Source organism: Microbacterium sp. NPDC055455 (assembly GCF_053619935.1).
Genome location: NZ_JBSHLB010000002.1, coordinates 617,060 through 674,235, shown reverse-complemented (window position 1 = coordinate 674,235; position 57,176 = coordinate 617,060). Strand labels below are relative to the sequence as shown.

Sequence of the window (57,176 nt, the reverse complement as noted above, 5' to 3'; positions counted from 1 at the left end):
GATTCTCCGCAGCATCGCCGATCGCGGCGTGGTGATCGCACCCGAGAGCCCGACGGCGCACGCCGTCGCGGGCATCGGCGTGTGGTTCCGCAGCCTCCTGACGAGGCCGCGCTCGCTGCGGTTCGCGTGAATCCGGGGGCCCGCCGCACGGGGAGCGGCGGGCCCGACCCGTGTCCCCGAGCGGCGCCCACGGCTAGGCTCGCGGCATGTCCGCAGCACGACCCGTCGAGATCGCGGTCCAGGACCCCGCCGGCGCACGCGTCGCCATGGGAGCCGGCGCCACCCGCCTCGAGCTGTGCCAGGCGCTGGAGGTGGGCGGACTCACGCCGTCCCTCGGGCTCCTCGAGGCCGCGCTCGCCGCCACCGAGCCGTCGGCCGTCAACGTGCTCGTGCGACCGCGCGCGGGCGGCTTCGTCTACGACGCCGAGGAGGTCGCGCTCGCAGGCGCCGACATCCGCGCCTGCGTCGAGCGCGGCGCGGGCGGTGTCGTCGTCGGGGCGCTCACGGCCGCGGGCGGGCTCGACATCGAGACGCTGCGACGATGGCGGGATGCCGCGGGCGCGGCCACGCTCGTCTTCCACCGCGCCATCGACGCGGCCGCCGACCCGAACGCCGTGTTCGACATGCTCGTGGCCGAAGGCGTGGACCGCGTGCTCACCTCGGGCGGTGCGAGCAGGGCGATCGACGGCGTGACGACGCTCGGCGCCTTCGCGGCGCGGTCGGGCGACGTCGAGGTCATGGCCGGCGGCGGCGTCACGCCGGCGGACATCCCCGCGCTCTTCTCCGTCGGGGTCCACGCCGTGCACCTCTCCGCGCGAGCCCGCGCCGGCCACGAGGCGCCGTCCGGTCCTGGCGGGGGCTCGTCGGGACATGACGTGACCGATGTCGCCGTCGTCCGGGAGGCCGTCGCGGCCGCGACTCGCTGAGGGACCGTCATGCCCCCGCGTGTATCACCGCGACCGGGGCGAGCCTCGCCTCCCAGGGGCGTCCCCGCAGCCGAGACAGAGAAGAGGAACCGTCATGAACGTCGAACCGTGGAGCACCGTCGGACCGGGATCGTCGGCAGCGATCGTCCCGGGCATCCAGTTCCTCCTGCGCGCGCACGGACACGCCGTGGCCGTGGACGGCGTGTACGGCCCGGCGACGGCGGCAGCCGTCACCTCCGTGCAGACGGCCGAGGGCGTCCCGGCGGACGGCATCGTGGGCCCGATCACGTGGCCGCGCCTGGTCATCCCGGTGCAGCAGGGGTCGACGGGTGACGCCGTCCGCGCCGTGCAGCAGTTCGGCCTCGCCCGATCGCCGGGCGAGGACCCCCTCGTCGTCGACGGGGACTTCGGGCCGGTCACGAGGGAGCGCGTCGAGTTCTTCCAGGAGTCGTGGGGCCTCTCCCTCGACGGCATCGCCGGCCGCGAGACGTGGTCGTTCTTCAGCACGTTCATCCCGGGACCCCGTCCGTGGGCGCTGGTGAAGCAGGGCTCGTCGCAGGCGACCAACTGGCGCGTGCTCGCCGCGCAGCACCTGCTGCGGGCCCGCGGAGCCGCCATCGTCGCCGACGGCGAGTTCGGGCCGCTGAGCGGCGACGCCGTGCGCGACTTCCAGCAGACACTCCGGGCCGTCGAGATCTCGACGACGCTCGGGCAGCTGGACTGGCCGAGTCTCATCATGACGGTGAAGCTCGGCGACGGTCCCGCCGGGCCGAAGGGCGAGGCGGTGCGCGCCCTCCAGTCACTCCTCGCCGGTCTCGCCGTCGACGGCGACTTCGGTCCGCTGACCGACGCCGCCGTGCGCGAGTTCCAGCAGCTGTTCGCACCGCCCGCGGACGGCATCGTCGGTCCGCAGACCTGGCACGCCCTCATGCTGCGCCTCTTCGAATGACCGGTCGCACTCGGCCGATCCGCCCGGAGCGGCCGAGCCCGGCCCGGGCGTGGCCCGGCGCTACGCTGGGAGCGTGACGACAGGACGCGACGACGATGCCCTGAGCTGGGACGGCGACGACGATCCCACGCTCGACCTCGGCGCCGACCGGGGACCGGAGGGTGAGGTCACGGCCGCGCTCCCCGAGGGCTACACCGCCGTGGGCAGGGGCAGCGACACGGTGGCCGCCGCCCCGGCGAACGCCTCCGAGGGCTCGCTCGGCACGGACGGGACCACCGCGGGTCGCACGCCGATGGGCAACGGCGCGCTCGTGGGCCTCGGAGTGCTCGGCGGCGTCTACGCGCTCTACGCGATCGGCTGGCTCATCGGCGGGCTGCGGCTCCAGGGCCGGGCGCAGTACCTCGTGTTCGACGTCATGTACCAGGGCAGCCTCTGGCTGGCGGTGCTCGCGCCGCCGCTGTGGTTCGCGACGACCTTCCTGCTCACGCGCGGCCGCCGCGCATGGGTGAGGTTCGCGTGGCTCGCGGCGGGGGTCGTGCTCCTCCTGCCGTGGCCGTTCGTGATGATCGGGGCGGTCGGGCGATGAGCGGGAACGTGACGGATGCCACAGCCCCGCGTGCGGGCAAGGGGCGGACGCCGACCTGGCTCGTCGCCGTCATCTGCGGCGCGGTGGGACTGTTCTACGCGTACGCGGTGTGGAACGCGGTCGGCAACCTCGTGACCACGATCCAGGTCTTCGGCGACGCGGGTCTCACACTGAACGCCCTGGGCTGGTTCATCTGGATCTTCGCCGCGGTGTTCCCGCTGCTCGTGTGGGGCGCCGCGTTCGCGATCGGCTATCGGCGGGCGCCGCATGAGCTGCTGCTCGTGATGATCACGGGCCTGGCGCTGGTGGCGGTGTTCTGGCTGAACGTCGTGGCGTACACGACGCTCAACTCCGCGTCCTTCCTCGGCTGACGGCGTCCGGCGCCGTCACACGGTCCGGCGTCCGCCTGCGCGGGCGGTAGGCTGGCACAGGCCTCGCCCCCGACGGCGTGCGGCGCGGCATCCGCTCCGCCCTGCTCCGCGCGCTCGCGCACCGCCCCGAAGGAACACCCGTGCCGAAGCCTGTCGTCCTCATCGCCGAAGAGCTCTCTCCCGCCACGATCGACGCCCTGGGTCCCGACTTCGACGTGCGCTACGTCGACGGCACCGACCGGCCGGCCCTGCTGTCGGCCCTCGCCGACGCGAACGCCGTGCTGATCCGCTCGGCGACGAAGATCGACGCCGAGGCGATCGCGGCGGCGCCCGTGCTGAAGGTCGTCGCCCGCGCGGGCGTGGGACTCGACAACGTCGACATCAAGACGGCGACCACCGCCGGCGTCATGGTGGTCAACGCGCCGACGTCGAACATCATCTCGGCCGCGGAGCTGACGGTGGGGCACATCCTCAGCCTCGCCCGGCGCATCCCCGCCGCGCATGCGTCGCTGGCCGCCGGGCAGTGGAAGCGCAGCGCGTACACCGGCACCGAGCTCTTCGAGAAGACGGTCGGCATCATCGGCCTCGGCCGCATCGGCGCGCTCATCGCCGCGCGCCTGCAGGCCTTCGGGGTGAGCGTCGTCGCGTACGACCCCTACGTCACCCCGACGCGCGCCCAGCAGCTCGGCGTGCAGCTGCTCGAGCTCGACGACTTGCTCGCCCAGAGCGACTTCGTCACGATCCACATGCCCAAGACCCCCGAGACGACGGGCATGATCGGCGCCGAGCAGTTCCGCCTCATGAAGAAGACCGCGTTCGTCGTCAACGTCGCCCGCGGCGGCCTCATCGACGAGGAGGCCCTGCACACCGCCCTCACCGACGGCGAGATCGCCGGCGCGGGTCTCGACGTGTTCACCAGCGAGCCCCCCGCCGAGGACGGCACCGCCTTCCCGCTCCTGAGCCTCCCCAACGTCGTCGTGACACCGCACCTGGGCGCCTCGACCGACGAGGCGCAGGAGAAGGCGGGCGTCTCGGTCGCCAAGTCGGTCAAGCTCGCCCTCGAGGGCGACCTGGTGCCCGACGCCGTGAACGTCGCCGGCGGCGTCATCGACCCCTTCGTGCGTCCCGGCATCTCGCTGGTCGAGCAGCTCGGGCAGTTCTTCACCGGCCTCGCCCACAGCGCGCTGACCAGCCTCGACATCGAGGTGCGCGGCGAGCTGGCGGCCTACGACGTGAGCGTGTACCGCCTCGCCGCGCTCAAGGGCATCCTCGCGAACGTCGTCAGCGAGAACGTCTCGTACGTCAACGCGCCGCTGTTCGCCGAGCAGCGCGGCATCGAGACCCGGCTGATCGTCGAGTCCGAGAGCCCGCTGTACCGCAACATCACGATCCTCCGCGGCACGCTCGCCGACGGCTCGGTCCTCACGGTCGCGGGCACACTCGCCGGCACGCGCATGGTGCCCAAGGTGGTCGGCATCAACGGCTACGAGATCGAGGTGCCCATCGAGCGTCACCACCTCGTCATGCGCTACGCCGACCGCCCCGGCATCGTCGCGATCTACGGCCAGAAGCTCGGCAGCGCCGGCATCAACATCGCGGGACTCCAGGTCGCGCAGGCCGACGCCAGCGGTCGCGCCCTCTCGGTGCTCACCGTCGATTCGCCGGTTCCCGAGGGCCTTCTCGACGAGATGCGTGAAGCGGTGGGCGCCGACCTGTTCCGCCGCATCGAGGTCACCGAGGACTGAGCGGCGCGCGGAGGGCCGCTACCGCCGCGTGGCGTCCTCGACGAGGGCGATGAGCGCGTCGAGCGCAGGGCCGCGGGGGACGGGCCCCGGGATCGAGCCGCCCGAGAGCGCGTTGTTGAAGTAGAGCCCGTCGCTCACCAGCATCACCAGGTCGAGTGCCACCGCGTCCTTCGTGTGGGGCCGAAGAGCCGCCGCCCACTGCTCGCGCACGTCGCGCAGCGCGTCGCTGGCCGCAGCGTCTCCGCCCTGCGCGAGGCGAGACGTCGCGAGGATCGCGCGGTCGATGGGGTCGTTGGCCATCACCGATGTGCGCAGGAAGTACGCGATCGGCCCCTCCGGGGCCGCGATCATCACGGCGACATCCTCCGCCACCAGGGTCTGCAGGCGGTCGATGATCGCCGACTCGAGGGCCTCTTTGGTGCCGAAGTGGTAGAGCAGCCCGCCCTTCGACACGCCCGCAGCGCGCGCGGTGGCATCCATCGTCGCGGAGCGCTCGCCCTCTTCGATGAGGATCTGCTCGAAGGCGTCGAGCACCTTCTCGCGGGCGAGGGGAGGGCGACTCATGGCGTCGATCGTATCGACAGCGCAGGCGGCATCCTGTTACTATACCGGCTGGACGGTATAGAAATGATGACACTCACTCAAGAACTCTCGCTCGCCGACGCCCAGGGTCGCAGGGTCGGCCGGCGCGGCTGGGCCGCGCTCGTCGTGCTCATGCTGCCGGTGCTCCTCGTCTCGGTCGACAACACGGTGCTCAGCTTCGCGCTGCCGTCGATCGCGCTGGAGATGGGACCGACCAGCGCGCAGCAGCTGTGGATCATCGACGCCTATCCGCTGGTGCTCGCCGGCCTGCTGGTGACCATGGGCACGCTCGGCGACCGGTTCGGACGACGCCGGATGCTGCTCCTCGGCGCGACCGGGTTCGCCGCGGTGTCCGTGCTCGCCGCCTTCGCACCGAGTGCCGCATGGCTCATCGCCGCGCGGGCGGGGATGGGCGTGTTCGGCGCGATGCTGATGCCGTCCACGCTGTCGCTGCTGCGCAGCATCTTCACCGACCGCGACCAGCGGCGGCTGGCGATCGCGGTGTGGGCCGCGATGTTCTCGGCGGGCGCGGCGCTCGGCCCGATCGTGGGCGGTCTGCTGCTGGAGCACTTCTCGTGGGGATCCGTGTTCCTGCTCTCGGTGCCCGTGCTCATCCCGCTCCTGGTGCTGGCGCCCCTGCTCGTGCCCGAGAGCCGCGACCCGAAGCCGGGCCGCATCGACCCGCTCAGCATCGCGCTCTCGATGGCGACGATGATCCCCATCGTCTACGGCATCAAGGAGCTCGCGGTGCACGGCTTCGCGGTCGCGGCGTGGCTGCCGATGCTCGCCGGGCTGGCCTTCGGCGTGCTCTTCGTGCGGCGACAGCTGCGCGCGCGCACGCCGATGCTCGACATGCGCCTGTTCCGTCGGGGGAGCTTCAGCGGTGCGCTCATGGTCAACCTTCTCAGCGTCATCGCGCTCGTCGGCTTCCTGTTCTTCGTGGCGCAGCACCTGCAGCTGATCGTCGGTCTCTCGCCGATGCAGGCGGGTCTCGCGCTCGTTCCCGGTCTTGCGATGATGATCGTGGCCGGACTCGTGGTCGTGCCGATCGCGAAGAGGTGGCCTGCACGCATCGTCGTGCCGGTGGCGCTGGTGTTCTCCGTCGCGGGGTACATCGCGGTGGCCTTCGCCACCGGACCCGAGAGCATCGGAGCGCTCGTGGCGGCCTTCATCTCGCTCGGCATCGGCATCGGCGCCGCCGAGACCGTCTCGAACGAGCTGGTCCTCTCGAGCGCGCCTCCGGCGAAGGCGGGAGCTGCGAGCGCGGTCTCCGAGACGGCGTACGAGCTGGGCGCGGTGCTCGGCACCACCGTGCTGGGCGGCATCCTCACGGCGCTCTATCGCACGAATCTCATCATCCCCGAGGGGATTCCGGATGCCGCGGCCGCGGCCGCGTCCGAGACCCTGGCCGGTGCGGTGCACGCGGCCGGCGAGCTCGGCGGAAGCACCGGTGCGGCACTGTTCGAGGCGGCCGCCGCGGCCTTCGACGCCGGGGTGACCGTCACCGCGCTCATCGGGGCGGCCCTGGTCGTCATCGCCGGGGTCATCGCGGCCACTACCCTGGGAGGGTCCCGCCACAAGTCGTAGGAGCACCATGTCGCGTGTCGTGAAGCTGGCCGTCATCCCGGGTGACGGCATCGGTCCCGAGGTCATCGCCGAGGCGGAGAAGGTGCTGGACGCGGTGACCGCGGGGAGCGCCATCCGCTTCGAGAAGACGCGCTTCTCGCTGGGGGCGACGCGGTTCCTCGACACCGGCGACACGCTCACCGCCGACGACCTCGCCTCGATCAAGGCGCACGACGCGATCCTGCTCGGCGCCGTCGGGGGAGTGCCGGGCGACCCCCGCCTGAAGGACGCCAACATCGAGCGCGGGCTGCTGCTCACGCTGCGCTTCGAGCTCGACCACTATGTGAACCTCCGTCCGTCGAAGCTCTACCCCGGCGTGCCCGGGCCGCTCGCCGAGCCCGGCGACATCGACTTCGTCGTCGTCCGCGAGGGGACCGAGGGCCCGTACGTCGGCAACGGGGGATCGATCCGCACCGGGACCCCGCACGAGGTCGCGAACGAGACGTCGGTGAACACCGCCTTCGGCGTGGAGCGCGTCGTCCGCTACGCGTTCGAGCTCGCCGAGCGGCGCCGCCGGAAGCTCACGCTGGTGCACAAGACGAACGTGCTGGTCCACGCCGGCGGCATCTGGAAGCGGCTGGTGGACGAGGTGGCGCAGGAGCACCCGGACGTGACCGTAGACTATGTCCACGTCGACGCGGCCACCATCTATCTGGTCACGAACCCGGGCCGCTTCGACGTGATCGTCACCGACAACCTCTTCGGCGACATCCTCACAGACCTGGCCGGAGCCGTCACCGGTGGCATCGGCCTCGCCGCTTCGGGCAACATCAACCCCGACGGCGCGTTCCCCTCGATGTTCGAGCCCGTGCACGGATCGGCGCCCGACATCGCAGGACAGCAGAAGGCCGATCCCACGGCCGCGATCCTCTCCGTCTCGCTGCTGCTCGACCACCTCGGGCTGCCCGACGAGGCACAGCGCGTCACCACGGCTGTCGAAGAGGACATCGCGACCCGGGGCGCCGCCTTCCGCCCCACCGCGCACATCGGCGACGCGATCGCCGGGCGACTCCAGGCGTAACCTGGAACCGGCAAGCGCCGTCCCTCCTCGCGGAGCGATCCGCACGAAAGCACAGGCCGTCATGACCCTCATCGATTCCGATCCCGACACCGGACTCGCCCCGCTCGAGTTCAGCGTCCACCGCAACCTGCAGGCCAAGACCCCGCAGCAGCGCGAGGAGATCCTCGCCAACCCCGGCTTCGGCACGAACTTCACCGATCACATGGTCGACATCTGCTGGTCCACCGGCGGCGGCTGGCACCGCCCGCGCGTCCAGCCGTACGGCCCGCTGTCGCTCGACCCGGCCGCGGCGGTGCTCCACTACGGGCAGGAGATCTTCGAGGGCATCAAGGCGTACCGCCACGCGGACGGCTCGATCCACACGTTCCGCCCCGATCAGAACGGCCGCCGCCTCCAGCGGTCGGCGCGCCGGCTCGCGCTGCCCGAGCTCCCAGTGCCGTACTTCATCCAGTCCCTGCGCGAGCTCATCGCCGTGGACGGCGACTGGGTTCCCTCCGGCGACGACCAGAGCCTCTACCTGCGTCCGTTCATGTTCGCCAAAGAGGCGTTCCTCGGTGTGCGGCCGGCGCACAAGGTCGGCTACTACGTCATCGCCTCGCCCGCCGGCGCCTACTTCAAGGGCGGCGTGCAGCCGGTCTCGATCTGGCTCAGCGAGGACTACGCCCGCGCCGGCAAGGGCGGCACGGGTGCGGCCAAGACCGGCGGCAACTACGCCGCCAGCCTCCTGCCGCAGTCCGAGGCCTACGAGAACGAGTGCGATCAGGTGGTGTTCCTCGATCAGGACCGCAATGTCGAGGAACTCGGCGGCATGAACGTCGTGTTCGTCTTCAAGGACGGCACGCTCGTGACGCCGCAGTCCGACTCGATCCTCGAGGGCATCACCCGCGACTCGATCCTGCAGCTGGCCCGCGACCGCGGCCACCGGGTCGAGGGGCGCGCCGTCTCGTTCGACGAATGGCGCCAGGGCGTGGCATCCGGCGACATCGTCGAGGTGTTCGCGTGCGGCACCGCCGCGGTCGTCACACCGATCGGCCTGCTCAAGGGCAAGGACTTCGTCGACGAGCAGCCGACGGGCGAGCTCGCGCTGTCGCTGCGCGAGGAGCTGACCGACATCCAGTACGGGCGTCGCGAGGACAAGCACGGCTGGCTCCTGCGCCTGGACAGCTGAGACCCGATCGCGAAGCCCCCGCCGCACGCGCGGCCGGGGGCTTCGCGCGTCCGGGGCATCGCTAGGCTGAGCGGGTGAGGATCGCGCGCTTCAGCCACAACGACGCCATCAGGTTCGGAATCGTCGACGAGGGCGAGATGGTCGTCCTCGCGGGCGACCCGATGTTCGCGGGCTACGAGACGACGGGGGAGCGCGTCCCGCTCGCCGACGTCGCGCTGCTGGCGCCCGTGATCCCGCGCTCGAAGGTGGTCTGCGTGGGCCGCAACTACCGTGAGCACGCGGCCGAGCTCGGCAACGACGTGCCGCAGGCGCCGATGCTGTTCTTCAAGCCGAACACGTCGGTGATCGGTCCCGGCGACAGCGTGATGCTTCCGAAGGGGTCGGACTTCATCAGCTTCGAGGGCGAGCTCGCGGCGGTCATCGGCCGGATCGCCAAGAACGTGCCGGCCGAGAACGCGCTGGACTACGTCTTCGGCTACACCATCGCCAACGACCTGACCGCGCGCGACTGGCAGAAGTCCGACGGGCAGTGGGCGCGCGCGAAGGGGTTCGACTCGTCGTGCCCGCTCGGTCCCGCCATCGAGACCGAGTTCGATGTGAACGGGCCCGCCGTCATCACGACGCGGCTCAACGGCGAGGTGCGTCAGCAGGGTCCGATCAGCGACATGATCTTCTCGCTCGCCGACATCATCGCGTACGCCTCCGCGGCGTTCACGCTCCTCCCTGGCGACGTCATCCTCACCGGCACGCCCGCCGGCGTGGGCCAGATCACCGCGGGCGACACCGTCGAGGTCGAGATCACGGGGCTCGGAACACTCCGCAATCCCGCGCGCGATGCCTGAGACCCTGCTCCTGCCCGGCGCCGACGACGTGGCGCGCGTGCAGCGGCGCACCGTCGCGGTGCTCTCGCTCGGGCAGGTGCTCGGGGGACTCGCGTTCGGTGCGACGCTGTCGCTGGGCGCCGTCCTCGCCGCCGAGCTCTCGGGCGACGAGGCGTTCTCGGGGCTGGCGGCGGCCGCGGTGACGTTCGGCACGGCGCTCACGGCCGTGCCCCTCGCCGCGATCGCGAGGCGGCGCGGACGACGCCTGTCGCTCACCACGGGCATGGCCGTCGCGCTCGTCGGCGTCGGGCTCGTGATCGCCGCCGTCGCCGTCGATGCCTTCCCGCTGCTGCTCGCCGGCTTCCTCGTCATCGGCGCGGGGCAGGCGGCGAACCTGCAGTCGCGCTTCGCCGCCGCCGACCTCGCGACCGACGCGTCGCGCGGGCGCGACCTCTCGATCGTGGTGTGGGCGACCACGATCGGAGCCGTGCTCGGCCCGAACCTCACCGGGCCGGGCGAGATCATCGGCGCCGCGATCGGGATGCCGCCGCTGACGGGGGCGTACCTGTTCACGCTCGTCGCGCAGGGCCTCGCGATCGTCGTGTACCTCGTCGCGATGCGGCCGGACCCGCTGCTGCTGGCCCAGCGGGTGGTGGCATCCGCTCCCGCCGGCAGCCGCCCGATCGCGCGGGCCGACCGGCCGGTGGCCGCACGCTACGCGATCTTCGCCGTGGCCGCCGCCCACGGCACGATGGTGTCGATCATGGCCATGACGCCGGTCCACCTCACGCACCTCACGCACGGTGCCACCGAGGCGGCCACGCTGTCGATCATCGGACTGACGATCAGCCTCCACATCGCCGGCATGTACGTGCTCTCGCCCGTCTTCGGCATCCTCGCCGACCGCGTCGGGCGCGTCGCGACCATCCTCGTGGGCCAGGCGCTCCTCGCGGCGGCCCTGCTCACGGCGTCGTTCGGCCAGAGCTCGACCACGGCCGTGACCGTCGCCCTCGTGCTGCTCGGCCTCGGCTGGAGCGCGTCCACGGTCGCGGGGTCCACCCTCCTCACCGAGTCGTCGTCCGAGGAGCTGCGGACGCGCCGTCAGGGTTTCAGCGACTTCACCATGAGCATCGTGGGCGGCGTCGGCGCGATCATCGCGGGCGCGGTGCTCGGCGGGATCGGGTACGGCGGACTCGCGCTGGTGGTCTTGGCCCTCGTCGCCGCGTCGGTGCTGCTCGCCCCGCTCGGATGGCGCGCGTCCACACGTCCGGCTGCCGCCGGCTGAGCACTCAGCGGCCCAGCGCCGCCAGCGCGTCGTCGACGTCGTCGGCGTCGTTGAACACGTGGAAGGCGACGCGGGCTCTGCCGGCCCGTCCCGACGCGGTGATCCCGGCGGTCGTCAGCCGGGCCAGCTCGCCGCCGCCGGGGTCATCCCAGGTGACGATGGCCGACGCCCGCTCGGGCTGCGCGATGCCCAGCCCGTCGCGGAACGCCGCGGCGAGCCCGGTGGCGTGCGCGTGCAGCGGCAGTGGGTCGAGCGCGGCGAACAGCTCGAGCGCGGGCGCGGCGCCCACGAACGCCTGCCAGGCGGGGGAGACGTCGAACCGGCGTGCATCCGGCGCCAGGTCGACCTCGGCGCCGTAGCACGACGACCAGGGGTCGTCGCCGGCGTACCACCCGGCCTGGGCGGGGCGCATCCGGTCCCGCAGCCGATCCGACACGGTCAGGAACGACACGCCGCGCGGCGCGCACAGCCACTTGTAGGCGTGGCAGACGACGGCGTCGAAGGCGGATGCCTCCACTCCGAGCCAGCCGACCGCCTGGGTCGCATCGCACAGAGTGAGCACCCCGTGCTCCGCAGCTGCCGCGGCGATCGCGGCGGCATCCGCCACCTCACCGGTCGCCGACTGCACCAGGGCGAACGAGACGAGCGTCGTGGTGGGACGCACGTGCGCGGCCAGGTCCGCCAGCGGGGCGGTGCGGACGCGGATGCCCCGGCCTGCGTGGACGAACGGCAGCACGATCGACGAGAACTCGCCGGCGGGCACCAGGACCTCCGCGCCGTCGGGGAGGGCCGAGGCCACGAGCGCGGCGGCGACGGACGCCTGCGAGCCGATGGCCACCCGCTCGGCACCCACCCCGACCAGGCCCCCGAACAGCGCACGCGAGCGCTCGACGGCCGCGGAGTATGCCGCGATGTCGGGTCGGCCCTCGGCCCAGGTCGCGAGATCCGCGAGGATCGCTTCGCGCGCAGCGCGGGTCGGCAGGCCGACCGTGCACGCGGCGAGGTAGCCGCGACCGCCGTCGAAAGCCCGACGTGCGGCATCCAGCGGCGAGGGGGCGGTGGTGGCAGGCATGCCACCAGGGTGCGCTGGTCGATCCCGTGCGTCTAGAGCAGGTGATTCATGCGACTCATAACGTCGACTTATGCTTGACGGATGAGCGGCACCACCGATGGCGAACCCGGCTTCGACGCGCGCGAGCTGCGCGTCGTGAGAGCGATCGCCGACGCGGGCTCGATCACCGGCGCCGCCACGTCGCTCGGCTACAGCCAGCCTGCCGTGAGCCAGCAGATCAAGCGCCTCGAGCAGCGGCTGGGTGTCGCGGTCGTCGAACGGGTGGGACGAAGCGTCCGCCTGACCGACGCCGGCCGAGTCCTGGCCCGGCATGCGACGGCGGTGACGACGGCGCTGGATGCCGCGGCCGGCGAGCTCGCCGAGCTGCGAGGCCTGCGCTCCGCGCGCGTGCGGCTGATGGGGTTCCCGTCGGCGTCTCCCACGATCGTGCCGCGGCTCCTCGCCGACCTCGCACAGCGGCATCCGGGGATCTCGCTGACGTATGTCGAGGCGGAGCCTCCGGAGGCGGTGGACGCCGTGCGCGGGGACCGCACCGACATCGCACTCACGTTCAGCTACCCCGGCGACCGCGACGACCCGCACGGCTCCAGCGCACGCGGACTCGCGGTGCGCACGGCCGGCACCGATCCGCTGGTCGGGGTCCTTCCGGCCGGCCACCCGGCCGCCGGCTCCGGGGAGCTCGACATCGCCGCCCTCGCCGATGCGGACTGGATCGCGGGGTGTCCCCGCTGCCGGGGCCATCTGCTGGAGCTCTGCGGTCGTGCGGGCTTCGCGCCGCGCATCGCCTTCGAGACCGACAACGTCGTCGCCGTCGAGGGGCTCGTCGCACAGGGGATCGGAGTCGCCACGCTGCCCCGCATGGCCGTGGACTCCTTTCCTCGCCTGCCCGGCGTCGCGATCGTGCCGCTGCCGGCGGGTGAGCAGCGGACCATCCACACGGTGACCGCGCGCGGCGCGGACCGCGTGCCGGCCGTGCGCGCGACGCTGGCGGCGCTCGGCCGCCTGATCGCCGCCTGGCCGGGCATGCCGGCCGACCGCGGGTCGCCCGGCCGGGGTGCGCCCGGCGCGGCAGCCGCGGGCAACTAAACTCGGTGGCGATGTCCTCTTCGCCTGATCCCCGCACCACCACCGCCACCGGAGCGGACGTCCGCGTCCGCTTCTGCCCGTCGCCGACCGGTCTCCCGCACGTGGGACTCATCCGCACCGTGCTGTTCAACTGGGCCTACGCGCGCCACAACGGCGGGAAGCTCGTGTTCCGCATCGAAGACACCGACGCGGCGCGCGACAGCGAGGAGAGCTACCAGCAGCTGCTCGACGCGCTGCGCTGGCTCGAGATCGACTGGGACGAGGGGGTCGAGGTCGGCGGACCGCACGCTCCCTATCGTCAGTCGCAGCGTCACCACATCTACCGCGAGGTGCTCGACAAGCTCATCGCCTCGGGTGCCGTCTACGAGAGCTACTCCACGCCGGAAGAGATCGACGCGCGCAACGAGGCTAACGGCCGCGCCAAGCAGCTCGGCTACGACAACTTCGACCGGGACCTGACCGACGAGCAGAAGGCGGCGTACCGCGCTGAAGGGCGCGAGCCGGCGTGGCGGCTGCGCGTCCCCGACGAGGACCTCACCTACGTCGACCTCATCCGCGGCGAGGTGACGTTCCCCGCCGGCTCGTTCCCCGACTTCGTGCTCGTGCGGGCCGGCGGCGTGCCGCTGTACCCGTTCGTGAACCCGGTCGACGACGCGCTCATGGGCATCACGCACGTGATCCGGGGCGAAGACCTCATGCCGTCCACCGCGCGCCAGCTCGCGCTGTACTCCGCGCTCGTGGACGCGGGCGTCACGACGTTCATCCCGCGCTTCGCCCACATGCCGCTCGTGCTCGGAGAGGAGGGCAACAAGAAGCTCTCCAAGCGCGACCCCAAGGCCGACCTCTTCCTCCAGCGGGAGCGCGGCTTCATCCACGAGGGGCTGCTGAACTACCTGGCGCTCCTCGGCTGGTCGATCAGCCACGACCGCGACGTGTTCTCGCTCGAGGAGCTCGTCGCGGCCTTCGACATCGTCGACGTGAACCCCAACCCGGCGCGCTTCGACCAGAAGAAGGCCGAGTCGATCAACGGCGACCACATCCGGATGCTGCGGCCCGAGGACTTCACTGCGCGCCTGGTGCCGTACCTCGCAGCCGCGGGTGTGGTGGAGAAGTCGCCGACTCCCGCGGAGCAGGCGATGCTCGTCGCGGCGGCTCCGCTCGTGCAGGAGCGGATGCAGCTGCTGGGCGACGCGCCGGGCCTGCTCGGCTTCCTGTTCACCGACCGCGTGACGTACCAGGACGACGCCCTCGCCTCGCTGCCCGCGAACGCGACCGAGGTGCTCCGCGCCTCGGTGGCGGCTCTGGAGGGTGTGCCCGACACCGCCTTCACCGCGGCGGCGGTGCAGGACGCCCTCGCCGCCGCGCTCGTCGCGCCGGTGGCGGACGGCGGCCTCGGACTCAAGCCCCGCGTCGCATACGGGCCGCTGCGCGTCGCGGTGAGCGGGCGTCGCGTATCGCCGCCGCTCTTCGAGTCGATGGAGCTGCTCGGCAAGGCCGAGTCGGTCCGCCGGCTCGGCGCGCTCGCCGACGCGCGCGGGTGACGCCTCGGTTTGGAGCACGTGCCGGGGTCGCGTAGACTCTATCCTCGGCACGGCTTCGGCCCACAGCCTTGGGGTATGGTGTAATTGGCAACACGGCTGATTCTGGTTCAGTTGTTCTTGGTTCGAGTCCAGGTACCCCAGCAGTGAAGAAACCCCCGGATGACCGGGGGTTTCGTGTTTCGCCGCCTAGTGGTGCGGCATCGGCTGCCCCGGCTGCACAGGCCCGATCCGGTAGGGCCGCATCATCTCGTTGTCCTCGTGCTCGACGATGTGGCAATGCCACACGTACTGCCCGGGCGTGTCGAACGCGATCCGCAACCGGGTGACCTCACCGGGATACGAGATGACGGTGTCCTTGACGCCGCTCTCCCAGGGCTCGGCGGCCCTGGTGGTCCCGGGCACCAGCTGGACGGTCCCGGCTTCCTCGTCCACGATGATCGCCTGGCGGTCCACGACCTCGAAGGCGACTTCGTGCACGTGCACCGGATGCGCGTCGCCCGTGGCGTTGTACAGCTCCCAGATCTCCACGTCTCCGACGTCGGGGTTCTCGGTGATCTCATCCGCCCAGGCGTGCGAGGTGTACCCGGCAGGACCCGTAGCCGGGTCACCCGCCACCGTGCCGAGCAGGGCCTCCGCCGGCGCGTCGGGGAAGAACTCCGACATGCGCTCGATGAGCGCCAGCCGCCGGGTGACCGTCGCTGTGGGCGGCGGGGGCAGCGACGGCAGCTGGAGCCACCGGGGCGCAGTGGAGTGATCCGGCGAGCGGACCGGCCCGACGCGGAACTGCATGATCTGACCCGTCGTCTCGGGATCGGCCACGTCGAACGCGTCCGGCGCCTCCCCGCCGGAGAAGGGCTCGTCCGGCCCCACGTTGGCCAGCACGTGCGCGCCCTCGGGAGTGTTCGAGAAGTCGACGATCAGGTCGGCGCGCTCCGCGGGACTCATCAGCAGGCGACCGCCGTTCGTCGACGTCAGGTCGACGGGGGCGGCGAGAAGTCCGCCGTCGTTGCCGATCGCCCACACCTCGACGCCTGGGATCCCGCTGAAGTCGAGCACGAGGAATCGCGACTGGCACCCGTTGAGCACCCGGAAGCGGTAGCGGCACTGTTCGACCTCCAGGAACGGCCACGTGTTCCCGTTGACGATGATCGCGTTGCCGAAGAACTCCGGGTTCCAGATGGGCGAGATGTCGGAGTCCGGCAGGTACGGCCCGGCCACCCCGTCGAAGAACGCCCGGGTGTCGGGGTAGAACAGCGAGCCGTCGGAGTCGAAGGCCCTGTCCTGGATCGCAAGCGGGATCTCGCGGTACGGCTTGTTCGGCGGGAACTTGTCGCCCTCGCGGGGCGCGGGTCCCGGAAGCTCGGCTCGGGCGCCCGTTCGGGCATCGGTCACGGCGTCGTCGCCACCCGGCCCGCCGCGGAGGAGGAAGAATCCCGCCGGCCCCGCGTAGACGTTCAGCCGGGTCATCCCGAGCGCATGGTCGTGGTACCACGTCGTGGCCGCTCTGCCCGTGTTCGGATACTGGGACGTCGCCGATCCCGGTTCCCAGTGCGTGTCGAACCGCGCGGCGGCCTTGCTCGCGAAGAAGTCGTACCAGGTGCCCGTCGTCGCGTAGCCCTCGGGGATGTCCCCAGCGTCGGGCAGATACCAGGCCTCGGCGTACCCGTCGCTCTCGTCGCCGACGTCGATCGCGCCGTGGACGTGGGTGACGATGGGCACGGGGCCGGTGTATGGGCCGGGGGTGGCCTGGTGCATCGGCCGGGAATCGCGGCCGTCGACGCCGCCCGGCGGATTCGCCCAGTGCAGCGTCGGGTCGACGGGCAGGAGATGCGGAAGGTACGTCCCGTCCGCGCGGACGAGATCGTTGATCCAGGTGATGCGCGCCGGCCTGTCGACGCGTGCCTCGATCGTCAGCGACGGGGCGTTGTGGATGAGGAGCGGGTCGCGCCCCCGGCCGTCGACCGGTCCGTAACCCCACACCGTCGTCGCCGGCATGCCGGCCGGAAGGATCTGCTGCTCGAACTGCCGCACCGAGATCTCGTACACGTCGATGGGCTTCCCGCCGCGCCGGCTGATCGTCCCCGTGCGCGGCATCACCGGCGGGATCAGCAGTGCGGTGGCGTACTTCGTCACCGCGTGGGGATTTAGAGTGCCGCCCGGGATGCCGGCCGCCGCGACGGGTATGCGGAACGGCACCTCGCCGACCGTCCCGACGAAGAACAGGCCCAGGCCTGCCCCACCCGTGATCCGCAGGAAATCGCGCCGCGATACCGCGCCCATGCCCGTCTTCCTCCCCAGTGAGCAGGCGGACGTCACTCCGCGCTCACGGTACGCCCGCCGCGACGGCGGGGCAAGACATCCGGTTCGCGACCACCGCGGACGGCACCTACCGGGCGTCGTCGGAGCGCCGTGCGACGAGGAGGGCCAGCTCGGTGCGCGATCGGAGACCGAGCTTGCTCAGGACGTTCGACACGTGGGTCTCGACCGTGCGCCGCGACACGCTGAGCGACTCGGCGATCTCGGGGTTGGTGGCGCCGGTGGCCACGAGTCCCGAGACGCGCTCCTCCGTGCGTGTGAGAGCCTCCCACCCGGACGTCGGTCGCGGCCGGCGCGGCGTGCGCACGGGAATCCCCGCACGACGGAATGCCGTCCTGGCCCGCGTGATCTCATGATCGGCTCCGGCTTCGCCGTACGACTGCAACGCCGCCTCCGCCAGCACGCGGCGCTCGTCGGCCCGGTGAGGGAGCACGCGCGCCGCCAGCTCGCTCGTGCGCGCATGCTGCATTCGCCGGGGCGTGCCCGCCAGCATCCGCGACGCCTCGACGAGCAGATCCGGCGATCCCGTCGCCCGCCCGCGCACGGCCAGGGCGGTCGCGCGAAGGTGGTCGACCCCGGGATTGCGGTCGGCGAGCGCGGTCAGCACGTCGAGCACCTCCTGAGCCTGTGCGAGCGCAGGCGTGCGCTGCGGGCCGTCGGCGTCCGCGACCACGCGCGCGACGTGGACGAGTTCGAGGCCCAGCTCCGCGCAGTCCATCTGCATGTCGCCGTCGCGCAGCTCGCGCCAGCCCTCCCGCAGCACGCCGAAGGCTCGGCCGGCGTCGGGGCCGGCGTGCGCACGCTGGCTCAGGCCGGACCAGATCCAGCTCCGACCGCGTCCCGCCCACCGGGCCCGATCGGGTACCGGATCGAGAAGCCCCGCCCATTCCCCGGCGGCGTCGGGTCCGCTCCGGCGGGCCGCCACGCACGCCCGCAGTCCGAGGATGGGGCCGCTCATGCGCACATCCATCGACCCCACCATCGAGCCGTGCGCCTCGAGCTCGGCCCAGGTGTCCGACAGGCTCCCGACCTGCGCGAGCACCTGCGCCCCGAAGGCGTGCGCGGCGAGGACGCCGGTGCGATACCCGAACTCCTCGGCGGCCCGGACGCTCCGCTGCAGCAGCTCGAGCACGTCGGAGGTGCGTCCGGCGTCGGTCAGCGCGAGCGCCAGCAGGGCGTGCGGGAACGCCTCGATGGATGCGAAGGTCAGATGCCTGTCGGCGACCGCCGTGGCCCGCGTGAGCAGGGCGGTGGCCTCGTCGAGGTCGCCGCGCACGTCGGCGATCTGCCCGCCCAGCGCGAGAGCGAGAGCCTCGGCGCCCGCGTTGCCGACCGCGGCCGCCATCGCGGCGCCCTCCCGGGCCAGGCGCGTGGCGCCGTCGAGGTCACCCAGCATGAAGCGCGGCCATCCGGCGAAGGCGAGGTGCGCCGCGCGGTCGGCCGGCTCCAGCACCTCCGACGCGGCGTACCTCTCCGCCTCATCCCGCGCTTCGGCGTTGCGGTGCTCCTGCATCAGGGCGTGCGTGTACGTCGCCGACAGGCCCGCCAGCACGTCGGAGGGAACGTCGTGCCGGAGGGCGCTCTCGGCGAGTGCGCTCGCCTGCGCGGCGTGGCCGGCGCTCAGCTCGGCCCGGGCGAGGCCGGCGATGGCGCGCACGCTCAGCGGGTCACCCGGCGCGGTCTCCTCGATGACACTGCCCCACAGCTCGGCGGCGGTGCCGGGCGCGCTCACCGCCGCGCCCTCGGCGAGGCGCAGCATCCATGACAGATCCTCCGGCGATGTCGTCGCCTGCAGGAGATGGGCGGCGACGGTGGCCGGCGCGACGTGCGCGTCATCCAGTCGGATCGCGAACTCGCGGCGGAGCTCCGCACGCACCGGGGCGGGCAGGTCGTGCAGCAGCACCTCCTGGATGAGCTGGTGCCGGAAGCCGAGCAGGTCTGCGCCCACCTCCTCCAGGAAACCGGCGGCGAACGCCTCTCGCAGCAGCGGCACCAGCGCGCTCATCGGGCGGCCGACGACCACGCGCAGCTGCGTGACGGAGAACCGGGTGCCCAGCAGCGCGGCGGAGGTCAGCAGCTCACGTGTCGGCGTGCTCAGATGGCCGAGGTGGCGCATCATCACCGTCGCGAGCGACGGTGATGGGCCGACCGGCGCGTCGGTCCTCGCCTCGCCCCGGTCGTCGACGGTCACCGCGCCGTCGCGCAGGAGCGCCCTGATCATCTCGGTCAGGAACAGCGGGTTGCCGCCGGCCGTCTCGACATGTCGCTCGAGGAGGCTGCCGATCCGCCCGCCGGTCAGCCGCTCGGTGATCGCCGTGCACGTCTCGGGGGTGAGGGGGCCGAGCTCGACCGGCACGAGCAGGTCTCGTTCACTGAGGATGTGCAAGAGGTGGTCGAGCTCGGGCGAGGTCTCGTGGCGGGCCTGCGTGCGCATCGAGCCGATGATCAGCAGCGGAAGCTGCCCCAGCGTCCGCGCCAGCCGCGCGAGGAGACGGAGGGAGGCGGCATCCGCCCACTGCAGGTCCTCGAGCACGATGACGGCCGGATTCGCCGCGGCGATGTCGATGAGCGACAGCAGCCTCTCTCCGATCGCGTGCTCGTTGTGGCGCGCGGCGAGGCGCCGGTCGCCGTCGGTCAGCATCGGCGTGAAGGCATCGAGCAGCAGCCCGAGGACGCGACGCCGGTCCATCGCATCGGCGGAGGCCCACAGCACGGTGTGGGTGCCAGGCATCCGCGCCATCGCCGCGCGGATCAGCGACGTCTTGCCGATGCCGCCCTCGCCGAGCACCAGGACGACGCGTCCGGTGGCTCCGCCGCGGGCGGCGATCAGACGGGTGACCTCGGGCTCGCGACCGAGGAACACGACGGCGGTCTCCCGCTCCGTCGCGGTCCGGCCGGTCGCCGAGCGCATGCACCGCCCCCCCATCGCCCCCACAGCGAATCTCTGACACGCTTGCGGTGAGTCTAGGAGGCGGAGGGCGCCGTGTCGCGTGATCCCGCGTTGCCGTATGCATCGCGCCTTGTCGCCGAATGGCTGATCTCGGCGCCCGACCAGCGTCACCGCCGCCTGCCGGGCACGATGCTGTTCGCGGACATCTCGGGCTTCACCCGGCTGACCGAGCGGCTCGCACGGCGAGGCCGCATCGGCGCCGAGCTCATCAGCGACACCCTCGATCGCACCTTCGCCGCGCTGCTGGAACCGGCGTCGGAAGAGGGGGCCGACCTCATCAAGTGGGGCGGTGACGCCGTGCTGCTGCTGCTCCGCGGCGAGGCGCACACCGTCCGCGCCGCGCGCGCCGCGCATCGGATGCGGGCGGCCCTGCGCGACCTCGCGCGCGCCGACGAGGCGGAGCGGTCGGGATCGGGGACGCTTCGCATGTCGATCGGCATCCACCGCGCCGACTCCGGCACCGGCGACCCCGGCGCCGCCGGCTTCGACTTCTTCCTCGTGGGCGACCCTGCCAGCCACCGTGAGCTGATCGCCGCCGGCCCGGAGGTGAGTCACCTGGCGAAGGTGGAGCAGGCCTGCGGGGCGGGGATGATCCTGCTCAGCGCCGCCGCGGCCGCCGCCATGCCGGAAGGGCTGCTCGGTGCGGGGGTGGCGGTCGACGGGTCCGAAGGGGTCGGGCGGCTGCTGCGCTCGCCGCCGCGACCGCAGGCGGCGCCGGCCGCGTCCGCCGGCCTCGACGCCGAGATCGACGGCACGCCGGACGTCGCCGGCACGCTGCCCCCGGGCATCCGTGCGCACCTGCGCGCCGGAGCGGCAGAACCCGAGCACCGGCCCGTCACCATCGGGTTCGTGCAGTTCTCGGGCACCGACGCCCTGCTGCGCTTCCGCGGCGCCCGGGACGCGACCGACGCGATCCACGAGGCGATCGTCGCCGTCCAGCGGGCGTGCCTCGACCACGGAGCCACGTTCTTCGAGTCGGACATCGCCGTGGACGGCGGCAAGGTCATGCTCACCGCGGGGGCGCCCCGCAGCGCCGGGCGGGACGGGGACCGGATGCTGCGCACCGCCCGCGCGATCGCCGACTTCCGGGGCACGCTGAGCATCCGGGTCGGAGTCAGCTCGGGCCACGTGTTCGCCGGAGACTTGGGTCCGCCGTGGCGTCGCACCTACTCGGTCAAGGGCGACGCCGTGAACCTGGCCGCGCGCCTGCTCGGCCGCGGCAGCCCCGGCCAGGTGGTCGCGACCGCACGGGTCATCGGCGAATCGAGCCGGGAGTTCGAGGCCGAGCCGCTGGCGCCCTTCACGGTGAAGGGGAGGCGCGCACCGGTGCACGCCGCGGTGGTCGGCGAACTCCGCAGCGGGCCGCCGAAGTCGCTGACGCCGTTCGTGGGTCGCGACGCCGAGCTCGCGGCCCTCACGGCCGCGGTGTCATCGGCGTCCGACGCCCGGGGAACGGTCGTCGACGTCGTGGGCGAGCCGGGGATCGGGAAGTCGCGTCTGGTCTCCGAGGCCGTCGCGACGAGCTCCGCCCGGGTGCTCGCCGTGGCCCTGAGCACGTACGACACCGAGACCGCGTACGCGGCCGCCGGGATGCTGCTGCGCCAGGTGCTCGGCGCCGGGGCGCACGTCCTCCCCGACGACCTGGCGGCGATGCTGACACGCACCGTGGGCCGCGAGGCGCCTCACCTGGTGCCGTGGCTTCCCCTGCTCGGCGCGACGCTCGATCTGGATCTGCCTGTCACACGCGAGGTCCACGAGCTGGAGGAACGGTTCCGTCGTGGCCGCATCGAGCAGGTCACCACCGAGTTCCTCACCGCGATCCTCGACCAGCCGGCCGTGCTCGTCGTGGAGGACGCGCACCTGATGGACGAAGCATCCGCTGCGCTCTTCCTCCGCCTGGAGGAAGAGGCGCCGCGACACCCCTGGTGCGTCATCGTGACGCGACGCGAGATCCCCTCCGGGCATGTCCCGCTGATCGGAGAAGACGGCGATCGCCGGATCGAGCTGGGCGGAGTGGCACCGGAGGCGGCCCTCGAGCTGCTCGAGTCGGCGGTGGACGGCGCCCTCCCCAGCCGCCACACCCTCGCGGCCATGACCGACCGTGCCGCGGGCAACCCGCTGTTCCTCACCTCGCTCGCCGCCAGCGTCCACGTCGGCGATGTGACCGGCGACCTGCCCGTAACCGTCGAGGCGCTGCTGCTGGTCGACATCGACCGGCTCCCGCCCGGCGACCGCACGCTGCTGCGGCTCGCGGCGGTGCTCGGCGCGCGGTTCGATGCGGCCACGCTGGCGCAGGTGCACGCCGAGCCGGTGACCGCGGATGCCCTCGCCGACCGCCTTCGCGAGTTCGTGCGGGTGTCGGAGGGCGGCGAGCTCGAGTTCCGGCACGCGATGGTTCGCGACGTCGCCTACGCCGGGCTGCCCTTCCGCCTGCGCAGGCGGATGCACGAGCGCGTCGCGGTGACGCTCGAGGCCTCCGCGGGGACCGCGGCCGGCGCCGACCTGCTCAGCCTCCACTTCCATGAGGCCGGACTCTTCGACCGAGCCTGGTCGTACTCGCTGCGCGCCGGCGAGGAGGCCCGCGCGAAGTACGCCTTCGCCCAGGCCGCGGCGTTCTACGCCCGCGCGCTGGAGGCGGCGGCGCAGCTGCCCGAGCCGCCCGCGGAGCGCTCCGCGGCCGCGGTCGCCCTGGGCGAGTGCCTCGACATGTCGGGCGACTCCGCCGGTGCCCTCACCGCGCTGCGACGCGCGCGGCGCGATCTGCGCGATGACCCCGTCGCCACGGCCGACCTGCTGCACAAGGAGGCGCGCATCACGCTGCGCCTCGGGAGATACCGCGCCGCGCTGGCGCAGCTCACCCGCGCTATGCGCGTGCTGGACGGGGTCGACGGACGGGCGGCGGACGCCGTCCGCTCCCGCATCGCCACGTGGTACGGCTTCTGCCTCCACCTGCAGCATCGAGACGCGCAGGCGGTGCGCTGGGGCCGGCGCGCGGTCGAGTGGGCGGAGGCCTCGCACGACGAGGAGGTGCTCGCCAACGCGTGCAACGCCCTCCACCTGTCGTATGGAGCCTCGGCGCTTCACGAGGACCGCCCGTACGGGCAGCTCGCTCTGGACCTCTACATGCGCCTCGGCGACCTCAGCGGACAGACGCTCACTCTCAACAACCTCGCGATCGACGCGTACAACGCCGGCGACTGGAACGAAGCGATCGACGCCTTCGCCCGCGCGGCAGCCGGCTTCCACCGGCTCGGCGACGACGCCGACGAGGCGACCGCGCTGTACAACCAGGCGGACGTGCTGGTCGCGCAGGGGCGTCACCGGCAGGCGCTCGCTGCGCTTGCCGATGCACTCCACCTCGCGCGTCGTGTCGACGACGAGGAGCTCGTCGGCCTCGCGCTGCGCGAGCAGGCGCGTGCCCAGGCCGGGTCCGGAGACCGCGCACGGGCGTGGGTGTCCTTCGACCGCGCGCGGGCTGTGCTCTCGGGTCTGGACCTGGCGACGGAGGTGGCACTGCTGGATGCCGCGCACGCGGAGGCGCTGGCGGCCGATGGGCGATCCGCCGAGGCGCTCGACCTTGTGGACCGGACGATCACCGCTGCCGCGGGGAAGGCACCGGACACGCTCGCCCGCCTGCACCGCATACGGGCGCAGATCCTCGTGGGCCTGGGGCTCGTCGAACCGGCCGCGGTGGCCGCCCGGGAGGGGCTGCTGCTCAACACCGGGACGTATGGCGGATACGAGCCGGCGCTGCTGCGCCTCGCCCTCGCCGAGGCCACGGCCGACGAGCGGCTGCGGACGGACGCCCGGCGTGTGCTGGACTCGCTCGGGGTGGTGGGCTGAGGGCGGCGCCTACTTGATGGTGCCGCGCACATCCCGCAGGAACAGCACCACGAGGCGGAGATCGCCGGCGTTGTCGCGGGTGCTCGCCGCGGTGTCGGTGCAGTACTCCTGTCCGTCGCCGATGACGCCCTTGGCGGGGCATGTCGCGGTCGTCTCGAGTGCGCCCGCGGCCGTCTGCGACCACTGCGCACGGTACTGCGGCACGCCGCCCTGCCCGCACACCGTCTTGTCGCACACGATGGTCATCCGGGCCGGGCTCGTGCGGGTGTAGAGCCCCTCCATGTCGGCGAGGAACTGCGTCACCAGGCCGCCGGGCCGGCACGCCGAGTCGGCCGGGCAGAGACCGAGCGAGAGCGCGACGCTGCCGGCCGCGCCGTTGGGCAGCGACAGGATGCCGCACATCGGTCGCGATGCGTCCACCGTCGTGCATCCGCTCCCGTCCGCCCCGGCGGCACCGCTCTTCAGCGCGGGCGACTGACCGTCGAGCAGGTTGAGCGTGAGGTCCACGGGGAACGAAGCGGTGGTCGCCGCGAGGACCGCCCTCTTGTAGGCGGCGCTGGCCGTGATCTGGATCGCGGCGGTGGCGGCGGAGTACGACGTGGTGATGGACACGTGCGAGGCGCCCGCCGGGATGGTGGCCTGCGCGACGCTGAGCCGACCGGGACCGGGGGCGGTGAGCGACACCGTCGTCGCGGTCGGATACGCCGCCGGTTCGGTCCCGTTCCACAGTGAGACCTCGACCACGAACGGCGTCCCGGCAGCGGCCAGCACCGCGGGGAGCGAGGCGTCCGGCACGCCCGTCAGCTGCGCCGCGATCGCCGGATCAGTGCGTGCCACCGCGGTCATCGACGTGGGCTTGGGCAGCGACGCACCGGACGCCGGCGCGGCGGGGACGAGCAGGGTCGCGAGCAGGAGCGCGGCGATGACGGCGACGGGCCGGCGCGCGGCCCGGATCGGGTGAGACGGCATGGCGCGGCTCCTCACGCATCGGGTCCTCTCAGACTCGCCTGCGCCGGGGCGGAAAAGATCCGTGAGATCACTGAGGTTTCGTCACGGCAGCTCCCGCATCCTTGCGGCATGGCGACCGAGTCTCGCGTGGGGACCGGCCCCGATCTGCCGCGCGCGGCGACGCGACCGAGCCGCATCCCGGGTCGCACGGTGCTGCTCGTGGCATCCTTCGGGGCGCTGCTGGCGTTCCTCGATGCGACGATCGTGAACATCGCATTCCCGAGCATGCGCGAGGACTTCCCCGACGCATCGATCGGCACGATCTCGTGGGTGCTCAACGCCTACAACATCGTCTTCGCCTCCTTCATGATCGTCTTCGGCCGGCTCAGCGATGTGGTCGGCCGCCGGCGCCTGTACCTCGTGGGGGTCGGTCTCTTCACGCTGGCGTCGCTGGTGTGCGCCGTCGCGCCGAACGTAGGCCTGCTGGTCGCCGCGCGCGTGCTGCAGGCGCTCGGCGCCGCGATGCTCGTGCCCGCGTCGCTGGCCGTGGTGATCGAGGGCGCGCCGGCGGGGAGGCGCGCGCGGGCGGTGGGGCTGTGGGCGGCCGCCGCCGCCGTCGCCGCGGGTCTCGGCCCTCCCATCGGCGGCATCCTCGTCGAAGCCGGCGGCTGGCGCTGGGCGTTCTGGATCAACCTGCCGCTCGGCGTGCTGGCGTGGTGGCTCGGGCGGGGCCTCCTCGTCAACAGCCGGGCACCGGGCCGCCGGCGCACGCCCGATCTGCTCGGCGCCGTGCTTCTGGCGGGTTCTCTGGGGCTCATCACCCTCGCGATCATCAAGGGATCGGAGTGGGGCGCGTCCAGCATCGCGCTGTGGGCGACCGTCGTCGGCGCGGTCGTGCTGCTCGGCGCGTTCGTGCTCAGTTCGATGAGGCATCCGGTGCCCGTGCTGGATCTGGCGATGATGCGCAACCGGCCGTTCCTCGTGGCGAACATCGTCACGCTCGTCGCCGGTGTGGGCTTCTTCGCGTATCTGCTCAACAACGTGCTCTGGCTGCAGTACGTGTGGCAGTACTCGATCCTGGAAGCAGGCCTCGCGCTCGTGCCCGGCGCCGTCGTCGCCGCGGTCACCGCCGCGGCCCTCGAGCCGGTGGCCGCGCGGCTCGGCTATCGGTGGGTCATCGCCGCGGGGTTCGTCGTCTGGGCCCTCGGGTACGTCTGGTATCTCACCGTCGTCGACGTCACACCGGATTTCTGGGCGCAGTGGCTGCCCGGTCAGGTCATCAGCGGGATCGGCGTCGGCGCTACGCTGCCGCTGCTCGCGGCGGCCACCCTGGTGACGCAGCCCGGCGGGCGCTATGCGACGGCGTCCGCGGTCATCTCCAGCGCGCGCCAGATCGGCGGCACGATCGGCGTCGCCCTCCTCGTCGTGATCATCGGCGCGCCCACCGCGCTGACCATCGTGGACGACCTGCGAGACGGATGGCGGCTGTGCATCGCCTCGTTCGCGCTCGGCGCGGTGATCACCCTGTTCCTGGGGCGCGTGCGCGCCGCGGCGGAGGACCCCTCGACCGAGGCGATCGAGGGCTCACGGCTTCATGAGCCGGCCGCTGACACCGGAGTGCTCATGCGGCGCGCGGTGCCGCCGGTCGAGGAATCCCTCTTCGCGCGGCTGCCGGCCGCGGTGCGCGACCGGATCGAGCGGACCGCTCCGCAGCGAACGATTCCGGCGGGCGAATGGATGCTTCAGCAGGGCGACCCGGCATCGTCGATGTTCGTCCTGCTCGCCGGCCGCGCCGAGGTCGTCATCGGCGGCCAGGTGGTGCGCGAGCTGGGACCGGGCGCCGTCGTCGGGGAGCTGGCGCTGCTGACGGGAGGCGTCCGCTCCGCGTCGATCCGGGCCCGGCGCGAGTGCCGCGTGCTGGAGGTGCCGCGTGCGGTGCTCGACGAGGCGATCGGCAACGATCCGGCCGCGCTGTCGGCCCTCGTCGCGGCGCTCGCCCGGCAGCTGACGGACGCCAGCCCGCCCACCGGTCGCCGCGCCTCCCGCCCCGGTCTCGTCGCCGTGGTCGGCGCAGGCCGAGGTGCCCCGGTGGAAGACATCGCCGAGCTCCTCCGCCACGGCCTGTCCGCCCACCTGCGCGTCGAGACGCTGCGCGGCCCGCACGTGCCGGAGGAGATCGACCGCGCGGAGCGGACCAACGAGCTGGTGCTCCTCGTCGCGGCGGCCGCGGACGGCGAATGGGTCGACAGGTGTCTGCGCGAGGCGGACGCGGCCGTGCTGGTGGCGGTGGCGGAGGACGCGCCGGAGCACGTGCCGCGCAGCGCGGCGAACCGGCCGGAGCTCGTGCTGGTCGCTGCGTCGCGCTCAGGGCTCGCGCGGGACGCCCGGCGTGCGTGGCTCGATGCCGTGGACCCGTGGCGCTTCAGCGAGCTGACGCGCGACGACCTCACCGCGACCGGCCTGCCCACCGGGCTCCGCGGGCTCGTCGACCGCCTCGCGGGCAGGTCGCTGGCGATCGTGTGCGGCGGCGGGGGAGCGCGGGCGCTCAGCCACATCGGCGTCCTGCTCGAGCTCGAGGCGGCGGGCATCCGCATCGACCGCATCGCCGGCACCAGCATGGGAGCGGTGATCGCGGCGTCGTACGCGACCGGCGTCGACGCCGGCGAGGTCGCCGACGTGGCGTACCGGGAACTGGTCCGCAACGACCTGTTCAGCGACTACGGTTTGCCGCGGACCTCACTGGTACGAGGCGGGCGCGTGCAGCGATCGCTCGTGCGATCGTACGGGGACTGGCGGATCGAGGAGCTCCCGCGCGGATTCCGCTGCGTCAGCACGGACCTCCTCGCCCGCACCGCCGTGGTGCACCGCAGCGGTCCCCTCGTCGAAGCGGTCAGGGCGACGTCGCGACTGCCGGTCGTGTTCACGCCGATCGTCAGTGACGGCCGGCTCCTGGTGGACGGCAGCGTGCTGGACAACCTGCCCGTGGACACCATGGTCGAGCGAGCCGAGGGGCCTGTCGTCGCGGTCAACATCTCGGCGAGCAGTCGCAGGCCGCCGTCGGCGCCGGGCGAGCCGCCCCGGCCGGTGCGCATCCCGCCCCTGGGCGAGACGATGATGCGCACCTTCATGATCAGCGGGGGAGACGCGGCACAGGCCCAGCGCCAGGGCGCGTGGGTCATCACACCCCACTCCATGGGAGTCGGCTTCCTGGAGTTCCACCAGTTCGATCGGCTGGTCGAGTCCGGGCGCGCCGCAGCGCGCGCGCTGCTCGACCAGACCGGAGGCGAGCTGTTCACCGCAGCGGGGCGCTGAGGGGGCCGCTTCCACACCGCGGGGGCCGGCGCAACCCCCTCGGGCACGGCGGGAGCGCGCGTAGCCTTCTGACGTGGTTCGACGGACGGCAGACGCATGAGCACACCTTCCGCTCTCGTCGCCGAGCGCTACCGGCTGGTCAAGATGCTGGGCGCGGGCGGCATGGGCATCGTGTGGCAGGCCTGGGACACCCGCCTGCGGCGGCCGGTCGCGCTGAAAATGCTGCGCACGCAGCCCGAGCTGACCGATGAGGAGCGTCAGATCGCCACCGACCGAGCCATGCGCGAGGCGCAGATCACGGCCGGGCTGCACCACCCGCACGCCGTGACGGTGTACGACGTCGTGGAGCACGACGACCAGCCCTGCATCGTCATGCAGCTCCTCGAATCGACTCCGCTCTCCGAGCTGCTTCGTGAACGGGGCGCGTTCCCGCCCGATGAGACGGCACGGATCGGCGCGCAGGTCGCGTCTGCACTGGCGGCAGCGCACCGGCTCAAGATCGTCCACCGCGATGTGAAGCCCGGCAACATCCTCATCACGGCGGACGGGTCCGCGATGATCAGCGATTTCGGGATCTCGCATGCCCTGGGCGATGCGACCATCACCGCGACGGGCATGATCCACGGCACCCCCGCCTACCTCGCGCCGGAGGTCGCGCGCGGGCTGCCCACCAGTTTCGCCTCCGATGTGTTCTCGCTCGCGTCGACGCTTTACGCCGTCGTAGAGGGTGAGCCCCCCTTCGGCACCGACCGGAACTCCATCGCGCTCCTGCACCGGGTCGCCCGCGGCGGCTATCCGGCGCCGCGGCGCGCGGGGCCGCTGGCGCCGCTGCTGCGCAAGATGCTCGCGGCGCAGCCCAAGCGCCGGCCGTCGATGGAGTCCGTCGCCGACGCGCTCGCTGACATCGGGGGCCAGGAGGACGCCGGCGAGCGCGGTGCCGCGGCAGGACTCGTCGCCCTGGGCTTCGACGCCCCCACCGTCGGCCAGCCCGTGCCGGAGGCGGAGACCGAGCTGCCGGTGGTGGAGACCGTGGCGCCGGAGGCGGAGACCGTGGCGCCGGTGGTGGAGACGGTGGCGCCGGAGGCGGAGACAGCGGCGGAGTCGGAGACCGCGGCGGAGTCGGCACCGGAGGCCGTCGAGGCATCCGTCACCGCTCCACAGCCGGACGCGAGCCCGGGCGCGGCGGCAGTCACCGCGGATCCGGGCCCGGCCACGCCGCCGACGGAGCGACTGCCCACAGGCGCGACCGTTCCCATCGATGGGGCCACTGCGCGCGACGTGCACGCCGCCGAGACGGAGCGTCTCGCACCCGCGGCCGCCGGCGCATCCGCCGCGGTCTCCGAGCATCCGACGGTGGCCGCGGAGGGCGACCGGGCGACGGCACCTGGGACCACCCGGCGCCGCGCGGGTGTCATCGCAGGCGTCCTGGCGCTGCTGGTCGCCGTGGGCCTCGGCGCCGCTTTCCTCTTCGCGTCGGTGCAGGGCGACCCGGGCGTCGCGGATCCGTCCACGTCGGAGACGGCCGACGCCGATCCTGCTCCGACCTCCGAGCCGGAGACCGAGTCGCCCGCGGCATCGACGCCGCAGTCGACCGCGCCGCCGCCGGAGGAACAGCCCGAGCCCACGCCGGCCCCGGTGACCCCCGAGCAGCGGGTCGTCGACACCATCGCGGGGTACTACGCCCTGATGCCGGAGGACCGCGAGAGCGCCTGGCCGCTGATGACCGCCGACTACCAGGAGAACCACGCCGGCGGACGCGACGGATACGAGGCCTTCTGGTCCCAGGTCGCCGATCTCACGGTCACGGATGTCAGCGCCTCGGGGCCCGACAGCGGACAGGCGACCCTCACCTACACCTTCCGCGACGGCCGGGTCGTGGAGGAGGTGACCGCCTACCGCTTCCAGGACGAGGGAGGTGTCCTCAAGATCGCAGCCAGCGACGTGATCAGCAGCCGGGACCTCTGAAGCGGCTCGCCCGCGGCAGCACTCCCGCCGGCTGATCAGGCGCCGTCGGCGGCGATGACCTCGGCCGCGGCATCCGTCCCCAGGGCGCGGTAGTCGGGATCGTCGTCGCTGTGCAGCAGGAGCATGAGCACGACCGCGGCGGCCCACGCCCTCGCGCGGCGCCAGGTGGCGGCGTCGTAGCGGCCGCCGGTGGCCGCGCGGAAGCGTGCGCGACCGCCGGCGTCGAAGGCGAGCCACGCCACGGCGAGGTCGTAGGCCGGATCGCCCGCCGTCACATCGCCGAAGTCGATGATCCCCGCCAGTCCGCCGTCGTGCGACACGAGGTTGCCCGGGTGCAGGTCGCCGTGGATCCACACCGGTGCACGGCTCCACGCGGCCGCCGAGAGCCCCGCGTGCCACGCGTCCTCCAGCAGCTCCGCGGTGGCGGGATCGATCGCCTCGGCGTCGCGCAGTGCCCCGAGCCGATCGCGGAACGCCGGGGCCCGGGTCGCGAGCGCCTGACCGCGGACGGGGTTCACTGGGTGACCCTCGGGAGCCTCGATGTGGAGCTCGCGGAGCGCCGCCGCGAGCGGCTCCGCCCAGCCGTGACGGGCACGGCGGGGCACGTCGATGCCGCGATCGCCGTCGATCCACGGCACGACCGACCACGCCCACGGGAACCCCACCGCCGGGGTGCCGGCGACGACCGGCGCGGGCACGCGCACCCCGACGAGGGTGAGGCGCTCCGCCATGTCCGGCAGCACGAGCTGCTCGTGGAGCACGAGCGGGGCGGCGAGCGCCCGCCGGGGGAGCCGCACCGCGTAGCGCTCGCCCAGGCGCCAGACCTCGCTGTCCCAGCCCTCGGCGACCTTGACCAGCGGCAGGTCAGGGGCATCGGGGACGGCGCCGGTGGCCTGGGCGGCCAGCAGCTGCCGGATCAGGTGCTCATCGATGCGGACCTCTGCGGCGGGCTTGTCGGGCACCCGTCGAGAATATCCGGTTGTGTTCATGTGGGAATGTGTTGTATCGTGTGGGAATTCCCACTGGAGGGTTGCACCACATGTACGCGACGGAGCGCCACGAGCAGATCGAACTGCTGCTGGCCGCGCAGGGGCGTGTCAGTGTCGTCGACCTCGCCGAACGCTTCGACGTCACGACCGAGACGATCCGCCGCGACCTCGATCACCTCGAGTCCACGGGGGCCCTCCGCCGCGTGCACGGGGGAGCAGTCGGTCGCGAGCGCGCCAGCACCCGTGAGCCCTCCCTCGCCGAGCGCGAGCAACGCCATGGCAGCGCCAAGGCCGCCATCGCCCGTCGCGCACTGGACGCCCTCGGCCCCGACTTCAGCGGCTCGGTCTTCCTCGACGCCGGCACGACGACGGGCGCCGTCGCGGCGGCGCTGGCACCGCGCCTGTCCGGCGCCCGCATCGAGGTGGTCACGCACTCCCTCGCCCTCGGGCACGCCCTCGCGGCTGTTCCGGGGTCATCGCTGTCGCTCATCGGCGGTCGCGTCCGCGGGCTCACCGCCGCCGCCGTCGGCGCCGACACGGTGGGTGCGATCGGGTTCCTCCGCCCGGACGTCGCCTTCATCGGCACCAACGGCGTGTCCGCCGGCTTCGGCCTGAGCACGCCGGACCCGGACGAGGCCGCCGTGAAGCGGGCGATCGTGCGGGCGGCGCAGCGCGTCGTGGTCGTCGCCGACGCCGACAAGCTGGGCGCGGAGCTCCTCGTCGGATTCGCGCCGCTGTCGGACGTCGACGTGCTGGTGACGGATGCCGCACCCGACGCCGAACTCGCCGCCGCGCTCGCGGAGGCCGAAGTGGAGGTCTGGCTCACATGATCGTCACGCTCACCGCCAACCCTTCGCTCGATCGCACGGTCACCCTCCCGGCGCCCCTGCAGATCGGCGACGTGCAGAGCGCCCTCTCGGCGCGGGAGGACGCCGGCGGCAAGGGGATCAACGTGGCCCGCGTCATCACCGCTGCGGGGGAGGAGTGCCGCGCCGTGCTGCCGCTGGCGCACGGCGACCCGTTCGAGGCCGCGCTGGCCGGAGCGGGCGTCGACGCGCGCCGGGTGCCGATCGCCGGACGCGTGCGGGCCAACATCGCCATCACCGACCCGGCCGGGGTCACCACCAAGCTCAACCTGCCCGGCGCCGAGCTGTCGGCCGCCGATGCGGCCGCCGTCGTGGACGAGGTCGTCGCCGTGTCCGCCGGCGCGCGCTGGCTGGTCCTGGCGGGCTCGCTCCCGCCGGGGGCGCCGGACGACTTCTACGTCCGCGTGATCCGCGCCGTCCGCAATGCGCACGGCGACGCAGCGCCGCTCATCGCGGTCGACACCTCCGGCGCGGCCCTCGCCGCCGTGGTCGCCGCCGGAGCGCCCGACCTCATCAAGCCCAACGACGACGAACTGGCCGAGCTCGCGGGCCTAGCGCTGGCAGCCGCCGACCTCCATGCCGTCGTCGAGGTCGCGCGATCGCTCGTCCCGTCCCGTGTCGGAGCCGCACTGGTCACGCTCGGCTCGCGCGGCGCGGTGCTCGTCCGCTCCGACGGCGCGTGGGCGGCGACCCCGCCGCCCATCCGGGTGGTGAGCACGGTCGGCGCCGGCGACAGCTCGCTGGCAGGCTTCGTCCTCGCCCACAGCCGCGGCGCCCATCCCGACGAGTGCCTGCGCCTGGCTGTCCGCTACGGCGCCGCCGCGGCATCCCTCCCCGGCACCCAGGCGCCCAGCCCCGCAGACCTTCCCCCCGGCGACGTGCCCGTCACCCGCCTCACCTGAACCACCACCACACCCGACCGCAGGAGGTCACCGTGTCCGACACCATCACGACAGGCCTGGTGAGCCTGGACGCCCCTCTGGGGGCCGACAAGTCCGCCGTCATCCGCTCGCTCGCCGCGCGCGTGGTCGCGCAGGGTCGCGCGACTGACGCCGAGGCGCTGTTCGACGACGCCTGGGCGCGCGAGCAGAAGGACGAGACCGGCCTTCCGGGCGGCATCGCCATCCCGCACGCGAAGAGCGCCGCCGTCACGACGCCGTCGCTCGCCTTCGCGCGGCTGAAGCCGGGCGTGGACTTCGGCGCCCCGGACGGCGCCGCAGACCTCGTCTTCCTGATCGCCGCGCCCGCGGACGCCGCGGAGGCGCACCTCGCGGTGCTCTCCAAGCTCGCGCGCAGCCTCATGCAGGAGGACTTCACCTCGGGTCTGCGGGCCGCGAAGACCGACGAGGAGGTCGTCGCGATCGTGCAGGCGGCGATCGGCGAGGGCGGCGCCGCACCGGCGGCCGCGCCCGTCGCGGCGACCGCCCCGGCGGCAGCCGCCCCGGCCCCGGCGCCCGCCGCGGGGTCCGACATCGACGGCCGTCCCGCACGGATCGTCGCCGTGACGGCGTGCGCCACCGGCATCGCGCACACCTTCATGGCCGCCGACGCGCTGACCGCGGCGGGCAAGAAGGCGGGCGTCGATCTCGTCGTCGAGCCGCAGGGCTCCAGCGGCTACCAGGCGCTGCCCGGCGATGTCATCCGCGACGCCGACGCGGTGATCTTCGCCACGGACGTGGACGTGCGCGAGCCGCAGCGCTTCGCGGGCAAGCCCGTCGTCCGCGCGGGCGTCAAGCGGGGCATCGAGCAGCCCGGCCGGCTCATCGCCGAGGCGGTGGCCGCGGCCAAGGACCCCACGGCGACGCGCGTGGGCGGCGAGGCGGCCGCGGCGACGGCCGCTCCTGCCGAGACGATGTCGTGGGGCGCCCGCATCCAGCGCATCCTCCTCACCGGCGTCAGCTACATGATCCCGTTCGTCGCCGGCGGCGGCCTGCTCATCGCGCTGGGCTTCCTCCTGGGCGGCTACAACGTCACCGACAACGCCGCGAACGTCATCGTGCAGAACTCGCTGTGGGATCTGCCGACCGAGGAGATCACCTCGAACTACGGACCGCTCGGCCAGTACCTCGGCTCGGTGTTCTTCATGATCGGAAGCACCTCGATGGGCTTCCTCGTGTCGGCGCTCGCGGGCTACATCGCCTTCGCGATCGCCGACCGCCCGGGCATCGCGCCCGGCTTCGTCGCCGGCGCGGTCGCCGTGCTCATGAACGCCGGCTTCATCGGCGGCATCGTGGGCGGACTGCTCGCCGGAGTCACGGCATGGTGGATCGGATCGTGGCGCGTGCCCCGCTGGCTCCGCGGGCTCATGCCGGTCGTCATCATCCCGCTCCTCGCCTCGATCGTGGCATCCGGGCTGATGATCCTGTTCCTGGGACGCCCCATCGCGACGCTGATGGAGTGGCTGAACGTCTGGCTGACCGATCTCGCCGGCACGGCGGGCATCGTGGTCGTGGGCGTCATCCTCGGACTCATGATGTGCTTCGACCTCGGCGGTCCGATCAACAAGGTCGCGTACGCCTTCGCTGTGGCGGGGCTCGCCGCCGGGTCGCCCGAGAACCCGACGCCGTACTACATCATGGCCGCCGTGATGGCCGCGGGGATGGTGCCGCCGCTCGCGATGGCGCTCGCCTCGACCGTCCTCGCACGCAACCTGTTCCCGCCCGTCGAGCGGGAGAACGGCAAGGCGGCGTGGCTCCTCGGCGCGGCGTTCATCAGCGAGGGCGCCATCCCCTTCGCCGCCGCGGATCCGCTGCGCGTCATCCCCGCCTCCATGGTGGGCGGCGCGGTGACCGGCGCGCTGAGCATGGCGTTCGCGGTGCAGTCGCTCGCCCCGCACGGCGGCGTGTTCGTGCTGTTCGCGATCAATCCCATCTGGGGCTTCCTGGTGGCGATCGCCGCCGGAACCGTGGTGACCGCCCTCATCGTCGTCGCCCTCAAGAGGTGGGTGGGCCGCAAGGAGCTCGAAGAGGCCGAGGCGCCCGACACGGCCGTACCCGTGGCGGCCTGAGGCCTCCTCAGACAGAATCGGAAAGTCGGCCGGTCGAGGTCCGACGCAGACAGGAGAGAACCATGGCAGAACGTCAGGCCACCATCGCCAGCAGCTCGGGGCTGCACGCGCGCCCCGCGAAGCTCTTCGTGCAGGCGGTGCAGGCGCAGTCCGTCCCCGTCACGATCGCCGTCGACGGCGGCCCCGACCTGAACGCGGGCAGCATCCTGTCGCTCATGGGCCTGGGTGCATCGCAGGGGACGGTCGTGACGCTCAAGGCCGAGGGGGACGGCGCCGACGAGGCTCTCGACGCGCTCGTCGCACTCCTGGAGACCGACCTCGACGCCCAGTAGAGAACCGCTCCGGCCCGAGGCCGGGAAGACGTGACGACGGATGCCGCGGGTCGAAGCCGCTGCGGCATCCGTCGTCCGCGTCCGGGGAGCGTCAGATGTCGGTGCTCTGACCGGGGTCGAGCACGACGAGCTCGCCGCCGCCCTGCTCGGCCGCCCACCGCAGCCGGGACCTTCCCATGTCGCGGCCGGCCACGGACAGCGTCATGTCGTGCGTGCCGAACACCCGCCGCGGGGCCACCGCGAGCACGAAGTCCATGGCCTCGCCGATCTTGAGCCACGGCGCGCCGACGGGGGAGGCGAGAAGCTTCACGTCGCGGCCATCGGGGACGGCGTAGGAGTCGCCGGGGTAGTAGAACTGGTCGTTCACCAGCACGCCGACGTTGTCGACCACGGGGATCGTCTCGTGGATCACCGCGTGCCTGCCGCCGAAGAACTCGAGGCGGAACGGGTCGGCCTCCACGACGTCACCGGGGTGCACGATCGTGATGTCGTACCCCGCGGCGGCCTTCGCCACCCCCTCGGGGCCATAGATCGGGACGCCGGGCGAGGTCGCCAGGATCCGGTCCAGGTGGTCCGGCGTCCAGTGGTCGGGGTGCTCGTGGGTGAGGACGACCGCCACGACGGGTTCGAGCTCGCCCAGGGGCGCGGTGAAGGATCCGGGGTCGATGATGAGCGTCCGTCCGGCGTCGACGAGGGTGACGGTCGCGTGCTCGAACTTGGTGACTCGCATGCGTCGAGTCAACCGCCACCCGCCCACCGGAGCAAGCGCGACCCGAGGGCGGGGCCGCCGGCGGCACCGATTTGGAGAGGGCATGCGCGCCGTGGCATAATCGAACGGTTGCCTGAACGGCCCCATCGTATAGCGGCCTAGTACGCCGCCCTCTCACGGCGGTAACGCGGGTTCGAATCCCGCTGGGGTCACCAGTCGGGCAACACCGTCGCAGTTCAGCTGCGGCACGCTGTACGGCCCCATCGTATAGCGGCCTAGTACGCCGCCCTCTCACGGCGGTAACGCGGGTTCGAATCCCGCTGGGGTCACCACGGCGAAGAGCCCCCGGTCCATGCGGACCGGGGGCTCTTCTCGTCATCGCCTCAGCCGGGCTGACGCGGGCGTGTCACTGCGGGCGATCCTCGTGCGCCTCCGCCGCGGATGCCGGCGTCGGGGTCGACCCGTCGGCGGTGCGCGACTGCCTCCGCCGGCCGCGGACCAGGTGCACGATGCCCCAGACGAGGAGCGCCGCGAACGCGGCGACGGCCAGCCACGGGATCAGGAACCCGATGGCCACGACGATGCCGTTCAGCGTCGCGACGAGCCCGTTCCACCCGGCCGCGAGCCCGTCGCCGAAGCCGGCGGGGTCTGCGGCGACGATGTCGGCCTCGGGCACCACCGTCACCGACAGCGTGGACATGGCGACCTGGTCGTCCAGCATCTCGAGCTGCTGCTGGTACGACTCCAGCTGCGCCTGGCGCTCCGAAAGGGCGGACTCCGCGGTGAGGAGGTCGGCGACCGTCTCCGCCTGCGCCATGAGGTCGGTGAGGCGATCGACGGAGGCCTGCGCCGCGTCGATTCGCGCCTGCAGGTCGACCGTCTGCTCCGTGACGTCCTGGCGATCGACGCTCGACGCGGTCACCTCGCCGACATCGTCCAGCTCGCCGATGACGCTCGCCAGCTCGTCGGCGGGCACCCGGACGGTGATCCACGCCCCGTCGGTCGGCACCGGATAAGGGTACGGATACGAGCTGTCGTAGACGACCCCGCCTTCCATGGGTTCGAGGGGCTGGACGCTGCCGTCACGGCCCACGCTCATCGACTCGACGTAGCCGCCGTGGGCGACCGCCGAATTGCCGATGGACCGCGCGGCGGCATCGGCATCGTCGACCTCGACGGTGGCCGTCGCCGTGGTGATGATGTCGCGCTCGGACTGCGCGACGCCGGAGGCATCGTCGGAGGCGCCCGGCGCAGTGGTGAGCCCTTCCGGCCCGCGCGACTCCTCCGCGGGGGCGTCGAATGCCGCGCCGCCGCCGTCGGAGTCGGCGGGGGCGAGCGGAGCGACGGCGGACTGGTCCGAGGCGCCGCCGGCGCCGCCCACGAGCTGACCCACCGACGGCGCGATCACCGCCGCGACGACGATGACCGCGGCCGCGGCGGCGCCCGCCACCCACAGCCGGCTCCGGCGGCGACCGCGCGCCGAGCGCTGGGATCGCTCGCGGGCGATGTCGGAGAAGAGCGCGTCCTCGATCTCGTCGATGCGCTCGTCGCTCAGTTCGGGGAGGGGCGCCGGGGTGCCGGCGGCCGGGTGCTCGGTGCTCATGTGCTCTCCTTCACGACAGTCCGCAGTCGGGTGCGGATGCGGGAGAGACGATTGCGGACCACACCGTGCGCGACCCCGAGCTCGTCGGCGGCAGCCTGATACGCGTAACCCTCCGTGGCGCAGAGCCGGAAGATCGCGCGGTCGAGCTCGCCGAGGCCGGCGACCTCCTTCAGGATCGCCTCGGCGAGCCGCTCGTCGATCACCTGCTGCTCGACGTCCACCGTCGCCGGCAGGCTCTCGTCAGCGGGCGCCGCGGTGTGCTCGCGGTCGCGCCGCTGCCGTCGGACGCGGTTGGCGGACTGGAATCGGCAGATGGTCGCGAGCCACGGCAGCAGCGACTCGCCCGCGAGGTCGAAGCCCGGCAGTTTCCGCCAGGCGACGAGGAACGTCTCCTGCGTGACCTCCTCGGCATCGGCGGGGTTGCCGACCAGACCGTGTGCGAGCCAGTACACCGGACGCACATAGGCGCGGTACAGCGCGCGGAATGCGCGCTCGCTCCCACCCGCGGCCAGCGCCACGAGCTCGGCGTCGCCGGCCGGAATCTCGCCTTCCATCCCCATCCTCCGCATTGTCTCTCACCGTGTCAGTGTCCGCACCGGTCGGATCGTCTCGCCCGCGGGGGAGAGCCCCTCGTCAGGCTGTATCCTTGGGCGAGCGAGAGGGAGTATCCCGTCATCGCGCATCCGTCATCACGGGTCCCGACAGTGCGACCCCGGGTGTGCACCGCGGGCCAGGCGGCCGGCGGGGGAGAGACTTTCGGCGTCGACCGACCCCTCGTCTTCTTCCCCTCCCGTTCGGAAAGGCCCTGAATGGACCTCGTTCTCCCCCTGTGGTTCGAGATCGGATCCCTCGTGATCCTCTCGCTCATCCTCCTGGCGGACCTCCTGCTCATCCTGAAGCGGCCGCACATCCCGTCGACCCGGGAGTCGACGCTGTGGGTGATCTTCTACGTGACCCTCGCCCTCCTCTTCGCGGGCGTCATGTGGGTCATCGCCGGGCCCGAGTACGCCGGGCAGTTCGTCGCCGGATGGTTGACCGAGTACAGCCTCTCGATCGACAACCTCTTCGTCTTCGTGCTCATCATGAGCCAGTTCGCGGTGCCGCGCCGCTACCAGCAGGAAGTCCTGATGGTCGGCATCATCATCGCCCTCGTCCTCCGCGGGATCTTCATCCTCGTGGGGGCCGCCGTCATCGAGCAGTTCAGCTGGGTGTTCTACATCTTCGGCGCGTTCCTCGTCTGGACCGCCTGGCGTCAGGCGTTCCCCGGCGGCGCCCACGACGACGAAGTCAAGCAGGAGGCGTTCGTCGTCCGCATGCTGCGCCGCACCATCGACATCAGCGACCACTACGACGGGGCGAAGATCCGCACCGTCGTCGACGGCAAGAAGATGTGGACGCCGATGATCATCGTCTTCGCGGCGATCGGCGTGACCGACCTGCTGTTCGCGATCGACTCTATCCCGGCGATCTTCGGCATCACGCAGAGCGCGTTCATCGTCTTCACCGCGAACATCTTCGCCCTCATGGGCCTGCGGCAGCTGTACTTCCTCCTCGGGGACCTCCTGGACCGGCTGCGCTACCTCCACTACGGCATCGCCTTCATCCTCGCCTTCATCGGCCTCAAGCTCGTCTTCCACGCCATGCACGTCAACGAGCTGCCGTTCATCAACAACGGCGAGCACATCGAGTGGGCTCCCGAGATCTCGACCTGGATGTCGCTGGCCGTGATCGTGCTGTCGATGGCCGTCGCGACCGTGGCGAGCCTGGTGGCCTCGGCGCGCGAGCGGCGGCGTGCGGTCGAAGATGCCCCGGCTCCCCGCGCGAGCGACAACCACGGCTGACCTCCCGCCGACCCCGTTGCCCGCCCCTGGACGCGGTGCGATACTGCGTCCATGGGCAGCGGGGGGATCCCCCGTGAGGGGGCACTCGAGGCGGAGCTGTCCGCCCTGAGGACGCGCGCCTACGGCGTCGACGCCGACATCGACTCCGACCCCGCGGCTCTGGCGCGTCTGGCCGAGCTCGAGCAGCTGCACGCGGCGGCGACCTCGGCCGGACACGAGCCGGAGCCGCTCACCCGCGGCGCCGAGCCCCCGTCCCCGTCATCCGGCGACCTGCGCGGCCCCGGTGCGCGCGCCTGGTGGCGCCGGACCCGCGGCGGTGCCCTCGCGGCGGGCGCGGCGATGACCCTCGCGGCCGTCCTCGCAGTCCTGGGCTGGATGTGGTGGACGGCGCCGCGTCCGGACGCGACGCTGCAGCGGACGGATGCCGCACCGAGCGAACAGGTGCTGCGCCTGGCGGACTATGCGCGCCGCCAGCTGGTCATGAAGTCGACGCTGCGCGCGTTCGAGCCGGTCCTGGGGCTGGAGGTCTGGTCGGCGCAGAGCACGTTCGGCAGCACCTGTCTGCTGATCTTCGAGCCCGCCAGCGACGAGCTGCTCGCGATCGGGTGCGCCCCCGCGCCCGCCGAGCCGATCGCCGAGATCTACGACGTCCCCGTGGAGTGGAATGAGGAGTGGGTGGACCGCTTCCCCACCGGCACGGTGGTGCGCTTCATGAAGCACGGCGACGCCGTCGACGTCTGGATCCACGAGGGTGCGGTCCCCGCCGTGCCGCCCGCCCCATGACGACTCCCGTGACGCCGCCGGGCGGGTCGGCGGCGCGGCGGTGGTACCCTGGGCACGTGCGGATCGCTCGCCTTCTCCTTAGCGGCCGCGACGAGTCCTAGTTCCCAGGCCTCCCTCGTCGCGGAGTTCGTCGCGGGCCCCACCCCATGCGGGCACAGTCCCCAGAGGAGAACGACAGAGCAATGAGCATGACCGATGCGTCCCGTATCGCCGACATCCCCGAGCGTCCTCGCACGCTGGCCGAGAAGGTCTGGGACGACCACGTCGTCGTCCGAGGCGATGACGGTCAACCGGATCTGATCTACATCGACCTGCACCTCGTCCACGAGGTGACCAGCCCGCAGGCCTTCGACGGACTGCGGGCCGAGGGCCGGCCCGTGCGCCGGCTCGACCTCACGATCGCGACCGAGGACCACAACACCCCGACGCTCGACATCGACAAGCCGATCGCCGACCTGACCAGCCGCACCCAGATCGAGACGCTCCGCCGCAACGCCGCCGAGTTCGGGGTGCGCCTGCACTCGCTGGGCGACAAGGAGCAGGGCATCGTCCACGTCGTCGGTCCCCAGCTCGGCCTCACCATGCCGGGCATCACCGTGGTCTGCGGCGACTCGCACACCTCCACGCACGGCGCCTTCGGTGCGATGGCCTTCGGCATCGGCACGAGCGAGGTCGAGCACGTGCTGGCAACGCAGACGCTGCCCCTGAAGCCGTTCAAGACGATGGCGATCACGGTCGAGGGCGAGCTGAAGCCCGGCGTCACGGCGAAGGACATCATCCTCGCCGTCATCGCCAAGATCGGCACCAACGGCGGGCAGGGCTACGTGCTGGAGTTCCGCGGCAGCGCCATCCGGTCGCTGTCGATGGAAGGCCGCATGACGATCTGCAACATGTCGATCGAGGCGGGTGCGCGGGCCGGCATGGTCGCCCCCGACGAGACGACGTTCGCCTACCTGGAGGGCCGTGCACACGCCCCGAAGGGCGAGGACTGGGACGACGCCGTCGCCTACTGGCGCACGCTCCCCAGCGATGAGGGCGCCGTCTACGACGCCGAGGTCTTCCTCGACGCGAACGAGCTCGAGCCGTTCGTCACATGGGGCACGAACCCCGGGCAGGGCGTGTCGCTGAGCGACGCGGTGCCCTCGCCCGACGACTTCGCCGACCCGAACGAGCGCGCCGCCGCGGAGCGCGCGCTGGAGTACATGGATCTGACGCCGGGCACGCCGCTGAAGCAGGTGCCGGTCGACGCCGTCTTCATGGGCTCCTGCACGAACAGCCGCATCGAGGACCTCCGCGCGTTCGCGTCGATCATCGAGGGCCGCAAGAAGGCCGACGGGGTCCGCGTCATGGTGGTGCCGGGGTCCGCGCGCGTCCGCCTGGAGGCGGAGGCCGAAGGACTCGACAAGGTCTTCGAGGACTTCGGGGCGGAATGGCGCTTCGCCGGGTGCTCGATGTGCCTGGGCATGAATCCCGATCAGCTCGCGCCGGGGGAGCGCTGCGCGTCCACGAGCAACCGCAACTTCGAGGGCCGCCAGGGCAAGGGCGGGCGGACGCACCTCGTCTCGCCGCTGGTGGCCGCGGCGACCGCGGTCCTGGGGCGCCTCGCGAGCCCGAGCGATCTTCCCGCGCCCGTCGCGGCCGGCGCCGAGAGCACGGAGGCCTGACATGGAGAAGTTCACGACGCACACCGGGATCGCGGCGCCGCTGCGCCGCTCCGCGGTCGACACGGACCAGATCATCCCCGCCGTCTACCTCAAGCGGGTCACCAAGACCGGCTTCGAGGACGCCCTGTTCGCCAGCTGGCGCCAGGACCCCGAGTTCGTGCTCAACCGGCCGGCGTACGCCGGCGCCAGCATCCTCGTGGCCGGCCCCGACTTCGGCACCGGCTCCAGCCGTGAGCACGCGGTGTGGGCGCTGCGGGACTTCGGCTTCAAGGTCGTGCTGAGCCCTCGGTTCGCCGACATCTTCCGCGGCAACGCCGGCAAGCAGGGCCTGGTCGCGGGCGTGATCTCCGAGGCGGACCTCGAGGCCGCGTGGGCTGCCATCGAGGCGGACCCGGGCGTCAGCATGACGGTCGACCTCGAAGCGCGCACCGCGTCGATCGGCACGCTGGAGGTCCCTTTCGAGATCGATGATTACACTAGGTGGCGGCTTCTCGAAGGGCTCGACGACATCGGGCTCACACTGCGCAACGAAGACGCGATCTCGCAGTTCGAGGCTCGCCGAGAGGCGTGGCGGCCGCGGACGCTTCCCGTTCCGTAAGCCGGGTCGGATGCCCCACCAGGGCGCCCGACCGCCGCAGACACCCTCGAGCAACCAAGTGAGGATCATCGGATGAAGCCGCTTCTGAATGTCGCCGCAGGCGAGAGCGCAGCCGCGAAGACGGGGGAGCAGGAAGTGACGGGTGAGGTCCTCGCGATCCGGGGCGGACGCCCGCTCACGGGCCGCGTCGAGGTCAAGGGCGCCAAGAACCTCGTCACCAAGGCGATGGTCGCCGCCCTCCTGGGCGACACCACGAGCATCCTGCGCGACGTGCCCGACATCAGCGACGTCCAGGTGGTCCGATCGCTCCTGGAGGTCCACGGCGTCCGCGTGTGGGACGGCGAGGAGGAGGGGACGATCCACCTCGACCCCAGCGGTGCGGTCGCTGCCCACTTCGAGGAGATCGACGCGCACGCCGGGGCATCCCGCATCCCGATCCTGTTCTGCGGCCCGCTGCTGCACCTGCTCGGCGAGGCCCTCATCCCCGACCTCGGCGGGTGCCGCATCGGCGACCGGCCGATCAACTTCCACATGGACGCGCTGCGCGCGTTCGGCGCCGTCGTCGACAAGAGCTACGAGGGCATCCGGATCACGGCACCCGACGGGCTCCACGGCGCGAACATCGAGCTGCCGTATCCCAGCGTCGGGGCGACCGAGCAGGTGCTGCTCACGGCCGTCCGCGCGAAGGGCGTCACCGAGCTGCGGAACGCCGCCATCGAGCCCGAGATCATGGATCTCATCGCCGTGCTGCAGAAGATGGGCGCCATCATCTCGTACGAGCCGAACCGCGTCATCTTCATCGAGGGCGTCGACTCGCTGCGCGGCTACGACCACCGCGCGATCTTCGACCGCAACGAGGCAGCCTCGTGGGCCTGCGCGGCGCTGGCGACGGACGGCGACATCTTCGTCGGCGGTGCGCGGCAGCAGGAGATGCTGACGTTCCTCAACGTCTTCCGCAAGGCCGGCGGCTGGTTCGACGTGCGCGAGGACGGCATCCAGTTCCGCCGCGGCGGTGCGCTCAAGGCCGTCATGGTCGAGACGGACGTCCACCCGGGCTTCATGACCGACTGGCAGCAGCCGCTCATCGTGGCTCTGACGCAGGCCGAGGGCACCTCGATCGTGCACGAGACCGTCTACGAGAACCGGCTCGGCTTCACCGACGCGCTGAACCAGATGGGCGCCGACATCGTCGTGCACGCGAGCGGTCTGGACTCGCAAGGCCGACGCGTCCCGCGTCGCGCCCTCGAGCAGGCGGCCGTCATCAACGGTCCGACTCCGCTGCACGGCGCCGACGTCGTCGTTCCCGACCTGCGGGGCGGCTACAGCTACGTCATCGCCGCCCTCGCGGCCGAGGGCGAGTCGATCGTCCGCAACGTCGGCATCATCCGCCGCGGCTACGAGAAGTTCTTCGCCAAGCTCGACATGCTGGGCGCCGACTTCGACGTCATCGGATAGTCCGTGGCGACCCATCGTCCGCGCGCGTCCGCGGAGAAGACGCGACCCAGCATCTTCTGGCCCCTGGCCGCCATCGTCGTGCCGCTCGTGAGCCTGGTGTTCAAGGTCGAGGTCGAGGGCTCCGAGAAGCTGCCGCGAGACGGCGCGTACGTGGTCGCGCCGAACCACGTGAGTGAGATCGACCCGCTCGTCGTCGCCCTCGCGGTATGGCGGATGGGACGCGCGCCGCGGTTCATGGCGAAGGAGAGCCTCTTCCGCGTGCCGGTGCTGGGGTGGATCCTGCGTGCGACCGGGATGATCCCCGTCGCCCGCACCACGTCCGCCACCGCCGCACGGGCGACGCTCGCAGCCTCCGAGACGCTGGCCCGCAACGGGCGGGGCGTCATCGTCTACCCCGAGGGCTCGCTCACCCGCGACCCCGATCTGTGGCCCATGCGGGGGAAGACGGGTGCGGTGCGCCTGGCACTGGGCGGGGGCATCCCCGTCATCCCGATGGCGCAATGGGGAGCCCAGCAGGTGATGCCCCGGTACGGCAAGCTGAAGCTCTGGCCGCTCCGCCGGCGCGTGCGCGTGATCGTGGGCGATCCCGTCGACCTGTCGGCGTACGCCGGGCGAGCGTCGTCGCAGAGCGCGCTCGTCGAGGCGACCGACGTCGTCATGGCCGACATCGCGGGGCTGCTCTCGCAGCTGCGCGGCGAGCCCGCACCGGCCGAGCGATGGAATCCGGCCGATCACGGGCAGAAGGAGACCGGTCGCCTTGAGTCGTAGGCACGACGCCGCCCGCCCGCGCGTCGCCGTGGTGGGCGCGGGAAGCTGGGGCACGACGTTCGGCAAGATCCTGGCCGACGGCGGCGCGCACGTCACCATGTGGGCCCGCCGTCCGGAGCTGGCGAGCGAGATCCAGGAGGCCAAGCGCAACAGCGAGTACCTCCCGGGGATCAACCTGCCCCGGTCGATGCAGGCCACGCACCACCTGTCGGAGGCGCTCGAGGGCGCCGACCAGGTCTACCTCTCGATCCCCAGCCAGGCGGTGCGCCAGAACCTCAAGGCCGTGCGACCGCTGATCACGCAGTCCGACGCGCCCATCGTGTCGCTCATGAAGGGCGTCGAGCGTCGCACGGGCCTGCGGATGAGCCAGGTGATCGAGCAGGAGCTGCACTGCGACCCCGCGCGCATCGCGGTGGCCTCCGGGCCCAACCTCGCGCTCGAGATCGCCCGCGAGCAGCCCACGGCGGCCGTCATCTCCTCGACGAGCCAGGAGACGGCCGAGGCGGTGGCGCGTCTCGCGCGCAACCGGTACTTCCGGACGTTCGTGAACACCGACGTCATCGGGACCGAGTTCGGCGGCGTGTTGAAGAACCTCATCGCCGTGGCGATCGGCATCGTCGACGGCGTGGGGTACGGCGAGAACACGAAGGCGTCCATCATCACGCGCGGGCTGGTCGAGATGACCGACTTCGCGGTCGCCTTCGGCGCCCAGGCGGAGACGCTGCAGGGCCTCGCGGGCCTCGGCGACCTCATCGCGACGTGCCAGTCTCCGCTCAGCCGCAACAACACCGCCGGGCGCCTGCTCGGACAGGGCTACCGCTTCGACGACGTCGTCAAGCAGATGAATCAGACCGCGGAGGGGCTGGCATCCGTCGCCCCCATCCTTCAGCTGGCGCGCGAGGTGGGTGTGCAGATGCCCATCGTCGAGCAGGTCAAGATGGTGCTGGACGGCACCATGAACCCCCGCGACATCGCGCCGCACCTGACGACCGACGACGACACCCCCCAGGGCGAGAGGACGACGAATGGACAAGCCGGCGGTGGCGGTGCTCTTTGGCGGTCGATCCAGCGAGCACTCGATCAGTTCCGCAACGGCGGGCGGGGTGCTGCGGGCGATCGATCGTGACCGCTACCGGGTGATCCCGATCGGGATCACCCGTGACGGGGTGTTCGTCCTCGAGGACGACGACCCCGACAAGTTCGCCCTGGACGCCGACCGTCTTCCCGAGGTCGCCGACAACGGCACGCGCGTGGTGTGGCCGGAAGGCGGCGGCGACCGCGTGCTGCGCGTGCGCCGCGCGGACGGAGCGGTGGACGAGCTCGGCGACGTCGACGTGGTCCTCCCGATCCTCCACGGCCTCCATGGCGAGGACGGCACGGTGCAGGGCTTCTTCGACACCCTCGGCATCCCGTACGCCGGCGGCGGTGTCCTGGACTCCGCGCTGTGCATGGACAAGCACTTCATGAAGATCGTGCTCGCGGCGGCGGGGGTGCCGGTCTCGCCGTCGGTGACGATCAGCCGCGCGCGGTGGGAGCGCGACCCGGAGGGAGTGCGGTCGGATGCCGCGGCTCTGGGCGAGCCCACGTTCGTCAAGCCCGCGCGCGCGGGATCGAGCGTCGGCGTCTCGAAGGTGCATGACGCGTCCGAGCTGGACGCGGCGCTGGCCCTGGCGTTCGCCGAGGACGACAAGGTGCTCATCGAGGCCGCCATCGTCGGGCGCGAGGTCGAGGTCGCGATCCTGGAGGGCCGTGACGGCGCGGCTGCGCGCGCCTCGCTTCCCGGAGAGATCGTGCTCACCACCCGCGAGTTCTACGACTTCGAGGGCAAGTACCTCGGCGGAGACGGCGCAGACGTGGTGTGTCCCGCGGACCTCTCCGCCGATGAGATCGCGCGGATCCAGGAGCTCGGCGTCCGTGCCTTCGAAGCGGTCGACGGCAAGGGCCTCGCGCGCGTCGACTTCTTCCTGGCGGAGGACGGCCTGTACGTCAACGAGCTCAACACGATGCCGGGCTTCACACCGATCTCGATGTTCCCGAAGTGCTGGATCGCATCGGGCATGTCGTATCCGGAGCTCATCGCCGAACTCATCGACACCGCGCTCGAGCGCGCCGGGGCGTAGCCGGCGGCCGGCTCACCCGCCGGACGTGGCGTCCGGAATCAGCTCCTCGGTGAGGGTGCACTCGCGCTGAACGGTCGTGCCGCCCAGCACCGCCGTCTCGGCGAGCTGTGTCAGCGCCTCGTTCGGGGACACCGACTCGTTGTCGATGAACACCTCGACCGCCGGGGTCCGGCCGTAGGTGGTGACCAGGTAGCGAGGCGCCTGCGACTCGTCGACGATCCAGTCGACGCCGCCGAGCGTGATGCACCGCGCCTCCGTCGGCCCGGGCTCCTCGACGCCGCACCGCAGCAGCACCGCCGACGGCTCACCCCACGCGCCGGTCGCCTGGGCGTCGGTCCACCGCCGGGGCTGGCCGTCGACCGTGCCGGGCAGGCGCACGCTCACCTCGGCGCATGCGGCATCGTTCGCCTGCTCCGCGGGCTGCAGATCGACCGTCGTCGAGCAGCCGGTCAGGCCGATCACGGCCGCCGCGGCGAATCCAGCGGCGAGGACGGGGGAGAGCAGACGCACCCCTCCAGGCTAACCGGCGGGACGACTCTGCCCCGCCGGCGGGTACCCGGCGATCGGCGGTCGCGACGGTAGCGTGGTCGTGTGGGCGACGAGCGCAGTGATCCGACGGTGGGCGAGCTGAGCGAGGGGCAGATCCTCGCCCGGATCCTCGAGCGCCTCGGGGCGTCCGACGCGATCGTCGGTCCGGGCGACGACGCCGCGGTGCTCGCCGCCGCCGACGGCCGCGTCGTCGCATCGGTCGACACGCTCGTGCACGGTCCGGACTTCCGGCTGGCGTGGTCGAGCGGATACGACCTCGGCTTCAAGGCCGCCGCCGTCAACCTCGCCGACATCGCGGCCATGGGCGCCACGCCCACGGCTCTCCTCGTGGCGCTCGCGATGCCGGAGGGCACGCGTCTGTCGTTCGTGACCGATCTGGCCGATGGCCTGCGCGCGGCGTGCCGGGAGCTGGCCCCCGGGTGCCGCGTCGAAGGCGGCGATCTGACCGTCTCGGACACGCTCACCATCGCCGTCACTGCGCTCGGCGCACTGGCCGGACGTGAGCCGGTGCGCCGCTCGGGCGCCCGTCCGGGCGACGTGGTGGCGGTGGCCGGTGATCCCGGCCGCGCAGCACGCGGCCTCCGCGTCCTGTTCCAGCGGTTCACGGATGCGGCGGGGGCGCCGGTCCCGGTCGACGAGAGCGTGCTCAGCCCCGCCGAGCGCGCCGACCTCGCCGCGCAGCTGCGCCCGTCGCCGCCGATCCCGTTCGGCCCCGAAGCCGCCGATGCGGGCGCGACGGCGATGATGGACGTGTCGGACGGACTCGTCCTCGACGCCTCGCGCATGGCCACGGCATCCGGTGTCACGATCGCGCTCGAGTCGACGCTGCTCGGGCCCGACGCCGCCGACGCGCTCTCGGGCGGCGAGGACCACGCGCTGCTGGCGACGTTCCCCGGCGAACGGCACCTGCCGCATGGGTTCCGGCGCGTCGGCACGGTGCAGCCGAGGGGTGAGGCGGGGGTTCTCGTAGACGGTCTCGCGTACGAGGGACGATCGGGCTGGGATCCCTACCGCGACTGGGACGAGCGCACCGGCTGACTCAGCCGGGCGTGGTCGCCCACCACAGGGCTGTGTCGCCGTACCGCTTCGAGCGGGTCGCGACGAGCCCCGGGGGCAACGTCGGCTCGGGCGAGCGCGCGGCGCGCTCGATGACGATCTCCGCGCCCGGCGACACGCGTGGCAGCAGCAGCGAGAGCGTCGACGCCAGCTCTGCCTCTCCGACGTCGTACGGCGGGTCCAGGAACACCAGGTCGAACGCCCGCGGGGAGGATCTCAGGAACGCGTCGGCGGAGCTGCGGTGCACGCGGATCGCGGCATCGGTCCCCACCGCCTTCGCGACGCGACCGGCGTTGCGCTGCGCGACCGACGCCGCGCGCGCGGACTTCTCGACCAGGTCGGCGGATGCCGCGCCCCGGCTCACCGCCTCGAGTCCCAGCGCGCCGGAGCCGGCGTAGAGGTCGAGCACGGCGGCACCCCGGAGCGCGTCGGCCGATTCCAGGGCGCCGAAGAGGGATTCGCGCACGCGATCGCTCGTCGGCCGGGTGCCCGCGTCGGGTACATCGATCACGAGCGAGCCTGCACGGCCGGCGATGATGCGCGTCATCCCCTCACGATATCTCCGGTGGAATCCTCCTCCCGGAGGCGCGGCTCGGTGCGCAGCTCGGGGCGCAGCCCGGACTTGTCGGCGTAGAACGCGCGGATGACGTCCATGTCGGCCCGCACGTCGCCGGTGAGCGCGATGGTCGGGCCGAGACCCGTCGTCATCGTGGTGCGGTCGACGTATCCGAGGGTGACCGGGAGACGGGCCTCCCGGGCGATCCGGTAGAACCCGGACTTCCAGTAGGAGCCCGGGCCACGGGTGCCCTCGGGCGTGACGACGAGGCCGAAAGGCTCGCCCGCCTGCATCTGCGCCACGACATCGGCGACGACCCGCGACGGGTCCGATCGGTCGACGGGGATGCCGCCGAGGCGGCGCATCAGCGGTCCCCTCCACCCGCGGAAGAGGCTCGCCTTGCCGAGCCAGCGGACCGGCATCCCCAGCCGCCAGGCGATGCCGAGCATGAGGACGAAGTCCCAGTTGGACGTGTGCGGAACACCCAGCAGGACGGTGGGGCGGCCCGGTGCCGGCTCGGTCGAGAGCGTCCACCGACTGCAGGCCCAGTAGACGCGGGAGAGGAGTCGTCGGAGCATCCCGCAACCTTACGTTTTCCGGCTGTGGCCGAGCCGACAGCGGGCCGCCGCCGAATCTAGACTCGTGAGGTGACCTCCTTCGCGCTCGACTCGCGCCTGGGCGGGGCCATCGGCGGCAAGACCGCGGCGGCGCTCGAGCGCGCGTTCGGCATGTCGACCGTCGGCGACCTGCTCGTTCACTATCCGCGCCGCTACGCACGCCGCGGCGAGCTGACGCAGATCTCGTCGCTGCCCGTCGGCGAGCCCGTGACCATCGTCGCCGAGGTCAAGCGGGTCAACGAGCGCCGCATGAAGAACCGCAACGGCACCCTGCTCGAGGTGCTCATCAGCGACGGCAACGGCGACCTGTCCCTGACGTTCTTCAACCAGGCCTGGCGGGTGAAGGACCTGCGGCCGGGGCGCCGCGGCATCTTCGCCGGCAAGGTCGGCGAGTACCGGGGTGCCAAGCAGCTCGCGCATCCCGACTACGAGCTGTTCGAAGACGAGGCGCAGGCCCGCCTCACCGCCGAGGCGAACGCGAATCTCCCGATCCCGATCTATCCGGCCACGAGCACGGTGGCCAGCTGGCAGCTGCAGAAGATCGTCGACCTCGTGCTGGACGGCCTCGGCGATGTGCCCGAGCCCCTCCCCGACGCCCTGCGGGCCCGCCACGGCCTGCTCGACGCGCGCACCGCCATCGAGCGCATCCACCGCCCGACGTCGTTCGGCGAGATCGAACCCGCGCGCGCGACGCTTCGCATGCAGGAGGCGTTCGTGCTGCAGGTCGCCCTGCTGCAGCAGCGGCAGTTCGTGCGGGCGCTGTCGGCGACCAAGCGCCCGCCCGGCGAGCTGCTCGAGCGCTTCGACGCCGCGCTGCCGTTCCCGCGCACCCCCGATCAGGTGAGCGTCGGCGACGACATCGCGCGCGACCTCCAGGGCGACTGGCCGATGAACCGCCTGGTGCAGGGCGAGGTCGGCTCGGGCAAGACGCTCGTCGCGCTGCGCGCGATGCTGCAGGTCGCGCAGAGCGGCGGCCAGTCCGCGCTGATCGCCCCGACCGAGGTGCTGGCGGCGCAGCACGTGCGGTCGATCGCGCGCATGCTCGGCCCGCAGCTGGCCCCCGAGCTCATGCCCACGCTGCTGACCGGCCAGCTTCCCGCGGCGGAGCGCCGCAAGGCGGCGCTGCGCGCGGCGTCCGGGCAGGCCCGCATCGTCGTCGGCACGCATGCCCTGCTCAGCGAGAGCACGACGTTCGCCGACCTCGGCCTGGTCGTGGTCGACGAGCAGCACCGCTTCGGCGTCGAGCAGCGCGAGTCGCTCCGCGCCAAGGGGTCGTCCCCGCACGCGCTGGTCCTGACCGCCACGCCGATTCCCCGCACCGTCGCCATGACGGTCTTCGGCGACCTGGACGTCTCCACGATCCGCACCATGCCCGCGGGCCGAGCGGGCATCGAGACCTTCACGGCCCCGCTCGCCGAGCATCCCGGCTGGTTCGCCCGCGTCTTCGAGCGCATCGCCGAAGAGGTGCGGAAGGGCCACCAGGCCTTCGTCGTCTGCGCGGCGATCGACGCGGAGGCCCTGACCAAGGACGACACCGCGGACGAGCCCCCCGGCGACACCGCCGGCGAGGCGAGCCGCACGCGATGGGGCGTCGTCCAGGTGGGCGATCTGCTGTCGCGGCATCCGTCGTTCGAGAGCATCCGGGTCGAGATCCTCCACGGCCGGATGCCGTCCGACGAGAAGGACGCCGTCATGCAGGCGTTCGCACGCGGCGACGTCGACGTGCTCGTGGCGACCACCGTGGTCGAGGTCGGCGTCGACGTGCCGAACGCCTCGACGATGGCGATCCTCGAGGCCGACAGGTTCGGCGTCTCGCAGCTCCACCAGCTGCGCGGACGTGTCGGCCGTGGGGGAGTTCCTGGTCTGTGCCTGCTGGTGACCGAGGCGCCGCTCGGCACGCCGGCGCGGGAGCGCGTTGATGCCGTCGCGTCGACGCTGGACGGCTTCGCCCTGGCGGAGGTCGACCTGGAGCTGCGCGGAGAGGGCGACGTCCTCGGCGATGCGCAGTCCGGCGCGCGGTCGTCGCTGCGCCTGCTGCGCGTGGTCAAGGACGCCGACATCATCGCCGAGGCGCGCGTCGCGGCCGAGCACGTGATCGCCGAAGACCCGGCGCTGCTCGAACACGCGGGACTCGCGGCCGCTCTCGAGCGCAACGTCGGCATGGCCGAGCGCGCGGCTCTGGCGAAGAACTAGCGCGTCCGGGGGCTGGTCGGCCTCCCAGTAGGCTGGTCGGCATGAGCAGCCGGATCGCCGTCGTCCCGGGATCGTTCGATCCGCCGACCCTCGGTCATCTCGACGTCATCCGGCGCGCGGCCATGCTGTACGACCAGCTGCACGTGCTCGTGGTGCACAACCCCGGCAAGGAGGCGATGCTCCCCATCGCGCAGCGCCAGGCGCTCCTGGAGCAGTCCATCGCCGAGAGCGACATCGACGGCGACGTCGTGGTGGCCTCCTGGAGCATGGGGCTTCTGGTCGACTATGCGACGGATGTCGGTGCCGGCGTCCTGGTCAAGGGCATCCGATCGCAGGTCGACGTGGCGTACGAGACCCCGATGGCGATCGTGAACAGGCACCTCGCGCAGATCGAGACGGTGTTCCTGCTCCCCGACCCCGCACACGCGCTCGTGTCCAGCTCGCTGGTGCGCCAGGTCGCCTCGCTCGGCGGCGACGTCTCGCCCTTCGTGCCCGGCGCTGTCGCCAGGTTCCTCGACACCGGCGCGCGCGACATCTGACACGGTCACACGGCCACGCGCGCGCACCGCGGCTAGGCTGGAGACGTGGCCAAGAAGCATGTGACGGGTCCCTTCGTCCTCCCTGTCCGCGACATCACCCACCGCCCCGGCGAGATGCGCGAGCACTCCTTCGAGGTGCCCGCGCCCGACAGATGGGGCGAGGGGCTGGTGTCCGTCGCCCAGGGCGAGCAGGTCGCCATCGATGTGCGGCTCGAGTCCGTCCACGAGGGCATCCTCGCCTCCGGAGACATCGACACCGAGTACACCGGAGTGTGCAGCCGGTGCCTCACCGACATCGCCGAGGCCCTCGAAGTCGAGTTTCAGGAGCTTTTCGCGTATCCTGGGGAGGAAGAAGCTGACTTCGAGGTTCAAGACGACCACGTGGATCTTGAAACTCTGGTCAGGGAAGCGGTCGTCCTGTCGCTTCCGTTTCAGCCGGTGTGTCAGCCGGATTGCCCCGGCCTCGATCCGGTCACGGGCGAGCGGCTGGCCGAAAGCGCCGGATCGCAGCAGAGCGAGCCTGTCGATCCACGATGGGCCGCGCTCCAGGACTTCACCATGACCAACGACGACGAATCACCGCGCGCCCGCGGCTGATCGACATCGAGAACACAGAAGAGAGCAAGCCATGGCAGGCAACCCCCCGAAGCGGAAGGTCTCCCGATCGAACACGCGCTCGCGTCGCGCGCAGTGGAAGGCCGAGGCGCCCGCCCTCGTCAAGACGGTCGAGAACGGCAAGGTCGTCTACAGCCGTCCCCACCAGGCGAAGGTCGTCACCGACTCGCAGGGCACGGAGCTGTTCCTCGAGTACAAGGGCCGCAAGGTCGCCGACGTCTGATCGTCGCGCACTGACGTGACCGACGTCACTGCCGAGCGCCTCGCGCTCGCAGATCTCACGCAGAAGCTCGGAGTCGACATCGACCCCGAGCTTCTGTCGCTGGCGCTGACGCACCGTTCGTGGGCCTACGAGAACGGACAGGTGCCGCACAACGAGCGGCTGGAGTTCCTCGGCGACTCCGTGCTCGGGCTCGCCGTGACCGTGCGACTGTTCACGGGGCATCCCGAGCTCGAAGAAGGCGCGCTGGCCAAGCGTCGCGCGAGCGTCGTGTCGACGGTGGCGCTGGCCGAGATCGCGCGCGGGATCGGCTTGGGGGAGCATCTGCTCCTCGGACGCGGCGAGGTGCTCACCGGCGGCCGCGACAAGGACTCGATCCTCGCCGACACGATGGAGGCGATCTTCGGCGCCGCCTACCTGTCCGCCGGCTCGGATGCCGCCACCGGCCTCGTGCTGCGACTGGTCGAGCCGTTGCTCGCCGATCCGGAGCGGTACGGCGCCGCCATGGACCCGAAGACGGCGCTCCAAGAGCTCGCCGCCCGCGGCGGGATGCAGCCCCCCGCGTACGCGGTCACCTCCACCGGCCCCGACCACGACCGCCGGTTCACCGCCACCGTCGTCATCGGCGACCTGACGGCGGAGGGCCTCGGCACCAGCAAGAAACACGCTGAGATGGCCGCGGCGCTCAGCGCGTGGCGCGATCTCAGCGGCCGTGCCTGAGCTGCCCGAGGTCGAGGTCGTCCGCGCCGGCCTCGCACCCGCCGTCACGGGCGCCCTGGTTCTCGGGGTCACCGTGCTCGACGAGCGCGCCCTGACGCGGCATCCGGGCGACGGCGCCGACTTCGAGGCGCGCCTGACCGGAAGGGTCCTGGCCGCCGCCGCCCGACGCGGCAAGTTTTTGTGGCTGCCCCTCACGGCGGCCGACGGCCGCGCGGCGACGGAGGCGGTCGTGGGGCATCTGGGCATGAGCGGGCAGATGCTGCTCCGTCCGCCGGGCAGTGCGATCGAGCGTCACGAGCGCGTCCGCCTCGATCTCGTGCACCCGGCGCACGGAGAGCTCGCGGTGGTGTTCGCCGACCAGCGGACCTTCGGTTCGCTGGCGATCGACGAGCTCGTCGCCACGCCGGACGGTGCGCCGGGCGGAGACGGCTGGTCCGAGGCATCCGTCCCTTCGCAGGTCGCCCACATCGCGCGCGACCCGCTGGATCCCGCATTCTCGGACGCCGGGTTCCGCCGCGTCCTCGCGCGTAAGGACTCCGCCATCAAGCGCGTGCTGCTCGATCAGACGGTCGTGAGCGGCGTGGGCAACATCTACGCGGACGAGTCCCTGTGGGCGGCCCGCATCCACCCCGAGACCCCTGCTCGGGACCTGTCGACGCGGGCGGTGAACCGCCTGCTCGGCGAGGTGCGGCACGTGCTGGACAAGGCGCTGGCCGAGGGCGGCACCAGCTTCGATGCGCAGTACGTCAACGTGAACGGTCAAGCCGGATACTTCGCCCACTCGCTCAACGCGTACGGCCGCACCGGGGAGCCGTGCCCCCGATGCGGCCGTCCGATCGTCCGGGTCTCGTTCACCAACCGGTCGAGCCACTTCTGCGCGCACTGCCAGAAGGCCCCTCGTCGCGCGGCCGGCTGATCACAGCGGGAGCACCTTCTTCCACGCGCCGGCATACGAGGCCGGCACGAAGCCGATGGTCTCGTTGATGTCGAGCATGTGGCGGTTCTCCTCGGCGTTGAACGTCGAGACCCGCGGTGACTCCGGCACGAGCTCGCGCCAGCGCAGCAGGTTCGCGCACTTCACGATCGTGCCGAGGCGGTGTCCGCGATGCTCTTTGACGACGAGCGTGCCGTACTGCTGCGTGGCACCGCTGCGGTCGTCGCCGATGGCGAGCTCGTTGTACGCGGCGATCCGCCCGCTCGGCACATGCAGCACGGCGGCGACCGAGACGGTGAGTCCCTGCGCCTTCAGCCGGGCGTCGCGACGCTCGACACGGGCGGCGTCCCAGTGCTGCTCGTCCATCACCAGACCGCCCGCGGGCACGTCGGTCGACATGCGCGAGAGGGCGTAGGCGAAGCCGTCGACGTACTCGGCGGGCGTCGGCGACGTCCACTGGATCGAGCGGTAGTCGTCACCGGCGGCGGCCAGCGCGTCGCCGAGCATCCGCTCGACGAGCGTGAAGTCGCCGGTCAGGTCGAACACGCTGTTGCGCTCCACCTGCTCCAGCGTGAAGCCGCTGTCGACGGCGAACCGGGTCTGCGGGTCGTCGGCGGGGATCGACCCCCAGCCGGTCGACGGCTCGAGCCGCGGCCCGACTGCGCCGGGGCGGTGGAGGGTCCACGTCTGGATCGTCGCCAGACCGCGCTCGCGCGCCTCGCGCTCGACCTCGGCCAGCAGCAGCTCCTCGGCACCGGCTCCGCGGTGCGGCGGGGCCACCATGAGATCGAACTCGAGCGCACTCACGTCGGGCTCGTTCGAGATCATCAGCTTCACGGCGCCGATGACGTCGCCATCGCGCAGCGCGGCGTAGCCCAGCTGCGTCCAGTCCGACTGGTCCTGCCAGAACCCGAGCATCTCCCCGGGCTCCTCGCGCAGGTAGTCGTGACCGGCGTCGTTCAGGCACACCGCGTTGGCGATGCGCACCATCTCCAGGAACACCCGCGCGTCTGCGGACTCCGTCGACTCCGGCACGGGGATCGGCTGCACGGTCAGCACGGCGGTATCGGCCAGGTCAGTCATCGAGCACCTTCTTCCACGCTCCGACGTACGCGATCGGCGCGAAGCCGATCGCCTCGTTGATGTCCAGCATGGGCCTGTTCTCCTCTGCGTTGTAGGTGATGACGCGGCGGGACTCCGGGGCGACGTCGCGCCACGACAGGAGCCCCGCGCACTTGACGAGCGTGCCGAGCCGGTGACCGCGGTGCTCCTTGAGGACGAGGGTGTCCTCCTGGTGAGACGCCTCGGTGCGGTCCTTTCCGATGACGAGCTCGTTGAAGGCGCACAGCTCGCCGGTGGCGATGTGCTGCGCTGCCGTGACCTGGATGGTGCGCCCCGACCCGGTGTACTTGGCGTCGTGCTCGGCGATGCGGGCGGCATCCCACTTCTCCTCGTCGAACTCGAGCGCCGCCGCGGGCGCGTCGGTGGACATCCGCGACTTCATCCACGCGTAGCCGTCGGCGAACTCCGGCGGCGTCGGGGCGAACCACTGCACCACCCGATAGTCCTGTGACGCGGCCTGCGCTTCGCCGAGCAGCCGCTCGACCTCGTCGAACGAGCCGGTGAGATCGAACGCGCTGTTGCGCTCCACCTGCTCCAGCGCGTAGCCGTGGCGGACGAAGAATCGCGCGATGTGATCCTCGGGGATCGCGCCGAACCCGGTGGGCGGCGCGAGCTGCGGCCCCGGTGCGGCAGGGTGCTCGGCCCACGACTGCAGCACGGTGCGTCCGTGCTCCCGCGCCGTGCGCTCGACGAGCTCGTAGGCGGCGGAGCCGATCCCGCGGCCCCACGTCGCGTGGAGCAGCTCGATGAGCCAGAACGCCGAATGCGAGCCGTCCTCGTGGGGAATGTCGATGCCGATGCGGCCGATCACGGCGCCGTCATCGACGACGATCCATGCCAGGCGGGTCTCGTACGGCGTGGGCCGGTAGTGGGGGAGGAGCTCCTCCGCGGAGATGCGGTGGTCGTCGTGGCCCGAGATCTCGCGGTAGATCTCGTTGCGGACCCGGACCATCTCGACGAAGTCGGCGGCGTCGGGGGAGTCGACGGACTCGGGTACGAGCAGCGGCCGGAGCTCCAGCCCGGTGATGGTGGCCATTTCGTTGCGTCCTTGCGTGGTGGGTGCGGTCGTCTGTGGAGTGGGGTCCCCCGCCCCGGGGGGGGGGGGGGGGCCCCGGGGGCGCCCCGGCGGGGGGGGGTTGCCCCCGGCCCCCCCCCCCAACCCCCCCCCCACCAAGAGGGACCCCAAGGGCCCCACCCCCCCGCACAA

The 57,176-nt window shown here is 72.2% G+C and carries 49 protein-coding genes and 3 tRNA genes (1 of these 52 cut by a window edge); 38 read left to right on the top strand and 14 right to left on the bottom strand.

The genetic code is table 11. The features are described 5' to 3' along the window. From ACWGUG_RS09570 to serA, 6 genes are all read left to right on the top strand, one after another. Positions 1–130, top strand: the 3' portion of a protein-coding gene (locus tag ACWGUG_RS09570; RefSeq protein WP_336396875.1) for a hypothetical protein. The gene continues 77 nt to the left of window position 1, outside the view; only the last 130 of its 207 coding nucleotides appear in the window; the start codon falls outside the window, past its left edge; the stop codon is at positions 128–130. Positions 131–206: 76 nt separating this feature from the next. Continuing rightward, complete coding sequence (locus ACWGUG_RS09565; protein WP_452324512.1) at positions 207–926, top strand: copper homeostasis protein CutC; 720 nt, start codon at positions 207–209, stop codon at positions 924–926. Between the two features lie 94 nt (positions 927–1,020). Continuing rightward, entirely contained in the window at positions 1,021–1,875 is an 855-nt protein-coding gene (locus ACWGUG_RS09560) for a peptidoglycan-binding domain-containing protein (protein ID WP_452324511.1), read from the top strand. A 73-nt stretch (positions 1,876–1,948) separates the two neighbouring features. Next, on the top strand, positions 1,949–2,461 hold the full coding sequence (locus tag ACWGUG_RS09555; RefSeq protein WP_378883071.1) for a DNA polymerase III subunit gamma/tau: 513 nt from the start codon (positions 1,949–1,951) through the stop codon (positions 2,459–2,461). A gap of 8 nt (positions 2,462–2,469) precedes the next feature. Beyond that, positions 2,470–2,832 carry a bacitracin resistance protein gene (locus ACWGUG_RS09550; RefSeq protein ID WP_336396879.1) on the top strand — a complete coding sequence of 121 codons (363 nt, stop codon included), beginning with the start codon at positions 2,470–2,472 and terminating at the stop codon, positions 2,830–2,832. A 140-nt stretch (positions 2,833–2,972) separates the two neighbouring features. Beyond that, the gene (gene serA, locus ACWGUG_RS09545; RefSeq protein WP_336396880.1) at positions 2,973–4,577 is read left to right on the top strand and encodes a phosphoglycerate dehydrogenase; all 1,605 of its coding nucleotides are present in this window, start codon (positions 2,973–2,975) and stop codon (positions 4,575–4,577) included. Between the two features lie 18 nt (positions 4,578–4,595). Here the strand turns inward: serA and ACWGUG_RS09540 are convergent, their stop codons facing one another. After that, a complete protein-coding gene (locus ACWGUG_RS09540) occupies positions 4,596–5,141 on the bottom strand; it encodes a TetR/AcrR family transcriptional regulator (protein ID WP_378883062.1) in 546 nt (181 codons plus the stop codon). Positions 5,142–5,204: 63 nt separating this feature from the next. On the opposite strand from ACWGUG_RS09540, the gene ACWGUG_RS09535 reads away from it, so the two are divergent. The 5 genes from ACWGUG_RS09535 (at position 5,205) to ACWGUG_RS09515 (ending at position 11,080) form a co-directional block, all read left to right on the top strand. Beyond that, on the top strand, positions 5,205–6,746 hold the full coding sequence (locus ACWGUG_RS09535) for an MFS transporter (protein WP_452324510.1): 1,542 nt from the start codon (positions 5,205–5,207) through the stop codon (positions 6,744–6,746). A gap of 7 nt (positions 6,747–6,753) precedes the next feature. Beyond that, on the top strand, positions 6,754–7,806 hold the full coding sequence (locus ACWGUG_RS09530; protein ID WP_452324509.1) for a 3-isopropylmalate dehydrogenase: 1,053 nt from the start codon (positions 6,754–6,756) through the stop codon (positions 7,804–7,806). A gap of 61 nt (positions 7,807–7,867) precedes the next feature. After that, positions 7,868–8,974, top strand: coding sequence for a branched-chain amino acid aminotransferase (locus ACWGUG_RS09525; protein ID WP_336396884.1), 1,107 nt, complete (start codon positions 7,868–7,870; stop codon positions 8,972–8,974). Positions 8,975–9,048: 74 nt separating this feature from the next. Continuing rightward, entirely contained in the window at positions 9,049–9,816 is a 768-nt protein-coding gene (locus ACWGUG_RS09520; RefSeq protein WP_336396885.1) for a fumarylacetoacetate hydrolase family protein, read from the top strand. Beyond that, the gene (locus tag ACWGUG_RS09515; RefSeq protein WP_452324508.1) at positions 9,809–11,080 is read left to right on the top strand and encodes an MFS transporter; all 1,272 of its coding nucleotides are present in this window, start codon (positions 9,809–9,811) and stop codon (positions 11,078–11,080) included. The genes ACWGUG_RS09520 and ACWGUG_RS09515 overlap by 8 nt, the downstream gene beginning before the upstream one ends. Positions 11,081–11,084: 4 nt before the next feature. On the opposite strand, the gene ACWGUG_RS09510 is transcribed toward ACWGUG_RS09515, so the two are convergent. Next, on the bottom strand, positions 11,085–12,152 hold the full coding sequence (locus ACWGUG_RS09510; RefSeq protein ID WP_336396887.1) for an aminotransferase class V-fold PLP-dependent enzyme: 1,068 nt from the start codon (positions 12,150–12,152) through the stop codon (positions 11,085–11,087). Between the two features lie 81 nt (positions 12,153–12,233). Between ACWGUG_RS09510 and ACWGUG_RS09505 the strand changes: the two genes are divergently transcribed. The 3 genes from ACWGUG_RS09505 to ACWGUG_RS09495 all read left to right on the top strand — a co-directional run bounded on the left by ACWGUG_RS09505 (position 12,234) and on the right by ACWGUG_RS09495 (position 14,920). After that, positions 12,234–13,238: a LysR substrate-binding domain-containing protein gene (locus tag ACWGUG_RS09505; RefSeq protein ID WP_452324507.1), complete on the top strand. Its 1,005-nt coding sequence runs from the start codon at positions 12,234–12,236 to the stop codon at positions 13,236–13,238. 11 nt (positions 13,239–13,249) lie between these two features. Further along, positions 13,250–14,779, top strand: a complete 1,530-nt coding sequence (gene gltX, locus ACWGUG_RS09500; protein WP_336396889.1) for a glutamate--tRNA ligase — start codon at positions 13,250–13,252, stop codon at positions 14,777–14,779. A gap of 69 nt (positions 14,780–14,848) precedes the next feature. Further along, positions 14,849–14,920 (top strand) — tRNA-Gln (locus ACWGUG_RS09495). Between the two features lie 45 nt (positions 14,921–14,965). Here ACWGUG_RS09495 and ACWGUG_RS09490 read toward each other — a convergent pair. Continuing rightward, on the bottom strand, positions 14,966–17,059 hold the full coding sequence (locus ACWGUG_RS09490) for a multicopper oxidase family protein (protein WP_452324506.1): 2,094 nt from the start codon (positions 17,057–17,059) through the stop codon (positions 14,966–14,968). A 106-nt stretch (positions 17,060–17,165) separates the two neighbouring features. Further along, on the bottom strand, positions 17,166–20,006 hold the full coding sequence (locus ACWGUG_RS09485) for a helix-turn-helix transcriptional regulator (RefSeq protein WP_452324505.1): 2,841 nt from the start codon (positions 20,004–20,006) through the stop codon (positions 17,166–17,168). 72 nt (positions 20,007–20,078) lie between these two features. Between ACWGUG_RS09485 and ACWGUG_RS09480 the strand changes: the two genes are divergently transcribed. Next, a complete protein-coding gene (locus tag ACWGUG_RS09480; RefSeq protein WP_452324504.1) occupies positions 20,079–23,888 on the top strand; it encodes an AAA family ATPase in 3,810 nt (1,269 codons plus the stop codon). A 9-nt stretch (positions 23,889–23,897) separates the two neighbouring features. Here the strand turns inward: ACWGUG_RS09480 and ACWGUG_RS09475 are convergent, their stop codons facing one another. Further along, positions 23,898–24,857, bottom strand: coding sequence for a hypothetical protein (locus tag ACWGUG_RS09475; protein WP_336396893.1), 960 nt, complete (start codon positions 24,855–24,857; stop codon positions 23,898–23,900). Between the two features lie 108 nt (positions 24,858–24,965). Between ACWGUG_RS09475 and ACWGUG_RS09470 the strand changes: the two genes are divergently transcribed. Together ACWGUG_RS09470 and ACWGUG_RS09465 are read left to right on the top strand one after the other, a co-directional pair. Beyond that, on the top strand, positions 24,966–28,148 hold the full coding sequence (locus tag ACWGUG_RS09470) for an MFS transporter (RefSeq protein ID WP_452324503.1): 3,183 nt from the start codon (positions 24,966–24,968) through the stop codon (positions 28,146–28,148). A gap of 96 nt (positions 28,149–28,244) precedes the next feature. Next, on the top strand, positions 28,245–30,113 hold the full coding sequence (locus tag ACWGUG_RS09465) for a protein kinase domain-containing protein (RefSeq protein ID WP_452324502.1): 1,869 nt from the start codon (positions 28,245–28,247) through the stop codon (positions 30,111–30,113). A gap of 35 nt (positions 30,114–30,148) precedes the next feature. Here the strand turns inward: ACWGUG_RS09465 and ACWGUG_RS09460 are convergent, their stop codons facing one another. Further along, a complete protein-coding gene (locus tag ACWGUG_RS09460) occupies positions 30,149–31,075 on the bottom strand; it encodes a phosphotransferase (RefSeq protein WP_452324501.1) in 927 nt (308 codons plus the stop codon). A gap of 77 nt (positions 31,076–31,152) precedes the next feature. Here ACWGUG_RS09460 and ACWGUG_RS09455 point away from each other — a divergent pair, with 77 nt between their 5' ends. The 4 genes from ACWGUG_RS09455 (at position 31,153) to ACWGUG_RS09440 (ending at position 35,307) form a co-directional block, all read left to right on the top strand. After that, positions 31,153–31,932, top strand: a complete 780-nt coding sequence (locus tag ACWGUG_RS09455) for a DeoR/GlpR family DNA-binding transcription regulator (protein ID WP_336396897.1) — start codon at positions 31,153–31,155, stop codon at positions 31,930–31,932. Further along, positions 31,929–32,870 carry a 1-phosphofructokinase gene (pfkB, locus tag ACWGUG_RS09450; RefSeq protein ID WP_452324500.1) on the top strand — a complete coding sequence of 314 codons (942 nt, stop codon included), beginning with the start codon at positions 31,929–31,931 and terminating at the stop codon, positions 32,868–32,870. The genes ACWGUG_RS09455 and pfkB overlap by 4 nt, the downstream gene beginning before the upstream one ends. Before the next feature lie 32 nt (positions 32,871–32,902). Then, a complete protein-coding gene (locus tag ACWGUG_RS09445; RefSeq protein WP_452324499.1) occupies positions 32,903–34,975 on the top strand; it encodes a PTS fructose transporter subunit IIABC in 2,073 nt (690 codons plus the stop codon). Between the two features lie 62 nt (positions 34,976–35,037). After that, positions 35,038–35,307 (top strand): HPr family phosphocarrier protein, encoded by a 270-nt coding sequence (locus tag ACWGUG_RS09440; protein WP_336396900.1) that lies wholly within the window; start codon positions 35,038–35,040, stop codon positions 35,305–35,307. Between the two features lie 91 nt (positions 35,308–35,398). Here ACWGUG_RS09440 and ACWGUG_RS09435 read toward each other — a convergent pair whose 3' ends face one another. Then, positions 35,399–36,037 (bottom strand): MBL fold metallo-hydrolase, encoded by a 639-nt coding sequence (locus ACWGUG_RS09435; RefSeq protein WP_336396901.1) that lies wholly within the window; start codon positions 36,035–36,037, stop codon positions 35,399–35,401. Between the two features lie 118 nt (positions 36,038–36,155). Here ACWGUG_RS09435 and ACWGUG_RS09430 point away from each other — a divergent pair. Both ACWGUG_RS09430 and ACWGUG_RS09425 read left to right on the top strand, forming a co-directional pair. Continuing rightward, positions 36,156–36,231: transfer RNA gene (locus ACWGUG_RS09430), tRNA-Glu, on the top strand. A gap of 41 nt (positions 36,232–36,272) precedes the next feature. Next, a tRNA-Glu gene (locus ACWGUG_RS09425) sits at positions 36,273–36,348 on the top strand. Between the two features lie 74 nt (positions 36,349–36,422). Here ACWGUG_RS09425 and ACWGUG_RS09420 read toward each other — a convergent pair. After that, the gene (locus tag ACWGUG_RS09420) at positions 36,423–37,619 is read right to left on the bottom strand and encodes a DUF4349 domain-containing protein (RefSeq protein WP_452324498.1); all 1,197 of its coding nucleotides are present in this window, start codon (positions 37,617–37,619) and stop codon (positions 36,423–36,425) included. Then, positions 37,616–38,173, bottom strand: a complete 558-nt coding sequence (locus ACWGUG_RS09415; RefSeq protein WP_442928161.1) for a sigma-70 family RNA polymerase sigma factor — start codon at positions 38,171–38,173, stop codon at positions 37,616–37,618. The genes ACWGUG_RS09420 and ACWGUG_RS09415 overlap by 4 nt, the downstream gene beginning before the upstream one ends. 255 nt (positions 38,174–38,428) lie before the next feature. Here ACWGUG_RS09415 and ACWGUG_RS09410 point away from each other — a divergent pair, with 255 nt between their 5' ends. From ACWGUG_RS09410 to ACWGUG_RS09375, 8 genes are all read left to right on the top strand, one after another. Beyond that, positions 38,429–39,460, top strand: coding sequence for a TerC family protein (locus ACWGUG_RS09410; RefSeq protein ID WP_336396904.1), 1,032 nt, complete (start codon positions 38,429–38,431; stop codon positions 39,458–39,460). 51 nt (positions 39,461–39,511) lie between these two features. Next, a complete protein-coding gene (locus ACWGUG_RS09405; protein ID WP_378883005.1) occupies positions 39,512–40,243 on the top strand; it encodes a hypothetical protein in 732 nt (243 codons plus the stop codon). A 182-nt stretch (positions 40,244–40,425) separates the two neighbouring features. After that, the gene (gene leuC, locus ACWGUG_RS09400; RefSeq protein ID WP_378883002.1) at positions 40,426–41,907 is read left to right on the top strand and encodes a 3-isopropylmalate dehydratase large subunit; all 1,482 of its coding nucleotides are present in this window, start codon (positions 40,426–40,428) and stop codon (positions 41,905–41,907) included. A gap of 1 nt (position 41,908) precedes the next feature. Beyond that, entirely contained in the window at positions 41,909–42,505 is a 597-nt protein-coding gene (leuD, locus tag ACWGUG_RS09395) for a 3-isopropylmalate dehydratase small subunit (protein WP_336396906.1), read from the top strand. Positions 42,506–42,577: 72 nt separating this feature from the next. Then, positions 42,578–43,960 carry a UDP-N-acetylglucosamine 1-carboxyvinyltransferase gene (gene murA, locus ACWGUG_RS09390; protein ID WP_336396907.1) on the top strand — a complete coding sequence of 461 codons (1,383 nt, stop codon included), beginning with the start codon at positions 42,578–42,580 and terminating at the stop codon, positions 43,958–43,960. Between the two features lie 3 nt (positions 43,961–43,963). Next, entirely contained in the window at positions 43,964–44,728 is a 765-nt protein-coding gene (locus tag ACWGUG_RS09385) for a lysophospholipid acyltransferase family protein (RefSeq protein WP_336396908.1), read from the top strand. Then, a complete protein-coding gene (locus ACWGUG_RS09380; RefSeq protein WP_336396909.1) occupies positions 44,718–45,854 on the top strand; it encodes an NAD(P)H-dependent glycerol-3-phosphate dehydrogenase in 1,137 nt (378 codons plus the stop codon). Before ACWGUG_RS09385 ends, ACWGUG_RS09380 begins: the two co-directional genes overlap by 11 nt. Next, complete coding sequence (locus tag ACWGUG_RS09375; protein WP_336396910.1) at positions 45,754–46,848, top strand: D-alanine--D-alanine ligase family protein; 1,095 nt, start codon at positions 45,754–45,756, stop codon at positions 46,846–46,848. Before ACWGUG_RS09380 ends, ACWGUG_RS09375 begins: the two co-directional genes overlap by 101 nt. A gap of 12 nt (positions 46,849–46,860) precedes the next feature. Here ACWGUG_RS09375 and ACWGUG_RS09370 read toward each other — a convergent pair whose 3' ends face one another. After that, positions 46,861–47,358, bottom strand: coding sequence for a DUF3515 family protein (locus tag ACWGUG_RS09370; RefSeq protein WP_336396911.1), 498 nt, complete (start codon positions 47,356–47,358; stop codon positions 46,861–46,863). Between the two features lie 81 nt (positions 47,359–47,439). On the opposite strand from ACWGUG_RS09370, the gene thiL reads away from it, so the two are divergent. Further along, complete coding sequence (gene thiL / locus ACWGUG_RS09365) at positions 47,440–48,435, top strand: thiamine-phosphate kinase (RefSeq protein ID WP_378882993.1); 996 nt, start codon at positions 47,440–47,442, stop codon at positions 48,433–48,435. Between the two features lies 1 nt (position 48,436). Here thiL and rsmD read toward each other — a convergent pair whose 3' ends face one another. Then, complete coding sequence (gene rsmD / locus ACWGUG_RS09360; protein ID WP_452324497.1) at positions 48,437–49,000, bottom strand: 16S rRNA (guanine(966)-N(2))-methyltransferase RsmD; 564 nt, start codon at positions 48,998–49,000, stop codon at positions 48,437–48,439. Further along, complete coding sequence (locus tag ACWGUG_RS09355) at positions 48,997–49,587, bottom strand: 1-acyl-sn-glycerol-3-phosphate acyltransferase (protein ID WP_336396914.1); 591 nt, start codon at positions 49,585–49,587, stop codon at positions 48,997–48,999. Before ACWGUG_RS09355 ends, rsmD begins: the two co-directional genes overlap by 4 nt. Positions 49,588–49,656: 69 nt before the next feature. On the opposite strand from ACWGUG_RS09355, the gene ACWGUG_RS09350 reads away from it, so the two are divergent. From ACWGUG_RS09350 to mutM, 6 genes are read left to right on the top strand one after another with little or no spacing between them, the layout of a single operon-like run. Then, entirely contained in the window at positions 49,657–51,819 is a 2,163-nt protein-coding gene (locus ACWGUG_RS09350) for an ATP-dependent DNA helicase RecG (protein WP_336396915.1), read from the top strand. A 41-nt stretch (positions 51,820–51,860) separates the two neighbouring features. Beyond that, positions 51,861–52,358: a pantetheine-phosphate adenylyltransferase gene (gene coaD / locus ACWGUG_RS09345; RefSeq protein WP_336396916.1), complete on the top strand. Its 498-nt coding sequence runs from the start codon at positions 51,861–51,863 to the stop codon at positions 52,356–52,358. Positions 52,359–52,418: 60 nt separating this feature from the next. Then, entirely contained in the window at positions 52,419–52,955 is a 537-nt protein-coding gene (locus ACWGUG_RS09340) for a YceD family protein (RefSeq protein WP_452324536.1), read from the top strand. A gap of 31 nt (positions 52,956–52,986) precedes the next feature. Then, the gene (gene rpmF / locus ACWGUG_RS09335; RefSeq protein WP_050721097.1) at positions 52,987–53,196 is read left to right on the top strand and encodes a 50S ribosomal protein L32; all 210 of its coding nucleotides are present in this window, start codon (positions 52,987–52,989) and stop codon (positions 53,194–53,196) included. 15 nt (positions 53,197–53,211) lie between these two features. Continuing rightward, on the top strand, positions 53,212–53,913 hold the full coding sequence (gene rnc, locus ACWGUG_RS09330) for a ribonuclease III (protein WP_336396917.1): 702 nt from the start codon (positions 53,212–53,214) through the stop codon (positions 53,911–53,913). After that, positions 53,906–54,829, top strand: a complete 924-nt coding sequence (gene mutM / locus ACWGUG_RS09325; RefSeq protein ID WP_336396918.1) for a bifunctional DNA-formamidopyrimidine glycosylase/DNA-(apurinic or apyrimidinic site) lyase — start codon at positions 53,906–53,908, stop codon at positions 54,827–54,829. Before rnc ends, mutM begins: the two co-directional genes overlap by 8 nt. Here the strand turns inward: mutM and ACWGUG_RS09320 are convergent, their stop codons facing one another. Beyond that, a complete protein-coding gene (locus ACWGUG_RS09320; RefSeq protein WP_452324496.1) occupies positions 54,830–55,930 on the bottom strand; it encodes an N-acetyltransferase family protein in 1,101 nt (366 codons plus the stop codon). Beyond that, a complete protein-coding gene (locus ACWGUG_RS09315; protein WP_452324495.1) occupies positions 55,923–57,005 on the bottom strand; it encodes an N-acetyltransferase family protein in 1,083 nt (360 codons plus the stop codon). The genes ACWGUG_RS09320 and ACWGUG_RS09315 overlap by 8 nt, the downstream gene beginning before the upstream one ends. Positions 57,006–57,176: the final 171 nt, after the last annotated feature.

Coding starts and splice junctions, on each gene's coding strand:
- ACWGUG_RS09565 (WP_452324512.1), top strand. CDS start 207: ATGTCCGCAGCACGACCCGTCGAGATCGCGGTCCAGGACCCCGCCGGC.
- ACWGUG_RS09560 (WP_452324511.1), top strand. CDS start 1,021: ATGAACGTCGAACCGTGGAGCACCGTCGGACCGGGATCGTCGGCAGCG.
- ACWGUG_RS09540 (WP_378883062.1), bottom strand. CDS start 5,141: ATGAGTCGCCCTCCCCTCGCCCGCGAGAAGGTGCTCGACGCCTTCGAG.
- ACWGUG_RS09535 (WP_452324510.1), top strand. CDS start 5,205: ATGATGACACTCACTCAAGAACTCTCGCTCGCCGACGCCCAGGGTCGC.
- ACWGUG_RS09530 (WP_452324509.1), top strand. CDS start 6,754: ATGTCGCGTGTCGTGAAGCTGGCCGTCATCCCGGGTGACGGCATCGGT.
- ACWGUG_RS09525 (WP_336396884.1), top strand. CDS start 7,868: ATGACCCTCATCGATTCCGATCCCGACACCGGACTCGCCCCGCTCGAG.
- ACWGUG_RS09515 (WP_452324508.1), top strand. CDS start 9,809: ATGCCTGAGACCCTGCTCCTGCCCGGCGCCGACGACGTGGCGCGCGTG.
- ACWGUG_RS09510 (WP_336396887.1), bottom strand. CDS start 12,152: ATGCCTGCCACCACCGCCCCCTCGCCGCTGGATGCCGCACGTCGGGCT.
- ACWGUG_RS09505 (WP_452324507.1), top strand. CDS start 12,234: ATGAGCGGCACCACCGATGGCGAACCCGGCTTCGACGCGCGCGAGCTG.
- gltX (WP_336396889.1), top strand. CDS start 13,250: ATGTCCTCTTCGCCTGATCCCCGCACCACCACCGCCACCGGAGCGGAC.
- ACWGUG_RS09490 (WP_452324506.1), bottom strand. CDS start 17,059: ATGGGCGCGGTATCGCGGCGCGATTTCCTGCGGATCACGGGTGGGGCA.
- ACWGUG_RS09485 (WP_452324505.1), bottom strand. CDS start 20,006: ATGCGCTCGGCGACCGGCCGGACCGCGACGGAGCGGGAGACCGCCGTC.
- ACWGUG_RS09475 (WP_336396893.1), bottom strand. CDS start 24,857: ATGCCGTCTCACCCGATCCGGGCCGCGCGCCGGCCCGTCGCCGTCATC.
- ACWGUG_RS09470 (WP_452324503.1), top strand. CDS start 24,966: ATGGCGACCGAGTCTCGCGTGGGGACCGGCCCCGATCTGCCGCGCGCG.
- ACWGUG_RS09465 (WP_452324502.1), top strand. CDS start 28,245: ATGAGCACACCTTCCGCTCTCGTCGCCGAGCGCTACCGGCTGGTCAAG.
- ACWGUG_RS09455 (WP_336396897.1), top strand. CDS start 31,153: ATGTACGCGACGGAGCGCCACGAGCAGATCGAACTGCTGCTGGCCGCG.
- pfkB (WP_452324500.1), top strand. CDS start 31,929: ATGATCGTCACGCTCACCGCCAACCCTTCGCTCGATCGCACGGTCACC.
- ACWGUG_RS09440 (WP_336396900.1), top strand. CDS start 35,038: ATGGCAGAACGTCAGGCCACCATCGCCAGCAGCTCGGGGCTGCACGCG.
- ACWGUG_RS09435 (WP_336396901.1), bottom strand. CDS start 36,037: ATGCGAGTCACCAAGTTCGAGCACGCGACCGTCACCCTCGTCGACGCC.
- ACWGUG_RS09420 (WP_452324498.1), bottom strand. CDS start 37,619: ATGAGCACCGAGCACCCGGCCGCCGGCACCCCGGCGCCCCTCCCCGAA.
- ACWGUG_RS09415 (WP_442928161.1), bottom strand. CDS start 38,173: ATGGAAGGCGAGATTCCGGCCGGCGACGCCGAGCTCGTGGCGCTGGCC.
- ACWGUG_RS09410 (WP_336396904.1), top strand. CDS start 38,429: ATGGACCTCGTTCTCCCCCTGTGGTTCGAGATCGGATCCCTCGTGATC.
- ACWGUG_RS09405 (WP_378883005.1), top strand. CDS start 39,512: ATGGGCAGCGGGGGGATCCCCCGTGAGGGGGCACTCGAGGCGGAGCTG.
- leuC (WP_378883002.1), top strand. CDS start 40,426: ATGAGCATGACCGATGCGTCCCGTATCGCCGACATCCCCGAGCGTCCT.
- leuD (WP_336396906.1), top strand. CDS start 41,909: ATGGAGAAGTTCACGACGCACACCGGGATCGCGGCGCCGCTGCGCCGC.
- murA (WP_336396907.1), top strand. CDS start 42,578: ATGAAGCCGCTTCTGAATGTCGCCGCAGGCGAGAGCGCAGCCGCGAAG.
- ACWGUG_RS09375 (WP_336396910.1), top strand. CDS start 45,754: ATGGACAAGCCGGCGGTGGCGGTGCTCTTTGGCGGTCGATCCAGCGAG.
- rsmD (WP_452324497.1), bottom strand. CDS start 49,000: ATGACGCGCATCATCGCCGGCCGTGCAGGCTCGCTCGTGATCGATGTA.
- ACWGUG_RS09355 (WP_336396914.1), bottom strand. CDS start 49,587: ATGCTCCGACGACTCCTCTCCCGCGTCTACTGGGCCTGCAGTCGGTGG.
- coaD (WP_336396916.1), top strand. CDS start 51,861: ATGAGCAGCCGGATCGCCGTCGTCCCGGGATCGTTCGATCCGCCGACC.
- rpmF (WP_050721097.1), top strand. CDS start 52,987: ATGGCAGGCAACCCCCCGAAGCGGAAGGTCTCCCGATCGAACACGCGC.
- ACWGUG_RS09320 (WP_452324496.1), bottom strand. CDS start 55,930: ATGACTGACCTGGCCGATACCGCCGTGCTGACCGTGCAGCCGATCCCC.
- ACWGUG_RS09315 (WP_452324495.1), bottom strand. CDS start 57,005: ATGGCCACCATCACCGGGCTGGAGCTCCGGCCGCTGCTCGTACCCGAG.